The sequence below is a fragment of the Faecalibacterium prausnitzii genome (genome assembly GCF_003287495.1).
GTDB lineage: Bacteria > Bacillota > Clostridia > Oscillospirales > Ruminococcaceae > Faecalibacterium > Faecalibacterium prausnitzii_I.
Genome location: NZ_PRLE01000009.1, coordinates 1 through 44,885, shown reverse-complemented (window position 1 = coordinate 44,885; position 44,885 = coordinate 1). Strand labels below are relative to the sequence as shown.

General features: G+C 57.1%; 44 protein-coding genes and 2 pseudogenes. 22 read left to right on the top strand and 24 right to left on the bottom strand.

Annotated features, from left to right (window positions below):
* Positions 1-237: 237 nt before the first annotated feature.
* Together C4N22_RS12315 and C4N22_RS12310 are read left to right on the top strand one after the other, a co-directional pair.
* Complete coding sequence (locus tag C4N22_RS12315) at positions 238-570, top strand: PadR family transcriptional regulator (RefSeq protein WP_112149166.1); 333 nt, start codon at positions 238-240, stop codon at positions 568-570.
* Entirely contained in the window at positions 563-1,231 is a 669-nt protein-coding gene (locus C4N22_RS12310; protein ID WP_112149165.1) for a hypothetical protein, read from the top strand. Before C4N22_RS12315 ends, C4N22_RS12310 begins: the two co-directional genes overlap by 8 nt.
* 75 nt (positions 1,232-1,306) lie before the next feature.
* Here the strand turns inward: C4N22_RS12310 and fba are convergent, their stop codons facing one another.
* Positions 1,307-2,170 carry a class II fructose-1,6-bisphosphate aldolase gene (gene fba, locus C4N22_RS12305; RefSeq protein WP_112116519.1) on the bottom strand — a complete coding sequence of 288 codons (864 nt, stop codon included), beginning with the start codon at positions 2,168-2,170 and terminating at the stop codon, positions 1,307-1,309.
* A 410-nt stretch (positions 2,171-2,580) separates the two neighbouring features.
* Between fba and C4N22_RS12800 the strand changes: the two genes are divergently transcribed.
* From C4N22_RS12800 to C4N22_RS12285, 5 genes are all read left to right on the top strand, one after another.
* Positions 2,581-3,003, top strand: coding sequence for a hypothetical protein (locus tag C4N22_RS12800; RefSeq protein ID WP_146746530.1), 423 nt, complete (start codon positions 2,581-2,583; stop codon positions 3,001-3,003).
* Complete coding sequence (rlmB, locus tag C4N22_RS12300; protein ID WP_022257007.1) at positions 2,966-3,781, top strand: 23S rRNA (guanosine(2251)-2'-O)-methyltransferase RlmB; 816 nt, start codon at positions 2,966-2,968, stop codon at positions 3,779-3,781. Before C4N22_RS12800 ends, rlmB begins: the two co-directional genes overlap by 38 nt.
* Positions 3,782-3,816: 35 nt before the next feature.
* Positions 3,817-6,621 (top strand): cell envelope biogenesis protein OmpA, encoded by a 2,805-nt coding sequence (locus tag C4N22_RS12295; RefSeq protein WP_112149164.1) that lies wholly within the window; start codon positions 3,817-3,819, stop codon positions 6,619-6,621.
* 166 nt (positions 6,622-6,787) lie between these two features.
* Positions 6,788-7,327 (top strand): rubrerythrin, encoded by a 540-nt coding sequence (gene rbr / locus C4N22_RS12290; RefSeq protein WP_022257009.1) that lies wholly within the window; start codon positions 6,788-6,790, stop codon positions 7,325-7,327.
* Positions 7,328-7,605: 278 nt separating this feature from the next.
* Complete coding sequence (locus C4N22_RS12285; protein ID WP_112149163.1) at positions 7,606-8,568, top strand: Ig-like domain-containing protein; 963 nt, start codon at positions 7,606-7,608, stop codon at positions 8,566-8,568.
* A 64-nt stretch (positions 8,569-8,632) separates the two neighbouring features.
* Here C4N22_RS12285 and C4N22_RS12280 read toward each other — a convergent pair whose 3' ends face one another.
* Entirely contained in the window at positions 8,633-9,850 is a 1,218-nt protein-coding gene (locus C4N22_RS12280; RefSeq protein ID WP_112149162.1) for an ATP-binding protein, read from the bottom strand.
* Between the two features lie 242 nt (positions 9,851-10,092).
* Here C4N22_RS12280 and ilvB point away from each other — a divergent pair, with 242 nt between their 5' ends.
* The 4 genes from ilvB (at position 10,093) to ilvD (ending at position 15,284) form a co-directional block, all read left to right on the top strand.
* A complete protein-coding gene (gene ilvB, locus C4N22_RS12275; protein WP_112149161.1) occupies positions 10,093-11,757 on the top strand; it encodes a biosynthetic-type acetolactate synthase large subunit in 1,665 nt (554 codons plus the stop codon).
* Positions 11,758-11,770: 13 nt separating this feature from the next.
* Positions 11,771-12,340, top strand: coding sequence for an acetolactate synthase small subunit (ilvN, locus tag C4N22_RS12270; RefSeq protein ID WP_022257013.1), 570 nt, complete (start codon positions 11,771-11,773; stop codon positions 12,338-12,340).
* Between the two features lie 61 nt (positions 12,341-12,401).
* Positions 12,402-13,421: a ketol-acid reductoisomerase gene (gene ilvC / locus C4N22_RS12265; RefSeq protein WP_112149160.1), complete on the top strand. Its 1,020-nt coding sequence runs from the start codon at positions 12,402-12,404 to the stop codon at positions 13,419-13,421.
* A gap of 204 nt (positions 13,422-13,625) precedes the next feature.
* On the top strand, positions 13,626-15,284 hold the full coding sequence (gene ilvD, locus C4N22_RS12260; protein ID WP_112149159.1) for a dihydroxy-acid dehydratase: 1,659 nt from the start codon (positions 13,626-13,628) through the stop codon (positions 15,282-15,284).
* A gap of 78 nt (positions 15,285-15,362) precedes the next feature.
* Here ilvD and C4N22_RS12255 read toward each other — a convergent pair whose 3' ends face one another.
* Together C4N22_RS12255 and C4N22_RS12250 are read right to left on the bottom strand one after the other, a co-directional pair.
* Positions 15,363-16,559: a carcinine hydrolase/isopenicillin-N N-acyltransferase family protein gene (locus tag C4N22_RS12255; protein WP_112149158.1), complete on the bottom strand. Its 1,197-nt coding sequence runs from the start codon at positions 16,557-16,559 to the stop codon at positions 15,363-15,365.
* 259 nt (positions 16,560-16,818) lie between these two features.
* Positions 16,819-18,036 carry an FtsW/RodA/SpoVE family cell cycle protein gene (locus tag C4N22_RS12250; RefSeq protein WP_181567213.1) on the bottom strand — a complete coding sequence of 406 codons (1,218 nt, stop codon included), beginning with the start codon at positions 18,034-18,036 and terminating at the stop codon, positions 16,819-16,821.
* A gap of 313 nt (positions 18,037-18,349) precedes the next feature.
* Here C4N22_RS12250 and C4N22_RS12245 point away from each other — a divergent pair, with 313 nt between their 5' ends.
* The 5 genes from C4N22_RS12245 to upp all read left to right on the top strand — a co-directional run bounded on the left by C4N22_RS12245 (position 18,350) and on the right by upp (position 22,053).
* Positions 18,350-19,627 (top strand): C25 family cysteine peptidase, encoded by a 1,278-nt coding sequence (locus C4N22_RS12245; protein WP_112149157.1) that lies wholly within the window; start codon positions 18,350-18,352, stop codon positions 19,625-19,627.
* 79 nt (positions 19,628-19,706) lie between these two features.
* Positions 19,707-20,132 carry a tRNA (adenosine(37)-N6)-threonylcarbamoyltransferase complex ATPase subunit type 1 TsaE gene (gene tsaE, locus C4N22_RS12240; protein ID WP_022257019.1) on the top strand — a complete coding sequence of 142 codons (426 nt, stop codon included), beginning with the start codon at positions 19,707-19,709 and terminating at the stop codon, positions 20,130-20,132.
* The gene (tsaB, locus tag C4N22_RS12235; RefSeq protein WP_112149156.1) at positions 20,129-20,854 is read left to right on the top strand and encodes a tRNA (adenosine(37)-N6)-threonylcarbamoyltransferase complex dimerization subunit type 1 TsaB; all 726 of its coding nucleotides are present in this window, start codon (positions 20,129-20,131) and stop codon (positions 20,852-20,854) included. The genes tsaE and tsaB overlap by 4 nt, the downstream gene beginning before the upstream one ends.
* A gap of 26 nt (positions 20,855-20,880) precedes the next feature.
* Positions 20,881-21,327, top strand: coding sequence for a ribose 5-phosphate isomerase B (gene rpiB, locus C4N22_RS12230; RefSeq protein ID WP_112149155.1), 447 nt, complete (start codon positions 20,881-20,883; stop codon positions 21,325-21,327).
* Positions 21,328-21,426: 99 nt separating this feature from the next.
* Positions 21,427-22,053, top strand: coding sequence for a uracil phosphoribosyltransferase (gene upp, locus C4N22_RS12225; protein ID WP_022257022.1), 627 nt, complete (start codon positions 21,427-21,429; stop codon positions 22,051-22,053).
* Between the two features lie 57 nt (positions 22,054-22,110).
* Here the strand turns inward: upp and C4N22_RS12220 are convergent, their stop codons facing one another.
* The 8 genes from C4N22_RS12220 to C4N22_RS12185 all read right to left on the bottom strand — a co-directional run bounded on the left by C4N22_RS12220 (position 22,111) and on the right by C4N22_RS12185 (position 29,124).
* The gene (locus tag C4N22_RS12220; protein WP_112149154.1) at positions 22,111-23,145 is read right to left on the bottom strand and encodes a TPM domain-containing protein; all 1,035 of its coding nucleotides are present in this window, start codon (positions 23,143-23,145) and stop codon (positions 22,111-22,113) included.
* Positions 23,142-23,906, bottom strand: a complete 765-nt coding sequence (locus C4N22_RS12215; RefSeq protein WP_112149153.1) for a LemA — start codon at positions 23,904-23,906, stop codon at positions 23,142-23,144. The genes C4N22_RS12220 and C4N22_RS12215 overlap by 4 nt, the downstream gene beginning before the upstream one ends.
* Before the next feature lie 6 nt (positions 23,907-23,912).
* Positions 23,913-25,067: a toxic anion resistance protein gene (locus C4N22_RS12210; protein ID WP_112149152.1), complete on the bottom strand. Its 1,155-nt coding sequence runs from the start codon at positions 25,065-25,067 to the stop codon at positions 23,913-23,915.
* A 30-nt stretch (positions 25,068-25,097) separates the two neighbouring features.
* Entirely contained in the window at positions 25,098-25,721 is a 624-nt protein-coding gene (locus C4N22_RS12205) for a 5-bromo-4-chloroindolyl phosphate hydrolysis family protein (protein WP_112116491.1), read from the bottom strand.
* A gap of 109 nt (positions 25,722-25,830) precedes the next feature.
* A complete protein-coding gene (locus C4N22_RS12200) occupies positions 25,831-26,322 on the bottom strand; it encodes a DNA-deoxyinosine glycosylase (protein WP_112149151.1) in 492 nt (163 codons plus the stop codon).
* Positions 26,319-27,203 (bottom strand): HAD family hydrolase, encoded by an 885-nt coding sequence (locus C4N22_RS12195; RefSeq protein WP_112149167.1) that lies wholly within the window; start codon positions 27,201-27,203, stop codon positions 26,319-26,321. The genes C4N22_RS12200 and C4N22_RS12195 overlap by 4 nt, the downstream gene beginning before the upstream one ends.
* A gap of 99 nt (positions 27,204-27,302) precedes the next feature.
* Positions 27,303-28,190: a putative manganese transporter gene (locus C4N22_RS12190; protein WP_112116485.1), complete on the bottom strand. Its 888-nt coding sequence runs from the start codon at positions 28,188-28,190 to the stop codon at positions 27,303-27,305.
* Between the two features lie 187 nt (positions 28,191-28,377).
* On the bottom strand, positions 28,378-29,124 hold the full coding sequence (locus tag C4N22_RS12185) for a transglycosylase domain-containing protein (RefSeq protein ID WP_112149150.1): 747 nt from the start codon (positions 29,122-29,124) through the stop codon (positions 28,378-28,380).
* Between the two features lie 571 nt (positions 29,125-29,695).
* Here C4N22_RS12185 and C4N22_RS12180 point away from each other — a divergent pair.
* A complete protein-coding gene (locus tag C4N22_RS12180; RefSeq protein ID WP_022257032.1) occupies positions 29,696-30,985 on the top strand; it encodes an O-acetylhomoserine aminocarboxypropyltransferase/cysteine synthase family protein in 1,290 nt (429 codons plus the stop codon).
* Positions 30,986-31,149: 164 nt separating this feature from the next.
* Here C4N22_RS12180 and C4N22_RS12175 read toward each other — a convergent pair whose 3' ends face one another.
* Positions 31,150-32,538: a TrpB-like pyridoxal phosphate-dependent enzyme gene (locus C4N22_RS12175; RefSeq protein ID WP_112149149.1), complete on the bottom strand. Its 1,389-nt coding sequence runs from the start codon at positions 32,536-32,538 to the stop codon at positions 31,150-31,152.
* A 511-nt stretch (positions 32,539-33,049) separates the two neighbouring features.
* A complete protein-coding gene (locus tag C4N22_RS12170) occupies positions 33,050-33,241 on the bottom strand; it encodes a hypothetical protein (protein ID WP_112149148.1) in 192 nt (63 codons plus the stop codon).
* 118 nt (positions 33,242-33,359) lie between these two features.
* Between C4N22_RS12170 and C4N22_RS12165 the strand changes: the two genes are divergently transcribed.
* The 4 genes from C4N22_RS12165 (at position 33,360) to C4N22_RS12150 (ending at position 37,491) form a co-directional block, all read left to right on the top strand.
* Positions 33,360-34,292, top strand: coding sequence for a ribonuclease Z (locus C4N22_RS12165; RefSeq protein WP_112149147.1), 933 nt, complete (start codon positions 33,360-33,362; stop codon positions 34,290-34,292).
* Positions 34,285-35,529: a CCA tRNA nucleotidyltransferase gene (locus tag C4N22_RS12160; protein WP_112149146.1), complete on the top strand. Its 1,245-nt coding sequence runs from the start codon at positions 34,285-34,287 to the stop codon at positions 35,527-35,529. The genes C4N22_RS12165 and C4N22_RS12160 overlap by 8 nt, the downstream gene beginning before the upstream one ends.
* An 84-nt stretch (positions 35,530-35,613) precedes the next feature.
* A complete protein-coding gene (mnmA, locus tag C4N22_RS12155) occupies positions 35,614-36,711 on the top strand; it encodes a tRNA 2-thiouridine(34) synthase MnmA (protein WP_022257036.1) in 1,098 nt (365 codons plus the stop codon).
* 9 nt (positions 36,712-36,720) lie between these two features.
* Positions 36,721-37,491, top strand: a complete 771-nt coding sequence (locus C4N22_RS12150; protein WP_112149145.1) for a tRNA threonylcarbamoyladenosine dehydratase — start codon at positions 36,721-36,723, stop codon at positions 37,489-37,491.
* A gap of 202 nt (positions 37,492-37,693) precedes the next feature.
* Here the strand turns inward: C4N22_RS12150 and C4N22_RS12145 are convergent, their stop codons facing one another.
* Genes C4N22_RS12145 through C4N22_RS12135 form a run of 3 tightly spaced genes read right to left on the bottom strand, consistent with a single transcriptional unit; the run spans position 37,694 to position 39,976 of the window.
* Positions 37,694-39,352 (bottom strand): recombinase family protein, encoded by a 1,659-nt coding sequence (locus tag C4N22_RS12145; RefSeq protein ID WP_242981021.1) that lies wholly within the window; start codon positions 39,350-39,352, stop codon positions 37,694-37,696.
* A 13-nt stretch (positions 39,353-39,365) separates the two neighbouring features.
* The gene (locus tag C4N22_RS12140) at positions 39,366-39,686 is read right to left on the bottom strand and encodes a type II toxin-antitoxin system RelE/ParE family toxin (protein WP_112149144.1); all 321 of its coding nucleotides are present in this window, start codon (positions 39,684-39,686) and stop codon (positions 39,366-39,368) included.
* Positions 39,683-39,976: a type II toxin-antitoxin system RelB/DinJ family antitoxin gene (locus C4N22_RS12135; RefSeq protein WP_120120645.1), complete on the bottom strand. Its 294-nt coding sequence runs from the start codon at positions 39,974-39,976 to the stop codon at positions 39,683-39,685. Before C4N22_RS12135 ends, C4N22_RS12140 begins: the two co-directional genes overlap by 4 nt.
* A gap of 147 nt (positions 39,977-40,123) precedes the next feature.
* Between C4N22_RS12135 and C4N22_RS13120 the strand changes: the two are divergent.
* Positions 40,124-40,216 (top strand): annotated as a pseudogene (locus C4N22_RS13120) (DUF6061 family protein); the annotation flags it as partial.
* 268 nt (positions 40,217-40,484) lie between these two features.
* Here the strand turns inward: C4N22_RS13120 and C4N22_RS12795 are convergent.
* From C4N22_RS12795 to C4N22_RS12105, 7 genes and pseudogenes are all read right to left on the bottom strand, one after another.
* The gene (locus C4N22_RS12795) at positions 40,485-40,823 is read right to left on the bottom strand and encodes a hypothetical protein (RefSeq protein WP_133300805.1); all 339 of its coding nucleotides are present in this window, start codon (positions 40,821-40,823) and stop codon (positions 40,485-40,487) included.
* Positions 40,824-40,913: 90 nt separating this feature from the next.
* Complete coding sequence (locus tag C4N22_RS12130) at positions 40,914-41,453, bottom strand: hypothetical protein (RefSeq protein ID WP_112149143.1); 540 nt, start codon at positions 41,451-41,453, stop codon at positions 40,914-40,916.
* Positions 41,454-41,462: 9 nt separating this feature from the next.
* Entirely contained in the window at positions 41,463-41,849 is a 387-nt protein-coding gene (locus C4N22_RS12125) for a hypothetical protein (protein ID WP_223382614.1), read from the bottom strand.
* A gap of 628 nt (positions 41,850-42,477) precedes the next feature.
* A pseudogene (locus C4N22_RS13115) lies at positions 42,478-42,612 on the bottom strand (DUF4367 domain-containing protein); the annotation flags it as partial.
* 164 nt (positions 42,613-42,776) lie between these two features.
* Positions 42,777-43,217 (bottom strand): hypothetical protein, encoded by a 441-nt coding sequence (locus tag C4N22_RS12790; protein WP_005929376.1) that lies wholly within the window; start codon positions 43,215-43,217, stop codon positions 42,777-42,779.
* A gap of 438 nt (positions 43,218-43,655) precedes the next feature.
* Positions 43,656-44,066, bottom strand: coding sequence for a hypothetical protein (locus tag C4N22_RS12110; RefSeq protein WP_015564578.1), 411 nt, complete (start codon positions 44,064-44,066; stop codon positions 43,656-43,658).
* Positions 44,067-44,254: 188 nt separating this feature from the next.
* Complete coding sequence (locus C4N22_RS12105; protein ID WP_005923150.1) at positions 44,255-44,644, bottom strand: hypothetical protein; 390 nt, start codon at positions 44,642-44,644, stop codon at positions 44,255-44,257.
* Between the last annotated feature and the right edge of the window lie 241 nt (positions 44,645-44,885).

Here is a 44,885-nt window from a genome sequence, read left to right as displayed (position 1 = left end):
ACACAGAAGTTAAGCTCACTCGTGCCCAAGATAGTTCGCTGGAAACGGCGCGTGAAAATAGGTAGTCGCCGACTTAACAAAGAGCTCTGAGAGAAATCTCAGGGCTTTTTTGTTGCATAAAAATATGGCATGATTTTTGGTTGTAGTGCCAATAGGTCAGGACTTGACAGAAACACTACTATGTAATACAATGTAGATAAGCTACTACGCATTACATACTAGCGGAGAGGAGGACTTATGGAAAACAATGCACAACTTTTAAAGGGTGTTCTGGAATATTGTGTCCTGAAATTGATTGCGCAAGAGCCGACCTATGGCTATGAGATTGTGATGCATCTGAAACAGGTCGGATTTTCTGACTTGAGTGAAAGTACACTCTATCCACTGCTATTGCGCTTGGAGCAGCAGGGAAAGGTTACGGTAGAGCGCAGACCTTCCCCCAAGGGACCAAGCCGAAAATATTACGTCGTAACGAAAGAAGGAAGGAAGGCGCTTCTTGAGTTCCGGCAGGATTGGAGCCAGCTCTGCCAGCTGGTGGAAAAAATTTTTAAGGAGGAACCAGATGAATAAGTATTTTGCATTGCGAAAAACAAACCGGATGCGTACCGAGTTGCTGACTGAAAAAAGTCAGGAGCAGCTTAAAGAAGTGATTCGTTATCTTCGCCGGGTCAGCTGGGACTTCTGTGGTATCGAACTTGTGCGCAGCGATTTGCTTGATATTGCAATCCAAGCCAACAAGGAAAATCAGGAACTGTTTCATTCGATTTCGGACGCAAAGACCTTTGTGGAAGAGGTCAAGCCAAGCTTGAAAACACTGAGAGCCGGGGATTACTTCTGGTATGTTGCACCGCTGTATTTCTTTTTTGAGTGGGGCGTGGAAGGCTTGCTGCTCTATCCGGTAATTGGAAATTGGGTTTTTGAACTATCCGTAGGGTATCTGATGCAGCTTGTTGTTGCAGTGGCGGCGTTTTGCATACTGTTCCGCCGGATGATGGATCAGGTGGGCTTTCCGCCGCGGGAGCATTGGCTGAAATATGCTGCATGGCTGGTGCTTTATATCGTAATTTTGTATGGAACGGGCTGGTTCTTTAACCAAATCGCGGGCAATCTCGTGTTGCTGCGGCTTCCGATTCTTAGCTATTCAGTCTTTTGCCTGCTTCTGGGTGCGGGACTGTATGCAATCCATTTCTGGCGATATGGAAAAGACCCACGTCTGAGTGCTCGCATATAAAATAAAAGCGGCCCCGCCGCGTGGAGTTTCCACGTTGCGGGGCCGCTGTATTGTTCTTTGGTTTCTCCGGGGAAATCAGCCCTTGCCTGCGCAGCCAAAGAGCTCGATCTTCTCTTTGCACTTGTCCACGATGGCAGCAGCGCCGGGAGCCAGCAGCTTGCGGGGATCGAAGCCCTTGCCCTGCTGATCCTTGCCGGCCTCGATGTACTTACGGGTGGCCTCTGCGAAGACCAGCTGGCACTCGGTGTTGATGTTGATCTTGGAAACGCCCAGGCTGATGGCCTTTGCGATCATGTCATCGGGGATGCCGGTGCCGCCGTGCAGGACCAGAGGAATGTTGTTGGTGGCCTTGTGGATGCGGTCCAGAGCCTCAAAGTCCAGGCCTTTCCAGTTTGCCGGATAGACGCCATGGATGTTGCCAATGCCGGCGGCCAGGAAGTCGATGCCCAGAGCGGTGATCTTTGCGCACTCCTCGGGGTCTGCGATCTCGCCAGCGCCCACAACACCGTCCTCGACACCGCCGATGGAACCGACCTCAGCCTCGATGCTCAGGCCCTTGGAGTGTGCCAGAGCAACCAGCTCTTTGGTCTTGGCAACGTTCTCCTCAATGGAGTAGTGGCTGCCGTCGAACATGATGGAGGAGAAGCCAGCCTCCACGCAGGCCTTGCAGCCCTCGTAGGTGCCGTGGTCCAGGTGCAGAGCAACGGGGACAGTGATGCCCATGGAATCGACCATAGCGTCCACCATGGCGGCGACGGTCTTGAAGCCGGTCATGTACTTGCCAGCACCCTCGGAGACGCCCAGGATGACAGGGCTCTTCATTTCCTCACAGGCGGTCAGAACAGCCTTGGTCCACTCCAGGTTGTTGATGTTAAACTGAGGCACACCGTAGTGGCCATCACGAGCCTTAATCAGCATTTCGGTTGCATTTACCAACATTATTCATTACCTCCACAAATTCATTGGGGTCTGGTCGTGCCCACACGCCACTTTGCGCATGGTTTAACGAACTTACAAGCTAAGTATACCCCAAACAATTGCTAAAATCAATCCAAAGCAGCGCTTTTCTCGCAAGAGTGCTTGCTTTTCCGGCAGAAGAAATAAGACAGGCCGGGAGCGGTGGGGCAGAAGCATTTCGGATTGCAACATTCACGACTGGTTTTGACAACATTCAGTGAGGGGAATTCGGCATTTGGAACGGGGTGGATTTTCAACACAAATCCACATTCGTCATTTTGATATTGGAGAAAAAAGCAAAAGCAGACAACTACTGAGTTAAAAATTTGTCACAATTCCGACTTGAAAATTACAAAATGTACGAGTGGTTTTCCTCTTGTCGAGAACGGTTTGTGGAAAACTCTGTGGAAAGTGTGGAAATCCACCCTAAAAAGAGGCGTCAGCGCTGGACTTTTGCACGTTCTCCACAGGGTTTTCAACTTGTGGAAAAAACAGGGCCCTTTTACAACCTGTATACAGGGCTTTTTGTGGAAAACACCACCGCCCGGAAATGGGACGGATATTTTGCCCGGGAGCTGGCAACACTTCTTTATACCCGGGCGGGGCGTCTTGGGTGGAAGCGGGAAATTCTCTGGAAGAAAAAACCGCAATTCTATGGCAAAGAAAGTCCGCTTATGTTATACTTCAAGATGAATCAATATCGGATTCTGTCACAAAAACAGGAAACTTTCAGATGCAGGAAGCGTCTTTCCATAGAAATTGAGAGGAGAACGACCCATGGAAGAAAAAAATACCCCGCGCCGTCCCCGCCGTAATACGGACGAGCAGCCCAAAGCAGCCAAGAACGAGAGCCTGGTCTACGGCAAAAACCCCGTGACCGAACTGCTCAAGAGCGGTTCTGGCGTGGATACCGTGCTGCTGGCCGAGGGCATGGCCCCGGCTGTGGCGGCCTACTACACCGCCATGGCCAAGGAAGTGGGCGCTGCCGTCAAGCGGGTGAACCCCAACAAGCTCCGGCTGATGACCGGTACGGACAGCCACCAGGGCGTGGCGGCGTTTGCCAGTGAGATCGAGTATGTGACGGTGGAAGACCTGCTGGAGGCTGCAAAAGCCAAGGGCGAGCCCCCGTTTCTGGTGCTGAGCGACGGCATTGAGGACCCCCATAATCTGGGCGCGGTGATGCGGAGCGCACTGCTCTGCGGTGCCCACGGCATCGTCATCCCAAAGCGGGGCGGCGCGTCCGTGACGCCTACCGTCATCAAGTCCAGCGCGGGCGCGGCCGAGCGCCTGCCCGTGGCCCGGGTAGCGAACATCGGTGAAACCATCCGCCGCCTGAAAGAGCAGGGCGTGTTCGTCTACTGCGCCGATATGGACGGTGTGCCGCTGCGCAAGAACAACCTCACCGGTCCCATTGCACTGGTAATGGGCAGCGAGGGCAGCGGGGTATCCCAGCTGGTAAAGAAGCTCTGCGACGGTGTGGTGCGGCTGGATATGGCTGCCGAGGGCACCGGTGTGGACAGCTTCAATGTCTCGGTGGCGGCGGGCATCATCCTGTATGAGATCCAGTCGCAGCGTGCCGCCAAAAACGCCTGAGCAGGTGGACTCCAAAAAAACAGGGAGGGACAAGGATGCCAAAAGAGGATAAGCGCCGCAAAGAGCTGACGCAGGAAGAGATCGCGGCAGAGAAATTCCGCACGTTCTTCAGCACCAGCGTGGCGCAGGTACCGGAGGCCATGAGCCGCCGTGAAGAAGAGGAAACGCCGCCCAAACGCGGGCTGTTCGGGGGGCTGTTCCAACGCGGAAAGCCGGAACCGGAAACAAAGAAACCGGCGGAGCGCGGGCTGGAGCTGCCGCCCACGGGGGAAATTGTTTTGGGCGATGACGCCGAGGAGCCTCAGGCCGATCTGGAACTGGTGCTGGAACCGGAAGAGGCTGCTGCGGAACAGCCGGTCATGCCGGAGCCAAAAAAGCAGCCTGTACCTGCCACGCCGGAAAAGGCACCGCAGGAGCCTGCAAAACCGGAAGCGCCCGCACCGGAGCCCGTGAAACCGGCAGAACCGGCAAAGCCCGCGGAGCCGGTGAAGAAAGAAAAACCGGAGAACAAGGCAACCGCTCCGGCACCCAGTAATGAAACGAAAAAGCAGAAACTCGATCAGTCGGCTGCGTCCCGCAGTGCCATGGAGCAGCGGGAAGACGAGGAGATGAAAGAGCTGAAAGCCATGCTCTTTGGCAAGCCGAAAGCGCCTGCAAAGTCTGCACCCAAGCAGACGGAGACATTGCCTGCCAGCCCCCTGACCGGTTTGGTGTTTGCAGAGGACAAGGCAGCTCCGGAGCCGCCCAAGACTCCTGCAGAGCCGGAGAAAACTCCGGAAAAGCTGCCGGTGACATCCCAGCCGACACCCCGCATGGAAACTGCGGCAGAGCCGGAGAGCGGCAAGGAGAAGACGACGGAGATCCCGGCGTTCCGCTTCTTTGGGAAAGCCGATGATGAAGTGAAGGCACCCACCCGGGAAACGGCTCCCGGCCCGGACGACAGCATGAGCCTGCCGCTCATCGGGCTGGACAACGAGGGCAATCCTTCGGAAGAGCCGCCGGTGGAGGCCCTCAAGGCCGCTCCGGCTGCGGAAGCATCCACGGCAGAAGTGCCTGTGGACGGGACCCCGGCAGCCGAGGCAGAGCCGGCAGGCGAGGAGGCTCCCGCCACCCCGGAAGAGGTCGGCGAAAAGCTGCGCAAGATGGGCGCAGCCCTTACATTGCGCTGTGTGCTGGGCGGTATCCTGGCCGCGGTGCTGCTCCACTTTGGACTGGTGGCAGAAGGGCTTCTGGCTCCGCTGGCAGCGCTGGACCCTGTAGTGGCCCCGGCGGCGTTCTATGCCGCCAACCTGCTGTTCCTGGCGGCGGCCATGGCCGTGGCGGCCCCCGTGCTGCGGGACGGTCTGCTGGGCCTGAAAAAGGATGGACGCCCCAGCAGCGACACCATGCCCGCGCTGGCCGCCTGTGCGGCCCTGCTGGAGGCGGTCGTCGCCCTGCTGAACGCCCAGAGCTACCAGACTTCCAGCTTTACGATCCTCTCCGGCATCGCGGCACTGGGCCTGTTTATGGCCCTGCTGGGCAGCCGGGTGCAGCTGGCTGCCGTGAAAGGCGGCTACGATCTGGCCATGAGCGAGCCGGAGCACCGGGGCGCTTACCGGGTGAAAGACAAAGACCTGATCCGGATGCTCTCCCGGAGTCTGGACCAGAAAGACCCCTGGATCCTCCTCAGCCGCCCCACCGATTGGGATGAAAAGCTGGTGGAGCAGAGCTTTGGGGAGCGGGCCAGTGAGCGCCGTGCCCGGAAGACCGCGTACATCCTGCTGGCTGCCGGTGTGCTGGCCGGGTTGGTGTTCCTGCTGTTTGGCGGCGGCATCAGCGGCGGCGCGGCGGCCCTGACCGCCATACTCTGCATGGGCGCGCCCCTCTCCTCCACATTGGTGGCAGGTGTGGCCTCCCTGCGGCTGCAGCGGACCGCTGCGGCGGCAGGTGCTGTCATCCCGGGCTGGGCAGCGGTGGAAGAGTTGGGCGGCGTGGACACCGTGCAGGTGGACGCGGACGAACTCTTTACGGCGGACAGCGCCATGCTGGAAGACATCCGCATCTTCAAGGGCGGCCGCATCGACCGGGCCATTCTCTACTCGGCCAGCGTGCTCAACCAGAGCTGCGCCGCGCTGCGGGGATTGTTCCGGCAGATCATTGAGGACCGCACCGATATCCTCTACCCGATCAAGGACCTGGAAGTGCACCAGGGCCTGGGCTTTGCGGCCTGGTGCGATAACAACCGCGTCCTCATTGGCAACCGGGCGTACATGGAGCGGGAGGGCGTGCCCCTGCCTGAACTGGAATACGAGCAGAAGCACTCCCAGAACGGCACGCTGCAGATCTTGTATCTGGCCGTGTCCGGCAATCTGCACGCCATGTTCGTCCTCCACTATGTGGGTGGGCGGAATGCGGCCCGCGGGCTGGAGATGCTCCAGAAAGAGAACATCCGCCTGCTGGTCTCCTGCGAGGACCCCAGCCTGACGGCCCGGCAGATCGCCGAGGTGTATCACCTGCCTGAGGGCATGGTGACGCTGCTGGATCAGGAGCAGTGCACCTCCCTTGCGGCAGCCGAACAGGCAGCCCCGGCGGCGGAAAACGCGGAGACCTGCTGTATGATCCACACCCAGGGCTTTGCCAGCCTGACAGGCGGCTTGCGTGCCGCGGAGCAGGCCCAGAACGCCGAGAACAGCGCCACAACGGTACAGCTGGTGTCGGTGTGGTTCTCGGTGGTCATCGGGGTGCTGCTGACCTACGCGGGCAGCGTCGGGATGCTGTCGGTAGTCATGGTGCTGATGTATCAGGCCGCCTGGAGTGCCCTGAGCCTGGCTGTCTGTGCCCTCAAACAGCATAATGGCTAAAAACAAAAGAAAATTCTTGGCAGGCCATAAATAGGAATGATTCTTGATTATTACGCGATCTTGTGGTACAATACTCCCAGAGAAACATAGAATGAGCCGGAGAGGGGATCACTTCTCCGCACACGCGATATACCGGAATAGAGATACCGGAACAAAGGAGAGTACCATGGAACTGAAAGGCAGCAAGACCGAGAAAAACCTGATGGAAGCATTTGCAGGCGAGAGCATGGCCCGCAGCAAGTACACGTTCTTTGCCTCGGTGGCCAAAAAGGCAGGCTATGAGCAGCTGGCCGCCATCTTTGAGGAGACCGCCGGCAACGAGAAAGAGCACGCAAAGCTCTGGTTCAAGGCCCTGAACGGCGGCGAGATGCCGGATGTGATGACCTGCCTGGAGCTGGCCGCGGGCGGCGAGCATGACGAATGGACCGACATGTACCCCCGCATGGCCAAAGAGGCCAAGGAAGAGGGGTTCAACCAACTGGCTGCCCTGTTCACCATGGTGGGCCAGATCGAGAAAGAGCACGAAGAGCGCTACCGTGAGCTGGCCGCCAACCTCAAGGATGGCAAAGTCTTTGCCAGGGAGGAGCAGCAGGTGTGGATCTGCCGCAACTGCGGTTACACCTATATCGGCAAATCTGCTCCGATGAAGTGCCCGGTCTGCGCACACCCGCAGAGCTTCTTTGAGCTGAAAAAGCACAACTATTAAGCGATTTTCTCATTCCCGCAAGTTCCCACAACGGCCGCCGCATCCGGAAAGGTGCGGCGGTCTCTTTTTGCACAAAAAAGGAGAATAACTTTTGGTGAGCTCACCAAAAGCCACGTCGAGTTTGTGACATTTGCGCCGAAAAACTTGACCCTTGCTTCCCCCGCGTGTAAAATAAGCTGTAAGTGGGAGAATTTGTACTGAAAAATGACATGCGTGCGGCATCTTATCCAAACAGCAAAACGGATGACAGGAGGGAAGACGACCCGATGAGACATAGGATGCAGAAAACTGGGCGGCTTCTGGCGGCGCTTGCCCTCAGCGGGGTGCTGCTGGCTTCCGGGCTGATGGCCCAGGCGGCTCCCGCACCCCAGCCGGGCAGCAAAGGGCTGGAGCTGGAAGTGACGGAAATGAACCTGGAGATCACGGAGGAAGACCCTCGCCCCAGAGCCTACCTCTACACCGGCAGCGGCAGCGATTATTATTTCATCGTCTGGATGAGCTCCAACCCCACCGTGGCCACGGTGGATGGCGACGGCAAGGTGACCGGGCGGAGCGCGGGTACCGCGACCATTACGGCCATCTCAGACCGGGGGGACCGGGCAGCCTGCAAGGTGACGGTGACCAAGGAGAGCGCGGGGGGCGAGGCCAAAAAGCCGGCTCTGGATCAGAGCAGCCTGAGCTTAGCCCTGAAATATGATGATCTCCACCCCACAAAACAGCTGAAGCTCATCAACAATGACCACTCCTTTATTTATGTTTACCAGTGGCTGAGCTCCAACCCGGAGGTGGCTACGGTAGATGAAAACGGTCTGGTGACGGCACAGGGAACCGGCGGTGCCACCATCACGGCGCTGGCTTCCAACGGGCAGGCCGTGCGGTGTACCGTGACCGTCACTTCGGACATTGGCCGTGTGACGCTGAACAAGAACGACCTGCTCTTTAAAACGGTGGGCAGCAAAGAGACTCTGACGGCCTCTGTGGCGTTGGAAAGCGGCGGGAGCGTCCCCATCACCTGGGTGAGCTCTAACCCCGGTGTGGCCACCGTGGACCCCAACGGCGTGGTGACCGCGGTCGCGGACGGTGAGGCAAAGATCACGGCCCTCTCCCCGGAGGGGCGGTTCGATACCTGCAGCGTGCTGGTGGGCATTGCGGCAGAAAAATACGCCAGCGAGGAAGACCTGGCCGATGAGCTCAAACTCCCGGACCCCTATGTGGCAGTCCGGCTGAACCGGCTGAGCTGAAGCAAACACAAAAGCGCCCGTGCAGAGGGAAACTGCACGGGCGCTTTTCTGATATCAGATCAAATTATTTCTGGACACCGGACTCGCACTGTTCAATGAACTGCTTGGCCACGCGGGGGCTGCGGCCGCCGGCCCGGATGGCGAAAGCCTCGGCCTTGACCAGGAGCTGGTCGTGGGGCATCTCAATGTGGTGCTGCTTGGCCAGCTCGGTGAGGATGGCCTCAAAGCGTGCTTTCTCCGGCCGCTGGAACGTGACCGTGAGGCCGAACCGGGCGGACAGGCTCATGAGCTCCTGCCGGGTGTCGGCCTCGTGGATATCGTCGCCGGTGCGGTCGGTCAGCGTCTCCTTGATAAGGTGGCGGCGGTTGGAGGTGGCATAGACCGCGATGTTCCGGGCCCGGCCGCCCACGCTGCCCTCCAGAATGGCTTTCAGGGCGGCGAAATTATCGTCGTTGGCCGTAAAACTCAGGTCATCAATGAAGAGGATGAACTTGAGCGGATTGGCGGCCAGCTTGTCCATCAGGTCCGGGATCTGGTAGAGCTGATTTTTCTTGACTTCCACCAGGCGCAGGCCCTCGGCGGCAAACTCATTGCAGATGGCTTTGACGGTGCTGGATTTGCCGGTGCCCGCGTCGCCGTAGAGCAGCACGTTGTTGGCAGGCATCCCGGTCAGCAGAGCCCGGGTGTTGGCAATCACCTTTTCCCGCTCCTGTTCGTAGCCGGGCAGCTCGGAGAGCTTCTGGGGGTCCGGATACTTGACCGGCACCAGCTGACCGTTCTCCACGGTGAAAACATGGTGCTTGGCAAACATGCCGTAGCCCTTTTTGCCCACCTCGCTCATCCGCTGGGTATATGCGGCGGCAAGGTCCAGCTCCCGCGTTTCCCAACGGGGCAGGAAAGCCAGCTCCGGCCGCTGGCTCTGCTCTGAATAAGCGGTCTGGAACAGTTTGTCCAGTGTCAGACCGCACAGTGCCTGCAGAAAGGCCAGCTCGCTGTCCAGCGCACTCTGCAAAACGGGGGAGAGCTGTCCGGCAGCCGCCTGCCGCACGCAGATAGTCTCCGATTCCAGAACGGCGTTGGAAAGATAATCGCTCCAGTTGGGGGTGTGCTCAAACAGGGCGGCCTCAAAGGCGGCCACGGCGTCGCACACCAGGCCCATGCCGGAGGCCCCGGCGTCCATCCGGTCCGTTAAATCGACGAGTTTTGCCACCACCGGGTCCTCCAGCAGGGCACGAAATACCACAAGCCCGTGCAGGCGGGCGTTCCATTCACGTAATGTCATAGCTGTTCCCTCTCTTTTCTTTTTCAAATTATATCGCTGCTTTTGGCATCGCGCAAGATGGTGTTCAATTATCTTCATCTTTGCGGTGATTCACGTTACAAATCGTCGCTGGACAACGGCCCGATTTATAGTATAATTGACCCAACGTTCAAAAAAGCTGAGAGATCGAAAAAAATGACGTGTAAATGCACTTTCTTTGGAAGTGTATGTCATGAGGGAACAGGAAACAGGAGAAACACACCATGCAGTTGAATGGTTCACAGATTTTTGTAGAGGTCCTTTGTGAGCAGGGCGTGGAGACCATCTTTGGCTATCCCGGCGGCGCGGTGCTCAACCTTTACGATGAGCTGTATAAGAACGCCGATCGCATCACCCATGTGCTGACGGCCCACGAGCAGGGCGCGTCCCATGCAGCGGATGGCTACGCCCGCGCAACGGGCCGCACCGGTGTGGTGCTGGCCACCAGCGGCCCGGGTGCTACCAACCTGGTCACCGGCATTGCCACGGCCTACATGGATTCCGTACCCATGGTGGCCTTTACGGGCAACGTTGTCACCAGCGGTCTGGGCAAGGACGGCTTCCAGGAAGCTTACATTGAGGGCATTACGATGCCCATTACCAAGCACAATTTCACGGTGCGCCGGGTGGAAGACCTGGCCGATACCATGCGGGCCGCGTTCCGCATTGCACAGAGCGGCCGCAAGGGTCCCGTGCTGGTGGATATCCCCAAGGACGTGACCGCGGCGGTCTGCGAGTTTACCTCCAAAAAGCCGGAGCCCATCCGCACGGTGACCACTTTTAATGCAGAGCAGGTCAAGTGGGCGGCGGACCTCATCAACGCGGCACAGCGGCCGCTGGTCTACTTTGGCGGCGGTGTCCGCTCGGCGGCCTCCTGCCAGCCCCTGCGCGACCTCATCCACAAGGCGGAGATCCCCGCTACCTACACCCTGATGGCGGCAGGCGTCGTGCCCTATGGCGACCCCATGAACATCGGTATGGTGGGAATGCACGGCTGCTACACCTCCAACCGGGCCGTGGCGGATTGTGATGTCCTCATCGCGGTGGGCACTCGCTTCTCGGACCGTGTGGCGCTGAACCCCAAGACCTTTGCAAAGAACGCAACGATCATTCAGATCGACATTGACCCCAGCGAGCTGGGCAAGAACGTGGATGTGGACCTTTCCATCACCGGCGATGCCGCCTACGTCCTCAACGCCATGCTCCCCCAGATCGAGGAAAAGAAGCACCCCGACTGGATGGCCATGATCCGCGAGTGGCAGGCACAGGATTACCACCCCGTGTCCGACCCCACCCGCCTGATGCCCCATCAGGTCATCGGCGAAGTGTGCAACCAGTGCGGTCCCGAGGCCGTGTATGTCACCGACGTGGGCCAGCACCAGATGTGGGCGGCGCAGTACCTGCGCCACGCCAAGAGCCGCGGCTTTATCACCAGCGGCGGCCTGGGCACCATGGGCTTTGGCTACGGCGCGGCCATTGGCGCGCAGATGGCGCTGGGCCGTGACCAGCGGGTAGTCATGTTCACGGGCGATGGCTCGTTCCACATGAATCTCAACGAGGCCTGCACGGCCGTCAGTTATGAGCTGCCCATCATCACGGTCATCTTCAACAATCAGGTGCTGGGCATGGTCCGCCAGTGGCAGACCACGTTCTATGGAAAGCGCTTCTCCCAGACCGACCCCCACCGTAAGACGGATTTCGTCAAGCTGGCCGAGGGCTTTGGCCTGAAAGGCTACCGCTGCACCAATCTCCCGGAGTTCCAGACCGCGTTTGCCGACGCCCTCAAGCAGAAAGGCCCCACCTGGATCGAGTGCATGATCGACAAGGACGAGAAAGTCCTGCCCATGATCCCCGGCGGCGGCGATATCAACGATATCATCATGAAATAAGGAGGGTGCGGAAATGGAAACCAGAAAGCGCAGGGTCATCAGCCTGCTTGTGGACAACCAGAGCGGTGTTCTGGCCCGGGTGTCCAGCCTGTTCTGCCGCCGCGGCTTCAATATTGACAGCCTGACGGTGTCCGCCACCAACGACCCGACCGTCAGCCGCATCACCGTCACGGTGTCCGGCTCCGATAAAGAGCTCCAGCAGCTCATTCTGCAGACCGAGCGCCTTGAAGTCACGCGGCAGGTCTTTGTGCTGGATCACGACAAAGCCCTGGAGCGGGAGCTGTTGCTGCTGAAAGTGGAGGCTGACGTCCACAACCGCGCGGAGCTGCGGGAGGTCGGCAGCATCTACAAAGCCAAGATTATTGATCTTTCCCCGGACAGCATGGTGTTTGAGCTCATCGGCAAGCCGGAAAAGATCGATGCGTTCCTCAAAATGTTTGAGGACTATAAAATTCTGGAGCTGTGCCGCACCGGCGTGACCGCGCTGGAGCGGGGCGGGATGCACCAGCACATGCAGAAGCCCTCGCAGGAAGTGCGGGAAGCACAGTTCCCGCTGCCGGGCACAAAATGCCCCACCCGATAAGCCTTTATTTAAAAAACGATCATAGAAAAACGATCCGAAAAGAAAAAAGGAGAACATTCTTATGGCAATCAAGAAATACTACGATTCCGACTGCAACCTCGGCGTGCTGGACGGCAAGACCGTCGCCATCATCGGCTTTGGCAGCCAGGGCCATGCCCACTCTGAGAACCTGGCCGAGAGCGGCGTCAATGTCGTGGTCGGCCTGCGCAAGGGCTCTGCCCACTGGGAAAAGGCTTCCGAGTTCGCAGCGACTCACCCCAACTTCAAGGTCATGGAAGTGGAAGAGGCTGCCAAGGCTGGCGACGTTGTCATGATGCTGGTGCCCGATGAGCTGTGCGCTGATATCTACAACAAGCAGGTGGCTCCTTACATGACCGAGGGCAAGGCTCTGGCCTTTGCACACGGCTTCAACATCCACTTCAAGACCATCACCGCTCCCAAGAACGTGGACGTCATCATGATCGCTCCCAAGGGCCCCGGCCACATCGTCCGCCGCCTGTACACCGAGGGCGAGGGCTGCCCCTCTCTGATCTGCGTGGAGCAGGACTACACCGGCAAGGCCAAGGACATCGCTCTGGCTTATGCTTCCGGCATCGGTGCCGGCCGTGCGGGCATCCTGCAGACCACCTTTAAGGAGGAGACTGAGACCGATCTGTTCGGCGAGCAGGCAGTGCTCTGCGGCGGTGTGTGCGAGCTGATCCACGCTGGTTTTGATACCCTGGTGGAGGCTGGCTACGAGCCCGAGATGGCATACTTTGAGACCTGCCACGAGATGAAGCTGATCGTTGACCTGATCAACGAGGGCGGCTTCTCCAAGATGCGCTACTCCATCTCCAACACTGCGGAGTACGGCGATTATCGCACCGGCAAGCGCCTCATCACCGCTGAGACCCGCAAGGAAATGAAGAAAGTGCTGACCGAGATCCAGGATGGCACCTTTGCTTCCGAGTTCCTGACCGAGATGAGCCCCAACGGCGGCCGCAAGGTCCACTTCCTGGCTGAGCGCCGGATGCAGGCAGACCATCCCATCGAGAAAGTCGGTGCAGAGCTCCGCAGCATGATGAGCTGGCTGAAGAAGTAATGAACTCCCCCAGTCGCCTGCGGCGACAGCCCCCTCAAAGAGGGAGCCGTTTGTCTGACCGCAGCATGAAGCCTCCCTCCGTGAGGGAGGTGGCATCGCGCAAGCGATGACGGAAGGAGTTCAGCCAAAAGCTGCTTTTAAAACTAAGAAAGGCTCCCTCCTTTGGGAGGGGGTCTTTTGTTATAAGGAAAAGAGGAACAAACCATGAGAAGCGACAACGTGACTAAGGGCGTGGAGCGCGCGCCCAACCGCAGCCTGTTCTATGCACTGGGCTACACCCCGGAAGAGCTGGAGCGCCCCCTCATCGGCGTGGTGAGTGCCTACAGTGAAATCGTGCCCGGCCACATGAACCTGGATAAGGTGGCCGACGCCGTTAAGGCAGGCATCCAGATGGCAGGCGGCACCCCCATCCTGATCCCGGCCATCGGCGTGTGCGACGGCATCGCCATGGGCCATGTGGGCATGAAATATTCGCTGGCTTCCCGCGAGCTCATCTGCGACAGCGTGGAGACTATGACCATGGCCCACCAGCTGGACGGCCTTGTGCTGGTGCCCAACTGTGATAAGATCGTGCCCGGCATGGTCATGGCAGCCGTCCGCATGGATGTGCCTGCGGTGGTCTGCTCCGGCGGCCCCATGCTGGCCGGTACCTACGGCGGCGAGGAGGTCAGCCTCTCCAAGATGTTCGAGGCGGTGGGTGCCTATAAAGCAGGCCTCATCAACGACGAACAGCTGGAAGACTGCACCTGCAACTGCTGCCCCAGCTGCGGCTCCTGCTCTGGTATGTACACTGCCAACAGCATGAACTGCCTGTGCGAGGCCATCGGCATTGCGCTGCCCGGCAACGGCACCATCCCGGCCGTCTACTCCAAGCGCCTGCAGCTGGCCAAGCACTCCGGCATGGCCATTATGGAGATGGTCAAAAAGGGCATCACGGCCCGCCAGATCATCAACGAGCGCTCCATCCGCAACGCACTGACCTGCGATATGGCTCTGGGCTGCTCCACCAACACCGTCCTCCACCTGCTGGCCATTGCCTATGAGGCAGGCGTGCCTGTGGACCTGAAGCTCTTCAATGAGATCAGTGCCCGCACCCCGAACCTCTGCCATCTGGCTCCCGCAGGCCCCACCCACATGCCGGACCTGTATGCCGCCGGCGGCATCGCCGCGGTGCAGGCAGAGCTGGCCAAGAAGAACCTGCTGGATCTCGATGTGCCCACCGTGACCGGCAAGACGCTGGGGGAGAACATCCAGGGGGCCCACATCCTCAACGAAAAGGCCATCCGTCCCATCGACGACCCCTACAGCCCCACCGGCGGTCTCCAGATCCTCTGGGGCAACATCGCACCGGACGGCTGTGTGGTCAAGCGGAGCGCCGTGGCTCCCGAGATGCAGGAGCACTCTGGCCCGGCTCGTGTCTTCAACAGCGAGGAGACCGCCATTGCGGCCATCTACGCAGGCCAGATCGTCCCGGGCGACGTGGTGGTCATCCGCTACGAGGGCCCCAAGGGCGGCCCCGGTATGCGGGAGATGCTCAACCCCACCTCTGCCCTGGCCGGTATGAAGCTGGATAAGAGCGTGGCCCTCATCACCGATGGCCGCTTCTCCGGTGCAAGCCGCGGCGCTTCCATCGGTCACGTCAGCCCCGAAGCGGCTTCCGGCGGCCCCATTGGCCTCGTGGAGGAAGGGGACATCATCCACATCGACATCCCCAACGCCAGCATCACGCTGGAAGTCTCCGATGAGGTCCTGGCCGAGCGCAAGGCCAAGTATGTTGCCCCGGAGCCCAACATCAAAACGGGCTGGCTGAGCCGCTATGCCCGTTACGTCACCAGTGCAAACCTCGGCGCTGTGATGAAGTAAAAGAAAAAGAAAGCAAATGAAAACAGGAGCTGTGCCCGCCAAACGGGTGCAGCTCCTGTTTTTGTGCGCTTTGAAAATTTACTTTTGCAGGCTGTAGCGGAATGTACGCCCATCCTCGCCGTAGTGCTCATTGCCCACCCAGAGGACCGTTTTGTCCGTCAGGTTGTAGACCGCGCTGTGGACGGTGAGGCTGTTGCTGTCATCGTTGTTCCAGGTGCGGCGGCCTACCTCGGCCAGCAGGGCCATGGCGGCGTCCTCGTCGGCTACGATGCCGTTTGTCTCACGCAGACGGTCAGCCAGATGCTCGTAGCGGTCCAGGCCGTGCATCTGGTCGGGGGAGGTGTAGTAGTCCGGCGTTTTGATGAAGTTGGTCACCACCTGCCAGTCCGCGGAGTCCGAAAGGCTGTCGGTGTCGTTCCAGAGGACATTCAGGCGGCGCTGGGAGCCGTCGTTGTCGTGGTCGGCATCCGAGCCCACCCACTCCAGAATGGCGCTGCGGCCCGTGGAATCGGCCACCATGTAGTGGAACACACAGTTGGTGGAGTCGTGGAGATCGTATTGCTCCACCAGCGCTACGGCATCCTCCACCGAGTCGGCGTAATCCAGGATGAGCCGGAGCAGGGTGGTAGAGGTCAGGTCGGGTTTGTCGGTGTCGATGTCCGTGGAAGTGCCCTTGCCATCGCCCTGATAGGACATGAAGATGCCGCAGGCCACACCGGCGTCGTTGATGCCGTCCAGCGGGGCATAGGGAGCGGCCAGTGTCAGGAGCTTATGCCCCAGGCCCTCCACGTCTTTGTCCGGGTCCAGGCTGAGGAAGTGCAGGTCCACGGTGGAGTAGGAAGCATGGCGCCCCTTGCCGGGGTTGGTGTAGACGATGGCCGTATTGGTGGAAGAAAAATCATAGTTGCGGCCAAACACCCGGTCGCCCTCTGCCGTGTCCGCCGTAAAAGCGGAGCAGGAGATATCCGTGGTTTTGAGCTGCAGCGGAATGAGGCCCTTGGTGATGCTCTTCGTGACGAACGAGATGAGCTCAGAGTCATTAGACGCACCGCCCTGAGCGAGAAAATCATCGAAATAGTAGTCGCCGGAGACGGTCAGCTCGTAGACGGCACCGTCATGGTGGGCAGTATCCCGGTCGGACAGCTTGCGGAACGAGCCCAGTGTGGCAAACTCGTTGTGCCACAGCGCGAACACGGTGCCTGCCAGCACCAGAATCAGTGCCACGACAGCCAGCGCGGCCGCCCGCAGACATTTCCGGATGCGGTTCTGTTTCATGAAAAACCTCCAAAGTTTGAGTAAATAAAATGCGATAAAGCACAGTTTACCACGACTTTGGTTGATTTACAAGACGAATTGCACCGATTAGTTGGATCAATGATGCAAAAGAAGAACCCCCTTGGAGCGGCAACTCCGAGGGGGTCTTTCCTTTTTGAGGTGATTCAGTTGAATAACCTCTTTCTCATTCCTACTTTTATTATATGCGATTCCGGAAAAAAGTCAAGCAGAGCGCGAAAACTTTACACTTGACGCAAGCTCACCCAAACAGCTTTTTGGTATTGTGCATATAAACGCTCAGTACCAATCCAACACAAATATACAGCATCAGGACCGAGGAACCGCCCGCCGAGTAGAACGGCAGGGTGACACCGATGACGGGGAGGACGCGGAGGTTCATGCCCACATTGACGGCGATCTGCGCCATGAGAGCACCGCCGATGCCGGCACAGATGAAGCTGCCCAGCATATCCTCACTGCGGGCGCCGGTGGCAAAGGTCTTGCAGACCAGCGCAAACAGGATGCCCAGCACCACACAGCAGCCCACGAAGCCGGTGGCGTTGCCGATCCAGCTGAGGACGAAATCGTTGTGGGCGTTGGGGACGCTGTAATAGCTGCCGCCGAAAATACCGTTGCCGAAGATGCCGCCGGAACCCAGCGCGATCTCCCCCCGCTGCTGCTGGTAGATGATGTTCTTCCAGACAGCCTCGCTGGGGGCCCAGCCCGTTTTGTTTTCCGGGTCGATGACGGCGAGGATGCGGTACCACTGGTAGCCCTTGCCGATCTTATCGCTGAAAAAGCCAAACGCCACGGCCACGGCAGCGGCCGCCGCCGAGATGGCCCCGATGATATATTTCCAGCTCAAGCCAGCGGAGAACATCATGCAGCAGGCGATGATGCCGTAGATGATGGCTGTGCCGTCATCACCCTGGATGTGGATGATGAGGATGGGGACCAGCATGTGCAGCAGCAGCTTGCCCAGCTCCTTGGGCTCGTTGATCTTACCACGGACATTGTTCAGGTGCATGGCAAAGGTCAGGATAAAGCTGATCTTTGCCAGCTCGGTGGGCTGGAGGGTAAAGCCGCCCAGCTTGTACCAGGAGTAGTTGTCGGTGTCGCCTGCATTGTAGCCAATGGTCAGCGGGCCGACGGTCACATTGCGGATGAACAGGGTGGGGAGCACCATGCCCCAGGTGACGGCAACGTGGACTGGCCACACCTTGACGAGGCTCCGGTAATCGATGTTTGAAAGCAGAACTGCAACACACAGCCCAATGGCGGCCGCGCCTGCCTGCACCAAGGCACGGCGGTAATCGCCTACGCCCACGATCTGCCCGGTAACATCGTCCAGAGCAAAGCCGCTGCCCTGCTTGGCGGCCCAGGAGGAGAGGGCCAGCACCGCAAAGCTGCTGCTCAGGATGCACAGAAGCAGGTAAGTTTTATCGGTACGCTTCCAATATCGTTGAATGCTTTCCAAAAAAGCACCGCCTTTCTTACAAAATGGCTTCCGCGGACTGCTTTCAGGGAGCAAACTGCAAAAACCAGATACACAACTATTATACAGCAGGGGGCATTTCTGTGCAAGATGGCGCGGATTTTTCACACTCTGTGACAGCTTTGCAAAATCGGCGCGGAATGCTTGACAAAGCTTCCGGGACTCTCTAAAATGAGCATAGGGAAACGCGTCAAAAGGGCGGCAAACATTGGCGAAAGCGGATCGTGATGCCGTTCTCCGGGCGCGAAAGAGAGTACCGCCGCCCGGCGGCGCTCTCCTGGAGGATACAGAAAAGATGAAGCAGAAACATCATCGCATGTTGTGCGCGTTCTGCGCACTGGTGATACTGGTCAGCACGGTGTTCCCGACGGCTGCATTTGCGGAGCAGCCCGTGGACGCGGCAGCGGCAGAGCAGACGCTCACCCGGGCGGATGCAGCCGAGATGCAGCAGGCAGATGCCGCTGTTACTGCTCTGACCGAGAGTGAACAATATCAGGAAATGGACACCGACGCCCGGAAAGATGCGGCGCTGGCCCAGCTGGACACGCTGGCGGCCAAGGGCCTTGTGGAAAAGGACTCCATTTGTACCGACGAAGAAAACGGGATGGTCAGTTTCCGGTACCCCTGCGGCGTGCTGGGCGGCATCCTGCTCACGGAACCCGAGGATGAGACGCTGGACGAGGAAAACGCCGAGACAGAGACTGCCGCTTCCGATCATGCCCTCCCGCTCCGGCTCCCGCCGGATCTGGGGGCTGAAATGCAGAAGAGCCGGGCGGCCCTGCTCCGGCGCACCGAAAATCAGGCGGTGGAAAAGTTCGGCACGGCAGTTATTTACTACGCTTTTGACAACACCATCAACAGTTCCCGCTTCCCGTATTATTCCTATATGCAGGGCTTCTGGTCGGCGCTGGGGCTGGAGACCAAGATCAACATTCATGTCACCGTGGCCGACCTCAAGAAGATGGGCAACTATCATGTCAGCGTTCTGAGCGCCCATGGCTCCTACTACACTTACAGCTATGGCAAGTTCCTCAAACGCACCCGCACGGAGCCCATTATGCTGCTGACGGAAGAGTCCACCTTTGGCAAAGACCTCCGCTACGGCTTCGATCTGCTGGCCCACCGGGTCATCAAGGTCAACGGGATGTACTGCGTTACCTCGGATTTCTTCCGCAATGCTTATAAAGGCGGCAAGCTTTCCAACACCATCGTCTACTCCGAGACCTGTGAGTTCCTCGGCGTGGATGGCAGCGAGGACAACGCCATGGCGGATGCGCTCCTCTCCGGCGGGGCCCAGGCGGTCATCGGCTACGTCAACAACGTCTACACCGTCTACTCCCGCAGTATGCTTTGGGATACCATCAATCACCTCATCATGGGGCAGAATGTCGGGCAGGCGCTGGAGCACGCCAAGGCGACTTATGGTGAGGATGACCTCATCTGGTACCATGCGCAGGGCGGCCGACGTCCCCATGCAGCGGCTTCCTATGCAGTGCTCTACGGCAACAGCCAGGCGGCGCTCCATGTACCGGAGAGCAACCGCAGCATGTTCAGCGCGGACCTTGCGGCCTGAGCGTTGCACTTTTTGCAAAAGTATACTATACTAGGGGATGGCAGAAACCTGCCGTCCCCTTTTGTATGAGGTGTTATTTATGTCTGAATTCATTACCCACTCCCGGGCCGAGACCGTGGCCCTGGGCAGGCGGATGGCCGGAGTGCTCCAGCCGGGAGCGCTCATTGCCTATACGGGCGGCCTCGGTGCGGGCAAGACCGCGTTCACCGAGGGCCTGGCCGAGGGCCTTGGCTGTACCGACCCGGTCAGCAGCCCGACTTTTGCTATTGTTAACTACTACCGTGGGCCGCGCCCGCTGGCCCACTTTGACCTGTACCGCATCTCCACCGAGAACGATCTGTGCGCGGCAGGTTTTTACGATTATCTGGATCAGGGGGCCATCGTGGCGGCTGAGTGGAGCGAAAATTTCGCGGATCTGCTGGCCCTGGAAAACCCCATCCGGGTGGACATCCAGCGAGTGGATGAGAACACCCGCCGCATCACCATAGAGGGGGTAACGCTATGAACATTCTGGCCGTGGATACCGCGGGCAAGACCGCGGGGGTGGCCCTGCTGCAGGATGACCGCCTGCTGTACGAGTGCTATCTCGACGCGGGCATGACCCACAGCGAGACGATCATGCCTCTGATCGACAACTGTCTCAAATTCTGCCATCTGACCTGCGCTGATATCGACGTCTACGGCGTCAATGCAGGCCCCGGCAGCTTTACCGGGCTGCGCATCGGTCTGGCCGCCGTCAAAGGGCTGGCGTTCCCTCGGGAGACGCTCTGCGCGCCGGTCTCGACCCTGGAAGCACTGGCGGCTGCTCACACGGGTGAGGGCACTGTGCTCTGTGCGCTGGATGCCCGCCGTGCCCAGGTGTACAGCGCCGCCTTTGACCTGGCGACCCATGAGCGGCTGATGGACGATGATGCCCGTGCCGTGGCTGACCTGGCCCAATTTGTAGAAAATTGCAAAAAGCCCCTGTTTTTTGTTGGTGATGGGGCTGCTCTGTGCTATAATAAGTACGGCGAAATTCCCGGTGTGCTGGCCGTGCCGCCCGCTTTGCGGGGAGGCCGTGCCGCCGCCGTGGCACTGGTGGCAAAGCAGATGGCCCGGCACGGGGAGACCGTGCTGCCCGAGGCTCTGCTGCCGGATTATCACCGCCTGAGCCAGGCCGAGCGCGAGCGCGCCGAGCGTCTGGCTGCAGAGGCGGAAGCATCCAAGACCAAAGAAGCAAAAAAGTGAGCAACAAAGGGAAAGGATTGATACCAATGGCAAAACCCATCGCACTGGCCGCCGACCACGGCGGATTTGAACTGAAAGAGGCCGTCAAGGCCCATCTGGAAGAGCTGGGGCTGGAGTATATCGACTACGGCACCCACAGCACCGCCAGCGTGGATTACCCGGATATGGCTCTGCCTGCCTGTGACGCTGTTGTCAAGGGGGAGTGCAGCAAGGCGCTGCTCTTCTGCGGCACCGGCGTGGGCATCAGCATGGCCGCCAACAAGGTCAAGGGCATCCGTGCCTGCTGCTGCTCCGACAGCTTCAGCGCTGAGTACACCCGCCGCCACAACGACGCCAACGCCCTGTGCATGGGCGGCCGTGTAGTGGGCCCCGGCCTTGCCTGCCAGCTGGTGGATATCTTCCTCAACACCGAGTTTGAGGGCGGCCGCCACGAGAAGCGCGTCGCCAAGCTGATGGCCATTGAAAATCGCTGATTCCACGCCCTCTCAGTCACTTGCGGTGACAGCTCCCCCAGAGGGCGAACAAAACAAGGACCCCATAACCTAATATAAAATAATAAGGAGCGTGTTGTTATGACCCCCATGATCGTTGAGCACCCCCTGCTGCAGCACAAGCTGAGCATTCTGCGCAACAAGCAGACCGGTACCAAGGAGTTCCGTGATCTGGTAGGCGAGATCGCCACCCTGCTGTGCTACGAGGCTACCCGTGACCTGCCTCTGGAAGAGGTGGAGATCGAGACCCCCATCACCATGGCAAAGACCAAGGTGCTGGCAGGCCGCAAGCTGGCTCTGGTGCCCATCCTCCGCGCTGGTATGGGTATGCTGGACGGTATGCTCACCCTGCTGCCCGCCGCCAAGGTCGGTTTTATTGGTCTGTACCGCGACGAGCAGACCCTGCAGCCTGTGGAGTATTTCTGCAAACTGCCTCAGGATATCGCGGAGCGTGATGTGCTGGTGCTGGACCCCATGCTGGCTACCGGCGGCAGCGCCATTGACGCCATCACCCAGATCAAGAAGCACGGCGCAAAGCGAATCAAGTTCATCGGCCTGATCGCCGCTCCGGAAGGCATCGAGGCCCTGCACAAGGCTCACCCCGATGTGGACATCTACCTGGGCGCCAAGGACGACCACCTGAACGAGAACGGCTACATCGTCCCCGGCCTGGGCGACGCTGGTGACCGTATCTACGGCACCAAGTAATTTCGCTTGCATAAAAAAACTCCTGCACATCTGTGCAGGAGTTTTTTTCATGCTTATTTAACGCCCGCGTCCACCGCCGCCGCCGTGGAAGCTGCCACCACCGGAGTGGAACGAGCCGCCGCCACCGGAACGGAAACTGCCGCCCGAGCGTCCACCGCCCATGCCGCCAAAACTTCCGCCGCCCATTCCAGGGCCGCCGAATCCACCGCCCCGCGGAGGCCGGGGGCCTCTGGGGCCACGCGGGCCACGGGGGCCATAGAAACCACCCGGACCGGGGCCGAAATCATCATACGGCGGGCGGCGGGGACCACGGCGGTGCCGCCAGCCAAACCAGCCGAACGGGCCCCAGTACCAGCCTGCAGAGTGGCCGAAAGGAACCACGAACATGAAGAACAGGGCAATGATGACGATGCCGTAGGCCAGGATGGTGAACAGGCCGTCCACGGCTGTCTCCCAGAAAGCGGGCTTTGCCACCGGGGCTTCGTGGTAATTGTCGGTATAATTGTAATTTCCGCCAGCCACATTACTGGTTGTAGAACCGCTGAGGCTCACACCATAGAGGTCCGCAATGGTGTTGGCCACGTTCCGGGCACAGGTGGTCACGGCGCCATCGTAGTTCTGGGAGGCAAAGTCATCCTCCATGGTCTGGGCGATGGCACTGGCCTGGCTGGCCAGTGTTGTGTTGCGGAAGCCGTCGCCGTAGGTCAGGTAGTAGTCGCCGTCGGCGTACTCGGGGCTCTGCATCACCAGCAGGATGAGAACACCGTTGTTCTCAGAGCTGCTGCCCAGGCCCCAGGTGTTGGCGGCCTCCACGGCGTAATCCTCCGTGGAGACGCTGCCCGTGTAATCCACGGTCAGCACGCCGATCTGGGCACCCTTGCAGCTGGCATCCAGCTGGGTGTTCAGATCCTGAATGGTCTGCACGGTGCTGCTGCTCAGGACATTGGCATCGTCCACAACGCATTGGTCTTTGGGCAGGTCCGGCAGGCTGGCCGGTGCCGCAAAGGCGGCCGGCACAAGGGCTGTCAGCCCTACCGTGGCCACCAGCACCAGAGCGCTGACGCGCCGGGCAAGGAATTTCATCGTTTTCATGCGAAAGGCTCCACCTCCTTGATCCCGAACAGGCCTTTCAGCAGAGCTGCCGGAAAGCCGCTGGTATCATTCTGATAGGCCGTAACGGCCTGATTGTAATTGAGATTGCTGAGGATGGTCTTGGCGCTGTTGAACTGGCCGTACTGGCCCTGCACCGCGCCCATCTTCATGGGGTTCTCAGCCTGCTCCTGGAGTTTTGCATAGAGCTGGTCGATGGCAGCGCCAAGTGCCTCGTTGGTCTGATAGAGGGCGTGCATCATGCTGCCCTGATAGTAGGGCAGGGAGGTCAGATCCTGCTTGCTGCCATCGGCTTGCACCGCGTCCAGGCAGGCGGAGAAATCGTCCAGTGCCGTCTGCGCGGCCTGCACCTCGGTGCTGTCGGCCCCGAGAGTGCTGGTGCCCGTCGTGATGACATTGGCGGCGGTGTTCAGCCGGGTGAGCAGCTCCTCGTTGAGGGTATAGCCGTTGTCGGCGGCGACACCGTAGGAAAACCACTGGCTGGCGCTGTTGTATTTTGCCTTGAGTTTGGCCCCGCCCAATCCGAAGAACGCGGCCAGCATCACGACGATGCTCAGCGCCAGTGCCGCGCCGCGATTGCGCAGGGCCGTGGGGAGCCTGTTCTCCAGCACTGCCAGCTTCTGCTGGGCAGGGGTCAGGTGCAGGACATCCTCGTCCGCGCGCTTTGCCTCGCGGTAGCTGCCGCTGTCAAAGCCGCGCGGGCCCTGGGTGCTGCTCTGCTTGGAAAAATCTGCGTTTGCCATTTCTGTTTAGCTCCGAATTTCCATCATCTTGGCGCGGAGCTCATCCTCAATGCGGGTCAGCTCCTGCTCGGCGGCGGCACGCTTTGCGCGGCCCTCGGTCTGGATCTTGTTCAGCTCGTCCAGCGTCTCGATCAGGCTCTTGTTGGTCTGCTGCAGGGTCTCGATGTCCACCACACCGCGCTGAGACTCTTTTGCCGTCTCAAGGGTGCCCATCTTGAGGGCGTCGGCGTTCTTCTTGAGCAGCTCGTTGGTCATGTCGGTGACGGCGCGCTCGGCCTGCATGGCCTTCTGGCTGTGGGCCAGGCCCAGGGCCAGCACCATCTGGTTCTTCCACAGGGGGATGGTGTTGACGATGGTGGACTGGATCTTTTCCGCCATCATGGAGTTGTTGTTCTGCAGCAGGCGGATCTGGGGGCCCATCTGCAGGCTGATATTCCGGGTCAGTTCCAGGTCGTAGAGCTTTTTCTCAAACCGCTCGCACTGGTCGGACAGGTCGCGGGCGGCCTGGGCATCCTCCGGCAGGCCGGAAGCTTTGGCCTTGTCCATGGCCTGCTGCAGTTCCTTGGCACGCACGTCAGCCAGCTTCTTTTTGCCGGCCAGGATATACATGCTCAGCTCCTTGAAGTAGGCCATATTCAGCTCATACATCTTATCCAGCATGGCGATGTCCTTGAGCAGCTGCACCTGATGGCCTTCCAGCATGGACTGAATGTTCTCCACATTCGTCTCGGCCTTGTTGTACTTGGTCTTCAGGTTGTCGATCTGGTCGCCTTTTTTCTTGAAGAAACCCAGGATGCCTTTCTGCTGCTCCTCGTTGGCGTCAAAGCTCTTCAGCTCGCCAATGAGGTCGGTGATCATATTGCCCACTTCGCCCAGGTCCTTGGTGGACACCTTGGCGAGAGCGGCCTCCGAGAAATCGCCGATCTTCTTCTGGCAGGCAGAGCCGTACTGCAGCACCTGCTGGCTGTTGGTAATGTCGATCTTCTGCGCAAAGGCGTCCACCATGGCCTTTTCCTCAGCGGTCAGCTTGACCTCCTCCGGGGCCGGGGCGGGCTCGGGTTTCTTTTCCTCAGCAGGAGCGGCTTCTTCCACCGGGTCCAGTGTCAGGGTGGGGGTAGCGGGTGCGTCCAGATCAAAATTGAAAGTGTTGTTCTCAGCCATGGGGGATTCCTTCCTTTCCAAATCTACGCGTTAAAGGCCTTGTCCCTTTAACATGTTTTGCAAAACCGTCAGGTCTGCCGAGAGATCCATGCTCTCAGCGGCATACAGGGCGTCCAGCTGGTTTTCAAAGGCCGTGGCAATGGATGCCGCGTTGTGTTCCACTTCGGTACGGATGGCGGCGGCGTTCTCGCCCTTGACGCCCTGCCGCGCCAGCGTGGCGTACTGCTGCAGAATGTTCACCGCATCGGGCAGATAGTAGTTGGCAAAGCGCCGCACCTGTTTGGCTTTGGCGGGGTTGGCTTCGACCGCTTCCACAATGGAGCGGCCGGCCTTTTCCATCCGGTCCATGGCGGCGGAGAGCGCCGGGTCCGGCAGGGAAGCATTGAGGCCGTGCAGGGTATCGAGCTTTTGCTGGATATCGGTCAGCATGGCGTCCACGTCGTCCTGCCCGGTGTGGAACGGCACCTCGTGTTCCACCACATGGGGCGGGCAGAATTTCTGCCCCAGGCCAAACGCCGCGGCAGCGCCGCCCAGCGCCACCAGCAGTGCCCAGAGTTTGTACACCGGGAGCACCGCGCAGAGCACCACGAACACCAGAGCGCCTGCGTAAAACGGCAGGACACTGGGTTTCCGGGTGCGGATGATCTTGCTCATGAAGCGTCTCCTTTTCCGGGGCATTCAAGAAATTTAGCCCCTTTCCTCTTCATCATAAAGCTTTTTGGCAAAAACGCAAGCGTTTCATGAATAATTTACAGGTTTGCCATCATACGTTAATCAACCAATCGGCTAAGGCGGCACCCCATACTTCCCGAAGCTTCTCCGGGCGGCAGGCCGCGTTGGCGGGGCTGGTGCTGGGCAGCTTGACGGCGGCAATGCCACTGATGGGTTGTAAATATTTGCAGTAAATTTTGTATGCCGTGGCCCCGTTGCAGAACACCGCCTCAATGGGAGCCTTCGCCAGCAGGGCGGCAATATCGTTGGGCACCACATCTTTGATGGAAGCATCCGAGGCACCCGTGATGGTGCAGCTCTCCAATGTATCCCAGAGGGCCAGCCCATGGCGCAGGATGAGCTGCTTTTTGGCGTCAATATCTTCCCGGGCGGGTATGGGCTCCCCGGTCAGGGCTGCCAGCATGGGCCAGAAGCGGTTCTGCGGGTGGCCGTAGTAAAAAGCCATCTCCCGGCTCTTGGGGCTGGGCCAGGTGCCTAAAATCAAGGCCCGGCTGCGGGGCCCGTATACAGGCGCGAAGCTCATTTCTGCTCCTCCATGGCCTCCCACGGGGAACCGAGCGTCTTACCCGATGGCTCGGCTTTGGGGCCGTCGAACCACAGCTCCTCGATGAGGGCGGCCAGGCCGTCCTCCCGCACATCCCCGATGACCCGCTTGGCGGCAGCTTTGGCCTCCGGGGTGCCGTTGGCCATGCAGCAGGAGAGGCCTGCTGCTTTCAGCATCCCGATGTCGTTGGCAGAGTCGCCTGCCGCCACGGCGTCGTCCAGCGTGAGGCCCATCCGGGCGCACAGGTCGGCCAGGCCTACGCCCTTGTCGATGCCGCCCCGCACGATGTCAAACGAGCACCAGCCGCCGGGCATCTCGCCGCCCACCTGCATCCAGTGCAGGTCCAGGTGGCCGTACTTTTTGTTGAATTCCTCCAGCGCGGCTGGGGGCAGCACGGCAAAGGCGGCGTGGGGCATATCAATGAGGTGGCGGTCCTGGTCTTCGCCGTCGATGCACTCCAGCCCCGGGGCGTTCATGTGGTCGTAGCAGGCCTTGAGGTAATCGTACTCGCAGTAGGCGTAGTAGCCGTCTTTGAAATCGAACTGCAAAGGATAGTTGTAATCCTCGCAGAAATCCACCAGCGCGTACATCTCCTCGTTGGTCAGGGGGTGCTCCGCAATGATGTGGCCCTCCCGGTCCAGCACGCAGGCACCGTTGCAGGTGATGGCGTAATCAAACCGGATGCCGCCCAGCTGGCCCTTGCGGTTCACGGCCGACCAGGCCCGCCCCGTGCTGAGGACGAACTTGCCGCCCGCCGCCTGCATCTTCTTGACGGCTTTGACCACCGCCGGGCGTGGAAAGTGTTCCCCAAAGGGGACAAGGGTATTATCGTAATCGCTGGCTAAAAGCTTGTATTGCATGGCTGTCTTCTCCTGGAAATTCATTCTTTCTCCCAGTATAACACAAAACGCCGCTCCGGGACATCCCGAAACGGCGGTAAGACTAAATTTTACGCGGCATCAGCCCACCAGCGCGACCACCACCTGCATGGCAACGCCAAGGAACGCGCCGCAGGCCCAGGTGAGGCCGGTGATGAAAAGGTTCTGCTTCCAGGAGGGGTTGGCCCGCCAGAGCACGGCCAGGCCCACGCCTGCACCGGTGCACAGGCCGGCCACCAGGCTGGAGAACCGCAAGGCACCCTCGACATAGAGCTGGGTGAGCAGGACACTGGCGGCGCAGTTGGGGATGAGGCCCACCAGCGCGGCTACCACGGGCTGGAAAAAGCCCATCCGGCCCAGCACGTCGGCAAAGACATCCTCGCCCACGCCCTCCACGATGAGGCCGAACACGAGGCTGAACGCGAAAATGAAGACGAAGATCTCCAGCGTGTGGCGGAGGGCTGCTTTCCAGATGGGCTGGTGGTGGCCCTCCGCATCGTCGTGTTCCTCGTGGCAGTCCACCTCATCGGCACGGCCGGTGTAGCCGCCCCGCAGCCCCTTGGGCAGGGCCTTACGGAGGACAAAATCCAGCCCAAAGCCCACGGCGATGGCGTACAGCACTTTGAGCACCATCAGCAAAACCAGCTTGTCCCAGTAAGCGGGCATGGACACCAGCAGGGGGATGGCTTCGTCGCTGGTGGCAAGGAAAACCGCCATCAACGTGCCCAGCGTCACCACCCGGGAGGCGTAAAAGTTGGAGGCAATGGCGGAGAAGCCGCACTGGGGCACACAGCCCAGCAGGGCTCCCGGTACAAAACCCCAGCGCCCGCCGCCGGCCAGCAGCGCTTCGATCCGCTCGCCGTGGCGGGTCTCCACATATTCAATAAACAGGTAAGCCAAGAACAAAAACGGCAGCATCTTGGCGGTATCAACCAGGCTCTCGGCCAGAACATCCAGAAACAGATCCATGGGTACTCCTCAGAAAAATCGCTTTCATCTTGTAAATTGCAAATTGGTTGCATTTTGGGTGCGGAGTACAGTATACACGCATTCGGCGCGGATTGCAATACCAAATTGCAATCTTTTTGCATTTTTGCCCTGGAAAATTTTCCGGGCAGAAAAAACAGCCCCCTTTTTACAGGGAGCTGCGGGATCTTCAGGCAATGCTGCGGGTGATGAACGGGATCACGTCTGTCTCGGCGGAGAGCTGGGCGGCGGCATCCTGGGTGAGCTTGTGGCAGTCCACCATCCGCTGCAGTACCACCCGGGCCCGCTTGTGGGCCAGCGCCGGGCTGGAGGCATATACCGAGGGGGCCTGCGGCAGGCCCGCCAGCACCACGGCCTGAGCATCGGTCAGAGAGGCGGCGTCTGTCTTAAAATACCCCTCGGCGGCCTCGGCCACGCCATAGCAGCCGCTGCCGAAGTAGATGGTGTTGACGTACATCTCAAAAATTTCCTGTTTGGAGTAATGCTTCTCGATGTCCAGCGCGGCAAACACCTCCGCCGCCTTGCGGGCCATCCGCTTTTCCTGGGTGAAATAGACGTTTTTGGCCAGCTGCTGGGTGATGGTGCTGCCGCCCTCGGCCAGGGTGCCGGAACGCAGATCGGCCCAGAGTGCCCGGGCGATGGAGAGCGGGTCCACGCCGTGGTGATGGACAAAACGGCTGTCCTCCACCGAGAGGACGGCGTCAATGTAGGTCTGGGGCAGCTGGTCATAGGGCACAAAGCTGGGCCGGGCCGTGATGCTTTGGTAGAGCGTTTCCAGCGGGGTGGCCTGCACGGCGCTCTGGTAGAGCTTGTACCCCTGCCAGCCAAAGGTGGCCGCGGCGGCGATCAGCGCCACCAGCAGCACCCCCAGCAGATAGCCGACCAGCCGCCGGAGGATACGGAAGAGAAATTTCATAGCACAAATCCTTTCGGGTCTGAGGTTTAGGCGTGTTACGGGATCAGTATACCGCAGCCGGATGACATTTCCGTGAACAAGCTTAGGATAAGCGCCGCGTCTTAATTGGTACGGCGCTTCCAGCTTGATCCTGCCTTGAATTTTTTCCCTGCCCATAACGCCCCCCGGAAAACTGACCCCCAATTTTTTGAAAAAATTGAACTTAACCTATTGACAATGTGGGTAAATGGGAATATACTACAGACACACCAGACCACTAGCCAAGTGGGAATAAGAAAAATGGTGAAACGACGGAAAGGAGGGCAAGCAAAATGACGCTGATCTGGAACGAACTGCTCCATGCAAACTTCCGTTGTGGGCGAATGTACAGCGCCCGGGCTGAACGAATCTGTCTGACCCAAAGCTGTGCACTGCCCTCCGCCGCCCGAATGTGACGGCCAACGGAAACGGCAGCCCTGCCCAAAGGGAACGACAACTGGATTTCAGGCCCGGGTACTGAGCAAACATCAGTTCCCGGGCTTTTTTGTAAGTAAAAGTAATACTAAAAGTATAAATAGAGGAGAAAAATACGATGTCTAACTATAAATTTGAGACCCTTCAGCTGCATGTTGGCCAGGAGCAGGCCGATCCCGCTACCGATTCCCGCGCGGTGCCCATTTACCAGACCACTTCCTATGTCTTCCGCAACAGCCAGCATGCTGCCGACCGCTTCGGCCTGGCAGACGCCGGCAACATCTATGGCCGCCTGACCAACTCCACCCAGGACGTTTTTGAGAAGCGCATCGCAGCCCTGGAAGGCGGCGTGGCGGCTCTGGCGACCGCTTCCGGTGCCGCTGCCATCACCTACACCATCGAGGCTCTGGCACAGGCCGGGGATCACATCGTGGCCCAGAAGACCATCTACGGCGGCAGCTACAACCTGCTGGAGCACACCCTGACCCAGTTTGGCGTCACCACCACCTTTGTCAACGCCCATGACCTGGCCGAGGTGGAGAACGCCATCCAGCCCAACACCAAGGCGGTCTATCTGGAGACTCTGGGCAACCCCAACAGTGATATCCCCGATATCGACGCCATCGCAGCCATTGCTCACAAGCACGGCCTGCCGCTGGTCATTGATAACACGTTTGGCACCCCGTACCTGATCCGTCCCATTGAGCACGGCGCGGACATCGTGGTCCATTCCGCTACCAAGTTCATCGGCGGCCACGGCACCACCCTGGGCGGTATCATCGTGGACAGTGGCAAGTTCGACTGGAAAGCCAGCGGCAAGTATGCGAACATTGCGGCACCCAACCCCAGCTACCACGGTGTTTCCTTTGCTGAGGCGGCCGGCCCCGCTGCATTTGTGACTTATATCCGCGCCATCCTTCTGCGTGATACCGGCGCTACCATCTCTCCGTTCAACGCGTTCCTGCTGCTGCAGGGCACCGAGACTCTGAGCCTGCGCATTGAGCGCCATGTGGAGAACACCAAGAAAGTCGTGGAGTTCCTGGCAAATCATCCGCAGGTCGAGAAAGTCAACCACCCCTCTCTGCCCGATCACCCGGATCACGCCCTGTATGAGAAGTACTTCCCCAACGGCGGCGCTTCCATTTTCACCTTTAATATCAAGGGCGGCCGCGAGGAAGCATTCAAGTTCATCGACAACCTGAAAGTCTTCTCCCTGCTGGCCAACGTTGCCGACGTCAAGAGCCTGGTCATCCATCCGGCTTCCACCACCCACAGCCAGCTGAACGATGAGGAGCTGGCCGAGCAGCAGATCTACCAGAACACCATCCGCCTGTCCATCGGCACCGAGCACATCGACGATATCATCGCCGACCTCGAGGCAGGTTTTGCGGCTGTCCGCGGCGAGTGATTCCCCGGCGGCAGCTCTCTGGCAGAATGTCCCCCGTTTTGCGAGAAACGTTCCATTTTTCTCCGATATTCTTCCTTTTGTGTCGTTTCGTGCAACAAAGTCAAAAGCAAAAGAGCGGCTGCGAAGCAGCCGCTCTTTTGTGCGTTACAAATTTATAGATGGAATCAGATCTCGTTGCCGGGGAACTGCGGGATGCCGTCAAAGCCTTTCTGCAGGTCGGCGTCGGTGGGAATGAAATCGGTCATCTTGCCGTCATGGAATTTCTCATAGGCCACCATGTCAAAGTAGCCGGTGCCCGTCAGGCCGAAGACGATGGTCTTTTCCTCGCCGGTCTCCTTGCACTTGAGCGCTTCGTCGATGGCCACCTGGATGGCGTGGCTGCTCTCCGGGGCGGGGAGGATCCCCTCAATGCGGGCGAACTGCTCAGCGGCCTCAAACACGCTGGTCTGCTCCACGCTGCGGGCCTCCATCAGGCCGTCGTGATAGAGCTGGCTCAGGATGCTGCTCATGCCGTGGTAGCGCAGGCCGCCTGCGTGGTTGGGGCTGGGGATGAAGCCGGAGCCCAGAGTGTACATCTTGGCCAGCGGGCAGACCATGCCGGTGTCGCAGAAGTCGTACACGAACTTGCCGCGGGTCAGGCTGGGGCAGCTGGCGGGCTCTACTGCAATAAAGCGGTAGTCTGCCTCGCCCCGGAGCTTTTCGCCCATGAACGGGCTGATGAGGCCGCCCAGGTTGCTGCCGCCGCCCGCGCAGCCGATGATGATGTCAGGCTTGACGCCCAGTTTGTCCAGCGCGGTCTTGGTCTCCAGACCGATGACGCTCTGGTGGAGAAGTACCTGGTTGAGCACGCTGCCCAGCACATAGCGGTAGCCCGGGGTGGAGGTGGCAACTTCCACCGCCTCGCTGATGGCGCAGCCCAGGCTGCCCGTGGTGTCCGGGTGCTCGGCCAGGATCTTGCGGCCTACATTGGTGGTCATGCTGGGGCTGGGGGTGACGGAAGCACCGTAGGTGCGCATTACCTCGCGGCGGAACGGCTTCTGCTCGTAGCTCACCTTGACCATGTAGACCTTGCAATCCAGCCCGAAGTAGCTGCAGGCCATGGAGAGCGCCGTGCCCCACTGGCCGGCACCCGTCTCAGTGGTCACGCCTTTCAGGCCCTGCTTCTTGGCGTAGTAGGCCTGCGCAATGGCGCTGTTCAGCTTGTGGCTGCCGCTGGTGTTGTTGCCCTCAAACTTATAGTAGATCTTGGCCGGGGTGCCCAGGGCTTCTTCCAGCCGGTAGGCACGGCACAGGGGGCTCGGGCGATACATCCGGTAGTATTCGCGGATCTCGTCCGGAATGGGGATATAGGCGGTAGTGTCGTCCAGCTCCTGCTGCACCAGCTCATCGCAGAAAACGCCGTCCAGCTCTTTGGCGGTCATGGGCTGCAGGGTGCCGGGGTTGAGCAGGGGAGCGGGCTTGTTTTTCATGTCCGCCCGCACATTGTACCATGCGGTGGGCAGCTCGGATTCTTCCAGGTAATACTTGTACGGGATGTTCGTTTCGGTCTTCATAAGGCTTGTCCTTTCCGGGGCCGCTGTCGCAAACCAGCGCGCCTCTTCACTCTGTGGGACAAGGGACTTATGGCAAATAAAAAGCCGCCCTTATCCCAAACACAATTTCGTGTATTGGGACAAGAGCGGCCAACATTCAAATTTTTGAACGAGCCAGCACTCCTGCGGTGCCACCCAATTTTGGCGGGATTTGCGCCCCGCCCTCTCGTGATATGCCAACACATACCGGCTTTGTTCACGGAGACGCTCTCCGTCGCCCCTACTGCGTATGCCATAAAATTTACGCCATACGGTTTGGTTTGCCCTCAAAGGCCCATTCCCGCCCACAGCTGCTCTGCGCCGCTCCCACCAAACGCGGCACTCTCTGGGAAAGCAGGGGATCGTGGGGGTACTTATGCCCTCTCACTGGTTTGGCAGTATTCTACTCCCGCGGTGGGTTGGTTGTCAACACGTTTTTTAAAAAAGTTTTGATTCAGGACACAAAAGTGATACTTCACAGTCCTGAATTGCTCTAAAACGGCGCCAGGATGCTGCTGGGCGTTGTGGAAGCGGGCAGGAACACCACCAGCCCCCGCCCGCCGTACAGGTGCGGGTTAGCGGTGCAGCTGGTTCCTGCCGCCAGCACGAACAGTACCAGAAGAGCAAGAATGAGCAGAATGGTCCAGATCTGCCGCTGGGCCGGGGGCGGACGTTTGCGCTGCATGGCGCTCCCTCCTTGTTTTGTGTTGCTGCCCCATGGTATGCACCACGGGCGGCGATTGTGCGCGGGACGCAAGTGTGGTACACTATAGCTGAATGATTTTTCTGTGGGGAGAGTTTGTATGCTGACCATTACACTGCTGGGCACGGCGGCCACCATGCCCCTGCCGGACCGGGCACTGACAGCGGCGGCAGCCGAATGCGTGGGCCACAGCCTGCTGTTTGACTGCGGCGAGGGCACCCAGGCCGCCGCCCGCCGGGCCGGGGTCAATTTGATGAAGCTGGACGCGATCTGCCTGACGCATTACCATGGCGACCATATCTTTGGTCTGCCGGGGCTGCTGCAGACGCTGGGCTGTCAGGGCCGTACCCGCCCGCTGGCGCTCTACGGGCCTGCCGGGCTGGATGCCATCTGGCCTGCCCTGCGCACCCTGACCGGGCCGCTGCCGTATCCCATCCGGGCCCGGCAGCTGGAAAAAGACCCCGTAGACCTTGCGGCCTTTGGCTGGCCTGCGGGGGCACAGCTGCTGCCCATCCCCACCCGGCACCGGGTGCCCAGCCGGGGGTATGCGCTCACGCTGCCCCGGGCCGGACGATTCCTGCCCGAAAAGGCCCGGGTGCTGGGCGTGCCTGTGGCAGACTGGAAAAAATTACAGCACGGAGAGACGGTACAGGTGAGGGAGTGGGAAGTGACCCCGGCAGAGGTGCTGGGCCCGCCGCGCCGGGGGCTGAAATTCGTCTTCTCCGGGGATACGGCTCCCTGCCCGGCGCTGGAGGCAGCGGCTCAGGACGCCGACCTGCTCCTCTGCGATGCCACCTATGCGGAGCCGGAGCAGGAAGCCCAGGCAAAACAGTACGGTCACAGCACATTTGGGCAGAGCGCGGCCCTTGCCGCCCGGGCTGGGGCAAAGCGGCTCTGGCTGGTGCATTATTCGCCCATGATCACGGAGCCGGAGGAGTGCCTGCACTTTGCGCAGGGGGCGTTCCCGCAGGCGGAGTGCGGCTTTGACGGCAAGCAGCTGACCCTGCAGTTCGAGGAGGAACTCCATGGCTGACCATAACATCAAACTGGACCCCGGCGCGGCAGCTCTGCTGGATGCCCTGCACGGGGCAGGCTATGCGGCTTACGCCGTGGGCGGCTGCGTCCGGGACAGCCTTCTGGGTCTTACGCCCCACGATTGGGACCTCTGCACCAGCGCCCTGCCCCGGCAGGTGCTGGATCGCTTCGGGAAAGAGCAGTGCATCCCAACGGGGTTACAGCACGGCACCGTGACGGTCAAATATGGTGGAAAACTCTACGAGACGACGACATTCCGCACCGAGGGCAGCTACTCGGATGGCCGCCACCCGGATTCCGTGGCTTTTGTGCCGGACGTGAAAGAAGACCTGGCCCGGCGGGATTTTACCATCAACGCCATGGCCTACAGCGCCGAGGAGGGGCTTATCGACCCCTTTGGCGGGCAGAAAGACCTGGCCCGGGGCCTTGTCCGGGCTGTGGGCGTGCCCCACCAGCGCTTTACCGAGGATGCCCTCCGCATCCTGCGTCTCTACCGGTTCGCGGCGCGGTTTGGCTTTGAAATCGACCCGGCTACCGGGCAGGCGGCGCGGGAGCTCTGTGCCCATCTGGACTGCGTCTCCACTGAGCGTATCACGGAGGAACTGACCCGCCTGCTGGCAGCGCCCAAGCCCGGAACGTGGATGGAGCCCGCCGTTTTTGCGGTGGTGCTGCCGGAGCTGTTCACGCCGGAAAACGCCCCGCGGTTTGAAGCGGCCCGGGCCATCATCGACACCCTGCCCGAAGGCCTGCCGGAGGTGTCCGCCCGGCTGGCGGCACTTTTGCTCCCGCTGGGGGAGCAGGGGACACGGAAAGCGCTCAAACAGCTGCGCTGTTCCAATGCCCTCATCGAGGAAGTGACCACCCTTGTCCGGGAGGCCGGGCTGGTTCCGGAAGAAAAAACGGCTGCCCGGGCGATCCAGGCCAGACGCCTGCTGGGCCGGCTGGAGCCGGATCCCCTCCGCCGTCTGTTGGCTCTCTGCGCGGCCCACAGGCCGGAACAGGCGGCCGCCTTTGCGGCCCTGCAAACGGCAGCAGGCCGGCTGCAAGCGGAAAACGCCTGCTGCCGGGTGGGGCAATTGGCCGTCAATGGCCGGGACCTGATGGCGCTGGGCGCAAAGCCCGGCCCGGGCCTGCGCGGACAGCTGGAGGCTTTGCTGGAAGCCGTCATCACGGGGCAGCTCCCCAACGAACGGAAAGCCCTGCTGGCAGCGGTGAAAATAGAATTGGATCCGTGATTTTGCACGACTTGACAAGCGAAAAATTGTGCGGTAGTATTATAACTACTGACTTGGTATGTTGGACATGACAGGAGTATTTGCATGACAGAGACACAGAACCAGCCCAAGGCGCTCATTGCCATGAGCGGAGGCGTGGACAGCTCGGTGGCGGCATGGCTGATGCAGCAGGCGGGCTGTGAGTGCACGGGCGTTACCATGCGGCTTACCCGCAACGAGACGCTGGGACAGTCCGGTTTCCACACCTGCTGCTCGGAACGGGATATCGAGGATGCCGCTGAGGTGGCGTTTGCCATGGACATCCCCTATGAGGTGGTGGATTTTACCGCCGATTTCCGGGAGAAGATCATCGAGAAATTCATCCGGGTGTATGAGGCGGGCGGCACGCCCAACCCCTGCATCGACTGCAACAAGTATATGAAATTTGACCATCTGCTCCGCTGGGCCGACGCCCACGGCATCGACTATGTGGTCACGGGCCATTATGCCCGGGTGGAGCAGGACGAGGCCACGGGCCGCTGGCTCCTGAAAAAGGGACTGGACGAGGGCAAAGACCAGAGCTATGTGCTGTACAACCTCACCCAGGAGCAGCTGGCCCGGGTCCGCCTGCCGCTGGGCGGCCTGCACAAGACCGAGGTGCGGGAGATTGCGGAGAAGCGGCACTTCATCAACGCCCGCAAGCACGACAGCCAGGACATCTGCTTTGTGCCCGACCGGGATTACGCCAAGTTCATGGAGGACTTCACGGGAAAGCATTATCCTCCCGGCGATTTCCTCGATGAAAACGGCAGCCGGGTGGGCACCCATCAGGGAGCTGTCCGGTACACCATCGGTCAGCGCAAGGGGCTGGGCCTTGCTATGGGGGCACCGGTCTATGTCTGCGCCAAGGATATGCAGGCCAACACCGTCACAGTCGGCCCGGAGGATGCCCTGTTTGACCGCGTCGTCTATGCGGACGAGGTCAACTGGATCAGCGTTCCGGGGCTGACGGAGCCGCTGCGGGTAACCGCCCGCACCCGGTACCATCAGGTGGAACAGCCTGCCACCGTTTTCCCCGCGGAGGGCGGTTTCCGGCTGGAATTTGACCAGCCCCAGCGTGCCCCTACCCCCGGCCAGGCCGTGGTGCTGTATCAGGGGGATGTCGTCCTGGGCGGCGGGACGATCACGAGTGTAGAGAGATAAGGAGAAATTATGCAGGATCAATATTCCCGCACGCAGCTGCTGCTGGGTGCAGAGGCAATGGAAAAATTACACCACTGCCGAGTGGCTGTGTTTGGCATCGGCGGTGTGGGTGGCTATACCGTGGAGGCATTGGCCCGCAGCGGCGTGGGAGCGCTGGACCTGATCGACGACGATAAGGTCTGCCTCACCAACCTCAACCGCCAGATCGTGGCCACCCGCAAGACGGTGGGCCAGTATAAGGTGGATGTGGCCGCAGAACGCATCCACGATATCGACCCCAACATCAAAGTGACCACCTACAAGACGTTCTTCACTCCGGAGACGCAGGATCAGTTCGATTTCACCCAGTATGATTACGTCGTGGATGCCATTGATACCGTTACGGGGAAGATCGCGCTGGTGGTCAAGGCAAAAGAGGCCGGTGTGCCCATCATCTGCGCCATGGGTGCCGGCAACAAGATGGACCCCACCCGCTTTGAGGTGACGGACATCTACAAGACCTCCGTCTGCCCGCTGGCCAAGGTGATGCGCACCGAGTGCCGTAAGCGCCGCATCAAGCACCTGAAAGTCGTCTACTCCAAGGAGCCCGTCATGACCCCCATTGAGGACGATTCCATCAGCTGCAAGGACCACTGCGTCTGCCCTCCGGGCACCCAGCGCAAGTGCACCATCCGCCGCTCTGTCCCCGGCTCCAACGCCTTTGTGCCGTCGGTGGCGGGCCTCATCATCGGCGGTGAGGTCGTCAAGGACTTAATCGGTTTTGTGCCGATGAAAGGATAATTTTTCTGGAAAAAGCTGGCCTCCCTCGCCCGGCATGGAAACGCGCCGAGCGGGGGAGTTGTGGTTTTTGTGCCCTGCTGGCTTTCCCGCCAGGAGAAGCTGTCACGGTAGACGTTCCTAAACTCCAGACCCGCGGGCTAAGCAACAGCGACGGGTTGCGTTTGCTGATTTTTCCACAGCCTCTTGGCGAGGCTTTGAAAAATCAGAACGCGGCCCCAACAACTCCTCCCTGTTTCTGCCGCAGGCAGTGGTCGTCGTCGTTGCACTGGGCTGATTGCTTACGGTGCTTTGCACCGCCGCCCTGTTCGAATCCACCCGCCTGCGTGAGTTTGCTGTTTGTGCAAAAGAAAAACGCTCGTGTATTTCTACACAAGCGTTCTCTTGGTGGAGCGAAGCAACCTAAATCCGAACCATTGCCCTCTGGGGCATCTTTGGCGGCGATTTCATCGAAAGTGATGGTTTTTGTGCCGTCTTTGTAGTTGAATGTAATCAAAACTTTTTCATCATAGAGATAAACGGCGTTCACGAATGTATTGATAAGCGTTTCCCGGTGGCTTTTCACGTTCGGGTCGAGCTTGCGGAACCGGGTCAGCCAGAACCGAACCTGATTTTCACTCAACCGAGGCCGAGCGATTTTTTCTTCGGCGATCCGAATCTCAAGTTCTTTCTGCTGGGCTTCCAGCTTTTCCAGCCGCAATTTGGTGGAGTTGGTCAGCACACCAGCTTGAATGGCGTTCAGCATATTCTCAATGCCGTTCTCTACCTCGCGCATCTGCTTTTCCAGCAAAGGGAGAGTGGTGTTTTCCCGATCCTGCAACTCCATGACTTCTGCAACGATGGCATCAATCACGGAATCGTCCTGAATCAGCTTCATGGTTTCAGCTATGACCAAATCTTCCAGCCACTCTTTACGGACGGTCTTTTTCTTGCAGGTCTTGAAACGCTTCGCGGTGGCGCACTTATAATAATGATGAACGACCTTGTTTCTACCCGTACCGCACTCGCCGAACATCATCGCGCCGCACATTCCGCAGAACAGCTTGGTGGTGAGCAAGTAATCGTCCTCGGCTTTGTGACGGGCAGGAGCGCGGCTGTTCTTCTTGATTTTTTGCTGCACTTCTTCAAACAAGTCCTTGTCCACGATGGCCGGGATACTGTCGGGCATCACAATGTCCTTGAAGTGGTTTTCTCCGATGTACCGCTTATTCGTCAACAGCTTCTGAACACTGTTGTAGGTAAACTTCTGATTGCGGTTGGTAGTCACACCGCTGTCGTTCAGCCAGTTCATCAGTTCCTTCATGGTCGCACCATCGTTGTACCGCTGGAAGGCTTCTGCCACAAAGGGAGCTTTCAGCGGGTCGACTTGAAAGAACTTCTCCTCATCTACCTTAAAACCAATGGGAATCGTGCCGCCGTTGTACTTCCCCTTCAGAACATTCTCGGTCATGCCGCGCACAACTTTTTCAGAAAGTTCTGCCGAGTAGTATTCAGCCATGCCGGTGAGCATACTCTTGACCATGATACCCGCAGGGCTGTCAGAGATGGGCTCCGTGGCAGACACCAGCTTGACATGATTTCGTTCCAACTGGTACTCATAGTGCGCTGAATCATAGCGGTTCCGGGCAAAACGGTCGAGTTTCCAGACCAGCACGATGTCAAACAGCCGTTTTTCGCTGTCCTTGATCATCTGTTGGAAGTCCGGGCGGTTATCGGTTTTGGCGGAAAGGGCGCGGTCAATGTAGTGCTTGACCACGGTAATGCCGTTCTTTTCGGCGTAGGCCGTACACTCGCGAATCTGACCTTCGATGGATTCCTCACGCTGGTTATCGCTGGAATAGCGGGCGTAAATCACGGCGGTCATGCAAACACCCCTTTCACTTCATTCTCCGCAGACGGCGCACAAGGTCGGATGCACTGTACAGCACACGGGCCACCGACACGGTATTTTCGCCCACGATGTAGAATACCGAGTAGTTGTCCACCAGCATCTGCCGCAGTCCTTGGGTGCGCTCCGGCTCGCTTTCAACCAGCGCACAGCGTTCCGGCAGGATGTTCAGCGATTGGATGGCCTCTGCAATGCGGTTATACTGCCCCATAGCTGTGTCAGGCTCCAGCAGACGGTCAGCAATGTAGCTGTAAATCTGCTCCATATCACTGAGTGCCGAACGGGAAATTTTCACGTCATACTGCTTCATCTGTGCTGTTCCCTGAACTGTGCGAATGCGCTTGCGGCATCCACGGTATCACCGTTCTGAATCTCCTTGATGCCCACCTGCAAGGCTGCATGGAGCTGGTCATCGGTCATGGTATCGGCGTTCAGCGCCGCAGGAGCCTTCGGCAGGGACAGCGAGAAGGGAATGCCGCCAGTCAGGGTGATCTGGCGCAGGTACATATCAATGGCGGTTGCCATCGGGATGCCGAGCTGCTTCAGTACATCTTCGGCTTGCTGTTTGACGGTAGGGTTGACACGAAGGTTAAGTGTCATTGTTTTTTCCATGGTTATCACCTCAATTTTATTGTAACGCATTTTGCGTTGCAAGTCAATCAAGCGCGAAGCCACTATTGAAATTCTCTGTATTGCACAATATATTCGTCATTAAATTGTTTAAAGCGCAGAATATTCATTCGTTAGAATAAATCTTTGGAGTACGCCCAGCTTGTACTGGGTGGTGAGATTGAACATTATCTCTCGCTCGGCCGCGACCATGGCAGATTAGAAGTTTAACCTTCAATAAACTATTTACTGTACAATTCTTTTAGAATACACCAAAGATTCATTATCACACCAACGCCACCAACAAGTGCAATGAGAATCCCTGCAACTACTGTAAGGCGAACATTTTGATTAAAGGCATACCATAAAAAATTAGTGTCCGCACAAAGTATAAGCAAAATTCCAACAATAAATATGCTTACCGATACGATTGCTGTAAGAATTTTTTCATGTTACACTCTCCTTTGTGTATCACTGTTATTCTCCGAGAAAGTTCGACTCACATCCCTATGATAGTGAACACATCATTCGTTTCAAAACACTTTGCTGCCCAAGGAACTGCTTCTGCAATAATCTCTTTGCAAGTACATCCATCCGATTGACTTTTTGTTAAAATATTATCCCATTGTACTTTTGTAACGATTGTTATTCCATAAAAGTCAAACTCTGGAATCACTTCAAGAATCAGATCTGAAACATGGCGGCTATTCCATACTTCATCACTGATGCTAATAGATGTGTCAAGCCAGCACTTGTCATGATACTGCCCTTGTTGAAATTCCAAGTAGCAGCTGCTGTGTGAGGCTTTTCTTTGATCTTCGTCAATAAAATACTTCAAATTAGTTCACCCGTATTAGCAGATAGCTGTGGTCATCGCTATGTACTACAAGCGGAAAAGTTATATCAAATCCCATTGATCGTTAGCAATTCAACCTATCACAGTAACCATCTGGAAGTATTGATACTGATATTCGTCTTCTAATACAGCCTGCATCTCTTCCATGTATAACGGGTCTTTCAACAGTTTGAGATGAAATGCTCGCTCTCTCCAAAGTCGGACTCCAATTTCAGGGAAAAGATATTCCGTTCCCAGTTGCAAGTCCTTTTCGTTGCAAACAACGTTGTCCTTTTTCATTAAGCTATCAATAATACACTCGGCGGTTGTATTAAACATATCCAGCCCGAACAATTTTATTGATGCCACTTTAGACAACTCTCTCTGGATGCCGATTTCAGTAGCTTTTCCGTTCCGATACTGCACCAGAAAGAACGAATCATTATCCATATATCGTCCTGTTATCAAATTAGGATCACCAGTTTCAGCACAACGCTCCATTTGCATTGCTTCATCAGAAGAATTCGACCACTGTTTCTTCATTTGTAGAAGAGCATTTTCTAGCTCATCTGGTGCCATACCTAATTTTAATTGTCCAATTCCAATATGTGGTATAATAATTATCTCTTTCATAACAAAACCTTATACCAAAAAGGTAAACCACACAAATGCAGCAGTTGCACATATCATCAGAACCAGTAGTATCGTACTTGCAAGTTTCTTCTCAATGGAAACTTTCTGATTTTCGCATAGGACAATCTGCTGAAGATTGTGAAATTCGGCTTCGCTGACATTTCCATTTAATGCTTTCCATGCAGTGCAGCGATCTGTAACCAGCAAAAAATCGGACAGCATTTCCATAAAGATGACAGCGAAAAATGCCAGAGAAAAGAACCACATCCCATTCCATTGAAGTTCTGTCAACACCCTCTGAAGGCTTGAAGGCTTTAATGACACTAACGAAATAATGTAAATCAACGTGTTGCAGAATTCTCTTGCTAATGGCCCTTTTTGTTTAAGAAAATCCATTTTCAACCCTTTCCTTACAAACGGAGTGACTTAACCACCAATAGCCTGATAGTAATCCGTTTTAGAACGAATCAAAGAACCGTTTGACTTGTATTCTTTGACAGTTTGATGGTAGCAATATTTTCGAAATATGTGTTCTATTTTTTCTGCATTGGAATCACCTCATATCAAGTTTGAATTCATATTCTATGCGTCAAATTGTGACTGATTTCAATGATTTTTTTGGTGATGACTAAGATGTTTTATTTAGCTCATTTCGTCCGATGCGGTAAATCTTCTTGTCTTGTTCTCCTACTTCAACAATAAGTTCATTTTTATTGTGATGAACTATTACTGGAATATAGCTATCGGAATTTTCCACCATCAAACATGTGACTCCATTCGTCCATTCACTGTTCAATTCCTTTGATAGCATGGAAATGATTTCTTCTTTCGTCATTTTGATTAATGAATAACCTCCATTTTGTACACTCCCCCAGGAGCTTTTGCTTAGTCAACGTTGCTCACACTGCGTTTGTGACAGCTTTTTTGAAAAAAGTTCAAAATCTTGTCAGCTTTGGACGCTTCAACGAAAAAGTGTCCACACATTTGTAAATAATTACAAGCGTGTGGGCAAAAATTCAGCCAGTTAGGAAATGCTCTCTGCAATTTTTAGAATCTCTTCACGCGGTATCTTTCCAATGATCGTATGTGATATGCCATCTTTCTCCCATACTAGCACATATCTTGTACGGCCTCCGCTATTGTTTGTTCCGAGTGTGGCATCGGCTGTTCCAACTTAACCTCGTTCTAAATAAACCGTCTGGCGGTATCTAACTGATTAACATTTCAACAAAGAAGCTGTGGTTGGAGCCTCCAATATTGAGCAATCCATTTTCTTTCCACTGCATCATAGGGATAACCGGGATTCCCCAGCATCTCTTTTATTCAGGATTTTTCTACTGAAATCCGGATTCCAAATCCTCCCTCTGAGTATGCAATGCTTATCCATGTTTCATCTTTTCTTAGCAAAACGCCTGTCGAAACGCTTTCTGAAGCCGATGCCTCTTCAGCGTATCCTAAGGTTTTCAATTGGTCAATATATTTTTGTATTTCTTCTTCAGAGATATTATTATAAAAGATTGCATAATACCCAGCATTAGAACCATCCAATATATATTCTATCGTTCCACTTTCCGGCTCACAAATAAGCCTAGTGTATTCATTATCCGGCCAAACTGAAGTATAAATACATTTTACATCAGACGGATTGGTTCCTCCATGTGTAGCAAATTTTCCCTGACCTGAAAAACGAATGCAAAGAAAGACCAATATCAAAACTATAAAGGCAACCGCCATACTGCTAAAAAATTCCAATTTCTTATTCATTTGGCTTGCTCCATAATTCAAACGTACAAAGCCACGATTCTTTTCTTTCGACTCTAAAGAATCGTGGCTTTTATACCCATTATCTAATGCTTTTATTACGGAATCGTGATGTCGTAGGAAATGGAGAACTGGCCACCGTTTGCCAAAGCATTCAATTTGTTTTCAAGGAAATTATCTGCATTGGAATCACCTCCATCACGGTTTCCATTTTAGATGTTGATAATAGCAAAGCACAAATAGAAAAAATCCACAATATTGTAGCAAGACGGAGAAAAAATGTCACCAAAACGGTGTAAGCGCAAAGCAGGGATTGGTTCTTGATCTCTGTTGTGAGAGTTCACAAACGTCCGGGGTGCTGTTGCCGGAAGGATGCTTTCTTCAATTTTCTTCCAGAATTCTCTGCAAATAGCGGGCTGTTTATGCTTCTTGAGAATCCATCTAGTGAATACCGACACCCTCCATGATCTTTTCTATCCAATTTGTGGAAGAATCATTTTTCTCACTAAATGACCCCAAATAATGTGACGAACTCTCAACCTCTATTATTACACCATCCGGCATTCTGTATTTTTCTAAACTGAGATTCAAACCTTTAAGTGGGATTGTTCTAGCCAGTTGAGGGATAGAAACTGTATGGAGAATATCAATTTTTGATAAACCTCTATACGTTTCTGTCTTTTCGGCTTCACTTAGCAACCGTTCTGCATACTGATTTGAAATAACCTGTATGCGAAATTGTTCTTTTTCATCCTCGGTCATCTCAAGTGGAACGCCGTGCAATGTGTCCACAATATAGGACGAAATTTTAGCGAAGTGCTCGTCAAAATCAGTGGTATCTTCGTTGGTCATATTTCTGTTCTACCCTCATTATAAGCTTTCCGGTCTGCTTAAAGTTACAGCTTTCAGCGTAAAGCTTCCGTAGTTTTTAATGCTAAACGATAGTTATCGAACTTTTCCACAGCTTTTGCAAAATCGTCGAGAAAAAGTTCTGTATCTTTTTCATTCGTACCACTTTACCCCATTATTAGAATTGAAAATTAGTAGCCCTTTGATATAAATAAGTAAACGATGAATCCACCCCACAAAACAACTTCAGCAATTATCAAACACTTCAAGTGTTGCTGCAATTTTTCGGGGTCAATTTCGCCTTTTTTCAGAAAATCATAAATTGAATTTCGCAATTTATCTATGTCTTCCTGCTTGATTTCCAGTTTCAAATAAAAATTTTTCCCGAAAAGGAGCTGGTGCATCCCATAATATATTGAAAGCAATATTAAAAATGAAGTAATACTTACAAGCGCTGGCTGGGTCCAGCTTATTGTCATACCTTCTACCGATGTAAGATTTCTATAAAAAACAATATCACTTAAACCAGCTACAAACAACAGAAAATTCCAAACCAAAAATGTATATAAAGTTTTCTTCATTGTCTATACCTTCTTTCACTACTGCCCACATCGCTGGCAATATCAAACGCCTACTTTATTTTTATGCCCTCATTTTTTACAAATCATCAAACCTTCCCGCCTTGCTTTTTTGTTTAGATAACGAAATTTAAGCCTGATTTATTTCGTTTGTCCACAAAATTTTTCAAAATCGTATAGATGCACATAAACTTCCTGAAAATTTGTAGCACAATCGCAATCTTCTTTTAAATAAACACGCTAT

Bases quoted from the DNA above. Each gene is read 5' to 3' on its own strand.
- C4N22_RS12315 (WP_112149166.1), top strand. From the start codon at position 238: ATGGAAAACAATGCACAACTTTTAAAGGGTGTTCTGGAATATTGTGTC.
- C4N22_RS12310 (WP_112149165.1), top strand. From the start codon at position 563: ATGAATAAGTATTTTGCATTGCGAAAAACAAACCGGATGCGTACCGAG.
- fba (WP_112116519.1), bottom strand. From the start codon at position 2,170: ATGTTGGTAAATGCAACCGAAATGCTGATTAAGGCTCGTGATGGCCAC.
- rlmB (WP_022257007.1), top strand. From the start codon at position 2,966: ATGGAAGAAAAAAATACCCCGCGCCGTCCCCGCCGTAATACGGACGAG.
- C4N22_RS12295 (WP_112149164.1), top strand. From the start codon at position 3,817: ATGCCAAAAGAGGATAAGCGCCGCAAAGAGCTGACGCAGGAAGAGATC.
- rbr (WP_022257009.1), top strand. From the start codon at position 6,788: ATGGAACTGAAAGGCAGCAAGACCGAGAAAAACCTGATGGAAGCATTT.
- C4N22_RS12285 (WP_112149163.1), top strand. From the start codon at position 7,606: ATGCAGAAAACTGGGCGGCTTCTGGCGGCGCTTGCCCTCAGCGGGGTG.
- C4N22_RS12280 (WP_112149162.1), bottom strand. From the start codon at position 9,850: ATGACATTACGTGAATGGAACGCCCGCCTGCACGGGCTTGTGGTATTT.
- ilvB (WP_112149161.1), top strand. From the start codon at position 10,093: ATGCAGTTGAATGGTTCACAGATTTTTGTAGAGGTCCTTTGTGAGCAG.
- ilvN (WP_022257013.1), top strand. From the start codon at position 11,771: ATGGAAACCAGAAAGCGCAGGGTCATCAGCCTGCTTGTGGACAACCAG.
- ilvC (WP_112149160.1), top strand. From the start codon at position 12,402: ATGGCAATCAAGAAATACTACGATTCCGACTGCAACCTCGGCGTGCTG.
- ilvD (WP_112149159.1), top strand. From the start codon at position 13,626: ATGAGAAGCGACAACGTGACTAAGGGCGTGGAGCGCGCGCCCAACCGC.
- C4N22_RS12255 (WP_112149158.1), bottom strand. From the start codon at position 16,559: ATGAAACAGAACCGCATCCGGAAATGTCTGCGGGCGGCCGCGCTGGCT.
- C4N22_RS12245 (WP_112149157.1), top strand. From the start codon at position 18,350: ATGAAGCAGAAACATCATCGCATGTTGTGCGCGTTCTGCGCACTGGTG.
- tsaE (WP_022257019.1), top strand. From the start codon at position 19,707: ATGTCTGAATTCATTACCCACTCCCGGGCCGAGACCGTGGCCCTGGGC.
- tsaB (WP_112149156.1), top strand. From the start codon at position 20,129: ATGAACATTCTGGCCGTGGATACCGCGGGCAAGACCGCGGGGGTGGCC.
- rpiB (WP_112149155.1), top strand. From the start codon at position 20,881: ATGGCAAAACCCATCGCACTGGCCGCCGACCACGGCGGATTTGAACTG.
- upp (WP_022257022.1), top strand. From the start codon at position 21,427: ATGACCCCCATGATCGTTGAGCACCCCCTGCTGCAGCACAAGCTGAGC.
- C4N22_RS12220 (WP_112149154.1), bottom strand. From the start codon at position 23,145: ATGAAAACGATGAAATTCCTTGCCCGGCGCGTCAGCGCTCTGGTGCTG.
- C4N22_RS12215 (WP_112149153.1), bottom strand. From the start codon at position 23,906: ATGGCAAACGCAGATTTTTCCAAGCAGAGCAGCACCCAGGGCCCGCGC.
- C4N22_RS12210 (WP_112149152.1), bottom strand. From the start codon at position 25,067: ATGGCTGAGAACAACACTTTCAATTTTGATCTGGACGCACCCGCTACC.
- C4N22_RS12205 (WP_112116491.1), bottom strand. From the start codon at position 25,721: ATGAGCAAGATCATCCGCACCCGGAAACCCAGTGTCCTGCCGTTTTAC.
- C4N22_RS12200 (WP_112149151.1), bottom strand. From the start codon at position 26,322: ATGAGCTTCGCGCCTGTATACGGGCCCCGCAGCCGGGCCTTGATTTTA.
- C4N22_RS12195 (WP_112149167.1), bottom strand. From the start codon at position 27,203: ATGCAATACAAGCTTTTAGCCAGCGATTACGATAATACCCTTGTCCCC.
- C4N22_RS12190 (WP_112116485.1), bottom strand. From the start codon at position 28,190: ATGGATCTGTTTCTGGATGTTCTGGCCGAGAGCCTGGTTGATACCGCC.
- C4N22_RS12185 (WP_112149150.1), bottom strand. From the start codon at position 29,124: ATGAAATTTCTCTTCCGTATCCTCCGGCGGCTGGTCGGCTATCTGCTG.
- C4N22_RS12180 (WP_022257032.1), top strand. From the start codon at position 29,696: ATGTCTAACTATAAATTTGAGACCCTTCAGCTGCATGTTGGCCAGGAG.
- C4N22_RS12175 (WP_112149149.1), bottom strand. From the start codon at position 32,538: ATGAAGACCGAAACGAACATCCCGTACAAGTATTACCTGGAAGAATCC.
- C4N22_RS12170 (WP_112149148.1), bottom strand. From the start codon at position 33,241: ATGCAGCGCAAACGTCCGCCCCCGGCCCAGCGGCAGATCTGGACCATT.
- C4N22_RS12165 (WP_112149147.1), top strand. From the start codon at position 33,360: ATGCTGACCATTACACTGCTGGGCACGGCGGCCACCATGCCCCTGCCG.
- C4N22_RS12160 (WP_112149146.1), top strand. From the start codon at position 34,285: ATGGCTGACCATAACATCAAACTGGACCCCGGCGCGGCAGCTCTGCTG.
- mnmA (WP_022257036.1), top strand. From the start codon at position 35,614: ATGACAGAGACACAGAACCAGCCCAAGGCGCTCATTGCCATGAGCGGA.
- C4N22_RS12150 (WP_112149145.1), top strand. From the start codon at position 36,721: ATGCAGGATCAATATTCCCGCACGCAGCTGCTGCTGGGTGCAGAGGCA.
- C4N22_RS12145 (WP_242981021.1), bottom strand. From the start codon at position 39,352: ATGACCGCCGTGATTTACGCCCGCTATTCCAGCGATAACCAGCGTGAG.
- C4N22_RS12140 (WP_112149144.1), bottom strand. From the start codon at position 39,686: ATGAAGCAGTATGACGTGAAAATTTCCCGTTCGGCACTCAGTGATATG.
- C4N22_RS12135 (WP_120120645.1), bottom strand. From the start codon at position 39,976: ATGACACTTAACCTTCGTGTCAACCCTACCGTCAAACAGCAAGCCGAA.
- C4N22_RS12130 (WP_112149143.1), bottom strand. From the start codon at position 41,453: ATGAAAGAGATAATTATTATACCACATATTGGAATTGGACAATTAAAA.
- C4N22_RS12125 (WP_223382614.1), bottom strand. From the start codon at position 41,849: ATGGATTTTCTTAAACAAAAAGGGCCATTAGCAAGAGAATTCTGCAAC.
- C4N22_RS12790 (WP_005929376.1), bottom strand. From the start codon at position 43,217: ATGAATAAGAAATTGGAATTTTTTAGCAGTATGGCGGTTGCCTTTATA.
- C4N22_RS12110 (WP_015564578.1), bottom strand. From the start codon at position 44,066: ATGACCAACGAAGATACCACTGATTTTGACGAGCACTTCGCTAAAATT.
- C4N22_RS12105 (WP_005923150.1), bottom strand. From the start codon at position 44,644: ATGAAGAAAACTTTATATACATTTTTGGTTTGGAATTTTCTGTTGTTT.